Origin of the sequence: Castellaniella sp. (assembly GCF_041677825.1) — a bacterium.
In the GTDB taxonomy this organism is placed as follows: Bacteria; Pseudomonadota; Gammaproteobacteria; order Burkholderiales; family Burkholderiaceae_B; genus Castellaniella.
In genome coordinates, this window is the sequence record NZ_JBAYPG010000005.1 from 57,672 (window position 1) to 112,117 (window position 54,446).

Consider the following 54,446-nt stretch of genomic DNA (forward strand, 5'->3'; position numbering starts at 1 on the left):
AGCAATAGTGATCCCCGATATTGCATAGTCAGCAATGGCGGCCATGGCCGATTCAAACAGGTGGTTACCCGTAGACCGCGCAATGGCGTTATGGAAGCGCATGTCCACCTCGGCTCCGATTTCACCATGCCTTGCAGCCTTGTCCATTGCTTCTAACGCACGTGACATGGCTGATAGATCATGCTCGGTACGTCGAACCGCGGCAAGATAGGCAGCTTCCCCCTCAAGTGCAACCCGGAATTCATAACAACGCATCACATCCGAAATGCCGCCCAAACGAGCAAACTCAAAAAACTCTTTTTTGGGGCGTGTCTGTATATACGTGCCGGAACCACGCCTGGAAATTATGATCCTGTCAGCCCGAAGCCGCGACAGGGCCTCCCTGACGACAGATCTCGACACGCCAAATTCTCTGGCAAGGCGGAGTTCCGGTGGAAGTTTGTTATCGGCATCGAATTTCCCTTCAGATATCCAGACCAGCAGGTTCTCATAAAGCTTGTCTGCCAGCTTTGGAGACGTCGATGGAATTGTGGCAGTCGAGAGGTTCAACGACATGGTTTTCCTCACACGCAATCACATCAGACACTGCGCCCACCGCCGAGCTTCTGGCCCGCCAGTACGGCCAGATAGCCCAGCGCCATGCTCACCAGCACATAGACGATGGCCACCATCGTGCCCTGCGCCGGGCCCGACATCAACACTACCGCACCATAGGCAAAACTGGAAAAAGTGGACAGCCCACCCATGATCCCTGTGCCCACAAACAGGTATTGAGAATCGCTCAGCTTGCCGCGCGCATGCACTGCTGCAGCCAGGCCCAGCAGCAGGCAGGCCAGCAGGTTGGCCAGCAGGATATCCAGCGGAAAACCCTCAAAGCCGGCGGGCGTAAGCTGCATGAACAGTTCACGGCCAATGGCGCCGATACCCCCGCCAATGAAAACCAGCACGATCAATTTCATGTCCCCCCCCTATGCTTGTGCCAGAGACGCGCCCAGCCAGGCGCAGACCAGACCGACCAGTACGGACAGGACCAGATAGAACCATGCCAGCACGCGCTTGCGGCTGTCGTGCAGTTTGAGCACATCGAGCATCAGCGTGCTGAACGTCGTGTAGCCCCCCAGAATGCCGGTCAGCACCCCCGCGTTGAGCATGGAACCGTAGCGATCCTGCCAGTGGACCGAGAAATACACGCTCAGAAAACCGATGACAAAGGCCCCGCTGATGTTGATGAGAAAGGTGCCTAACGGAAACGAGCCCTGGAAGTGCTCGCCTGCCAGCTTGCCGACGTACCAGCGGAGCAGCGAGCCGAACCCGCCACCCAGGCCGACCCAGATGATGTCAATACTCTCCATGCCGCACTATCCTCTGCAAAAGCAACCAACAAGGTATGTCATCAGTTCTTCATGTTCCAGAGGCTGAATGCAGTTTCACCGTGCATTTCTTCATCCAGGCCACGGATCTGTTCTTCTGCAGGCACCCTCAGGATGCCGGCCGCATCGAGAATCTTGAGCAGAATCAGAGTGATCACAATGGCATAGACAGCCACAATCACCAGCGCCAGGGCCTGCACGCCGAGCTGGTGCCAACCTGCCGATACGGCATTGATGTGCGAGCTGGCCAGTACACCGATGAGCAGGGCACCGGTCACCCCACCCACCCCATGTGCGCGCCAGACCTCGAGCGTGTCATCGATCTTGAGCCAGCTCTGTACGTATTTTGCATTGAAGCAGACCGAGGCCCCGATGGCACCGATGGCCAATGCTGCTGTGGGTTCGACGTATCCGGCGGCTGGCGTGATGGTGGCCAAGCCGGTGACGGCACCGACCAGCACGCCCGAAAAAGAGGGCCGGCCGCTTTCGAGCCACTCCCAGGCCAGCCACACGAGCATGGCCACAGCCCCGGCCAGCATGGTATTGGTGAAGGCGTAGGCCGCCAGCGCATCTGCGGCATACGCGCCGCCGGCATTGAAGCCGAACCACCCGAACCACAGCAAGCCGGCCCCCACAGCAACCAGCGGCAGGCTGGCTGGCTGTTCTTTCTTTTCACCCTGGACGCGCGCAGACGCGCCCAGAAACCGGGCCGCCACCAGTGCGGAAAAGCCGGCAGATGCGTGAATCACGATGCCGCCGGCGAAGTCCACCACCCCCAGCCTGGCCAGAAAACCGCCGCCCCAGATCCAGTGCGCCACCGGCAGATACACCAGAATGGTCCAGAAGGCCACGAACAGCAGATAGGCCGTGAACCGGAAGCGCCCCACGAACGAACCCGTCATCAGGGCTGGCGTGATGATCGCGAACATCATCTGGTAGGCGAAAATCATGATGAAGGGGATATTGTCGGCAAATTCCGGATTGGGCCGTATGCCGACGTGGTACATGCCGAAATACGTGCCGATGTCGCCGATCACCCCGCCCACCGAGGGCCCGAACACCAGGCTGAAGCCGCCAAACACCCAGATGACGCCCACCACCCCCATGCAGATGAAGTTCTGCATCATGATGGACAGCACGTTGCGCTGCTTGACCAGGCCCCCATAGAACAGCGCCAACGCAGGCGTCATCATGCACACCAGCGCCGTGCAGATCAGTATGAAGGCGGTATCACCGGAATTGATCACTGGCATATCGTTCACCTTTCAAATAAAAACAGGACTTCCCCAACTCGGAAAACAGGGCTGCGTCAAGCATCATCCAATTGATGCTCGGCCACCGGCGCATGTGGATGGGGTGCCAGGGCCTTCTTGGGTGCCACGAACAGGTACATCGTGAGCACGTACGGCGCGGTGAACGACGGCAGGCCCAGGGGCGACATGACGACGTCATAGGCCGCCTGGACGAACACCGTGGCCACCGTCGCCAGCAATGCATACACCACCACCTTCGCCGACGTATCGAGAAAAATCACCCCCACCGCCATTGCCGTCAGTACAGGGCTGAAGCCGTACAGGCCCTGAATCACCACGGTCGGATCGACCCGCATGCCGATCGCACAGATCATCGCCACCAGCGAGCCCGCCGCGGCAGCCAGACCCGCCCGACGCGAGGCGATGAAAATGCCGATCAGGATGATGACGCCACTGACCGCGCTGCCCAGCAGGAACACCTGTGCAATATTGCGGAAAAAGATCTGCACCAGTTCATCGGCCGCCGGGATGACCGCCGCGCCACTGATGTAGTCGGTCGCCATGCGGGCCGAATCGCCCGTGACATCCAGTGCCCCGAACGCATAGGCACCGCCCACCATGAGCCAGGCCGTGAGCACGAATGGTCCGGTCGAGCCGGGGACCCCCCAGCTTTTGGTCAGCGTCGCGGCAAAGGTGGCAGTGGCCACCGTACTGACGGCCGCGCCGACGATGATGTAGAACCAGAGCAGGGGCGAGACTGCGATGAATGTGGGCAGGGCGACGCCCACCAGAATGCCGTTGAAGCCAAACAGGCCCGACTGGATGGATGGTTTGTCATTGCCCATCCACATGGCCGTGACCGTGGCGACCAGCAGGCCAATGATTGCCCCGATTGTCGTCGCCCATTGCCCCGCATCATACGATGCGTAGGCAATGGCCACGAGAAACAGCAGGCCCGTCAGGGCATTTTCCATGAAGAAGACCTGCCCGGCCCCCCTCAGGGACACCGTCAGGAAATTGTTGTTTTCACTCGCCATTGTCTTGACCTCCGGTTCAGTGATGGAAACGATGCTAGCGCCACAAAAATTCGTCAGGCAACGTACGCCCACGGGCCTCTTCGCGCACGATCTGCCAGAAGCGCCGGACCTCGGCACGCACATCGTAGCTTTCGACGCCCACGGCACGCAGTATCAGGCCGGCCTCATGCGGCAATGCCGACACGCCCGACCAGGCCCGCACACGATCGCCGCCCGCCTGACCACTGCCCGCCTGACCACTGCCCGCCCGACCGTCACCCGCCTGACCATTGCCTGTCCGAAGGTTGCCCGTCTGACTGCCGCCCGCCTGACCACCACCAGCCTGTACCTCGCACCGGGCCACGATCCGTTCGGCCACGTCGGGCGGCGTCAGGCACATGACGCTGGCAAAGGCATCATAGCCGCGCATGACCGCGGCAAAGTCCAGCAATTCATTGCTTTTTTCGATCAGGATCTTGTCATGGAACAGGCGCTGGCCGTCGGGCCGCTGCGCAATGGTCAGCAAGGACAGCGTATCGAAACCGAAACGCTCGCTGGCATGATGGTATTTGCGCCCGGTCATGAACATTTCGCCATACAGCAGCGTTGCGCTGGGGTCGATGATGATGTCCGTGTGATTGATGTAGCGCGAATCTCTGTACGGGATGGTGAAATCCGGCAGGTATTCCAGATAGGCCCCCGCATCGAGCCGGATCGTCTGGTGCTGGGAGGCATAATTGGCATCCATCTGGTGGATGCGGTTGTAGCCCTGGGAATTCACCTGAGCGCAGGCACCCTCTTGCACCGTGATGTCTATCGTGTAGCGATCGCCCTGCAGGATGCCGCCGCCCACCGAAATGATCGAACAGATCGGCAACTCGGGCATGGCCTCGTCCCAGTACAGGGCCTGCTGCACCAGCAGCGGCGCCACCCGATACAGGTCGTGAAGGATCGAGCGCCCGTTGCGCAACGAAAACCCCAGGCGCAACTGGCCAATCTTGCCAGGCCCCGCAGCCCGCATCTGGGCGGGCTGCGTGTGATAGCCACGCAATTCCCGGGCAACATCCAGATGCCCGAGCCGGCCGGGCAGTACAGGCGTTTCAGACATGGGCGGCATCGGCCCCCTGCGCAGGCCTGACATCGAACAGCGCCATATCCATGATGAGCGCGATCAGCTCATCGATGCCTTCGCCGGTCTTGCAGTTGGTGAACACGAAGGGTTTGCTGCCACGCATGAGTCTGGAATCGCGATCCATCACTTCGAGGCTGGCATCCACGTAGGGCGCCAGATCCTTCTTGTTGATCACCAGGATGTCGGACTGGCACACACCTGCGCCATTCTTGCGCGGGATCTTGTCACCGCCGGCCACATCGATCACATAGATGTAGAAATCGGCCAGTGCCGGGCTGAACGTGAGCGTCAGGTTATCGCCACCCGATTCAATGAAAATGACATCGCTGTCGGGATACTTTTCTTCCATCTCTTCGACTGCGGCGATGTTCATGGAAGGATCCTCGCGCACCGCCGTGTGCGGACACGCGCCGGTTTCGACCCCGATGATCTTTTCTTCGACCAGAATGCCATTGAGCGTGCGTCTGACCTGTTTTGCATCTTCGGTGGTCACCACATCATTGGTGATGATGAGTGGGCGTACGCCCATCTCGATCAGGCGGGGCGTAATGGTTTCTATGATGGCCGTCTTGCCCGATCCCACTGGGCCGCCGATACCTATGCGAGTGATTTTCTTCACGACTTGCTCCATTCCAGCTTCAATTCATAAACAGGCGCACATGAGCCTTCACATGATGTGCCACCAGCACATCGAACACGGGGGCAAAGCCCGACATTTCATCGAGCGAAAGCTCGCGCACGTCTTCGTAGTCACCGGGTGCGCGGTTCTGGACGACAAACAGGATGCGCTGTGTATCGAGGTGATCGATGCGCATCAGGCGTACCGCCGCACTGAGCATCATGGCCGCGACACTGTACTGATGCACAACGAACACCTGCGCCTCTGTGGCACCCAGATGCGCCAGTGCCAGCGCCTGCCCGACCGGGAAACAACCCGGTGTGGCATTGTCGCGGATGGCCGCGAGCCATTGGCGCACGACAGGAAACTCATCGAAACGCAGGGCCAGTTCAGCCAGCTTCTTGCCCATGCGCGCCAGCATCATGTGCTGCTCGGCCCCGATACGGCTGTCCCACAAAGCCTGATCCGCCTCGAGCACGGCTGCAAAATCACCCCGGGAAATCGCCCGGTGCGCATGCAGGGCCGCCACACCGTCCATGTGGGCCGCCTGCCGAAGCACAACTTCGACGAACTGCAGCAAATCCTCCGGACAGGTGACGACACCCGTCTGGACTGCGGATTCGAGCCCATTGGAAAAAGCAAAAGAGCCAACCGGCAGGGTTGAATCCGAAAATTGCAGCAGCCGGGCCAGCAACAGCATGTCACTGGCTGCCGAGTATCCGGGAGACTGGACCCCGTCTTCAGGCATACCTGTGGACGTGCACGTCGTCATGGTGATGATGCGGCGTTGCGTCGGCTCCGGCAAACAGCATGCGGACTTCCTTGGCATCCAGCCTGGCCGCGATGTCTTCGCCTGCGGCGAAATAGGTCTTCACGTGTTCGAATGCGTGCGTCTTCATGACCGACGCCATCACTTTCTGGTCGACCGACAACGGCACGTACACGGTGGACCCCTTGATGACGGCCGGCCAGTGCTGGTTGCCCAGGCCATGGCCCAGTTCGAAGCACAAGCGCAGGATGTCCTGCGGTGGCAGCTTTTCGAGGCCCTCGAGCTCGATCACCATGACCTCCTTGAGCGCGATGCGCGCCACCACCAGCTGGTTTTTCTCGGCATCGTAGTGCAGCACGTCACCGTCGTGCAGGTGCTCGCTGCGCGGCAGGGAGATGGCCAGTTCCAGGCCTTCCCGGCTGGCCTTGCGCAGGCGGCTCTTGGGCGCTTCCCACTGCTCGAGCACCAGTTCGTCGACAGTGCCCTGATGAGCGCGCGTGTGCCAGGGCTCATCTTTCAGATTGCCCAGAACTTCTTCCACCAGAATCATGTTTACTCCAGAAAACCATCCATACAACCCAATGCACACCTGCGCGAGTGCCCCGCCCCGGTACACGGATGACTTGCGCCGGGCCGATCACGCGCCCGACGCAGGCATCTGCTCGCAGCAAGAAGGCACCCGCCTGCTGACTGCTAGCTGAAAAAATGCAATTGCGCCAAAGGCAGGCTGGTGGCGGGCTCTACCGTGGCATGCGTGCCGTCGACCGTGACGGCGAAGGTTTCTGGATTGACCTCGATCTCGGGCAGCGTGCCATTGCGCACCATGTCCACCTTGCCAATGGTGCGTGTACCGCGCACCGCCACCACCTGTGACTGCAGGTCATAGCGACTGGCGACCCCTTCATCGAAAGCGGCTCGCGATGTGAAGGTGACCCGCGTCCTGGGCAGTGCCGAACCCATGGCCCCATACATGGGCCGGTAGAGTACGGGCTGCGGCGTAGGCAAGGAGGCGTTGGGATCGCCCATCAGGGCCCACGAGATGAAGCCGCCCTTGATGATCATCTTGGGCTTGGCACCGAAGAAAGCCGGCTCCCAGAGGACCAGATCGGCCATCTTGCCGACTTCGACCGAACCGACTACCGCAGACACGCCCTGCGCAATGGCGGGATTGATCGTGACCTTGGCCACGAAACGCAGGACGCGCTGGTTGTCGTTGCCCGAGTCATCGCCCGCATACGCACCGAAGCGGGCCTTCATGAGGTGCGCCGTCTGCACGGCGCGCATCCAGTTTTCACCGATGCGGCCCATGGCCTGACTGTCGCTCGAAATGATGGAGATCGCGCCGATATCGTGCAGTACGTTCTCTGCCGCGATGGTCTCGGCCCGTACCCGGCTTTCGGCAAAGGCCACGTCGGTGGGAATCTTCGGGCTGAGGTTGTGACAGATCATCGTCATGTCGAAGAGTTCGGCCTGTGAATTCACCCCGTACGGCAAGGTCGGGTTGGTCGAGCTGGGCAGCACGTTGGGCTGGCCTGCCACCCGCAGGATGTCGGGCGCATGCCCGCCGCCCGCGCCTTCGGTGTGATAGGCGTGAATGGTGCGCCCCTCGAAGGCCGCAATGGTGTTCTCGACAAAACCCGCTTCGTTCAGGGTGTCGGTATGGATGCAGACCTGCACGTCGTACTCATCGGCCGCCGTCAGGGCGGCACGGATGGCGCCCGGGGTGCTGCCCCAGTCTTCGTGCACCTTGAGGCCCATGGCACCGGCATGGATCTGTTCGATGAGCGGCAGATGCGTGGAGCAGTTGCCCTTGCCCAGCACGCCGGCGTTGACCGGCCAGCCATCGAAGGAGCGCAGCATCATTTCGATGTTCCAGGTGCCCGGCGTGATGGTCGTGCCATTGGTGCCGTCGGTGGGCCCTACCCCGCCACCGAACACCGTGGTGATGCCGTTGCTCAGCGCCGCCTGTGCCTGCTGCGGAGAAATGTAGTGGACGTGGGCGTCGATGCCCCCAGCGGTGAGGATCAGGTGCTCGCCTGAAATCACGTCAGTCCCGGCGCCTACGGACAGGCCCTGTGTCACCCCTTTCATGGTGGACGGGTTGCCCGCCTTGCCGATTGCGCAGACCAGGCCATCCTTGATGCCCACGTCGGCCTTGATGACCCCCAGCTTTGCATCGACGATGGTGACATTGGTGACGACCAGATCGGGCGCGCCCGCAAGACTGGTGAGTTCGTTGTCTATGCCCATGCCGTCGCGCAGGGTCTTGCCCCCCCCATAGACCGCTTCTTCGCCATACACGCGCAGGTCTTTCTCGATCTCGATGTAGAGATCGGTATCGCCCAGCCGGATCTTGTCGCCCGTCGTGGGGCCGTACAAATCAGAATATTGCTTTCTGGAAATCTTTGCCATGGTAGTGTCCTGTTCGATGAGTTTGCCGGGGGGTCAGGGCTTGTTCTTGAAGCCGAAACGCGCCACACGCTCCATGGATTCGGTCAGGCGCGGGCGCCTGACGTGATCCGGTTCGGTGCCTACCCAGCCATCGACCAGGTTGTTGAACCCCAACACCCTCTGCTTGCCCTGATAGGGCACCAGTTCGACTTCTTTCTCGTCACCCGGCTCGAACCGCAGCGCGGTCGTGGCGGGGATGTTCAGACGCTTGCCAAAGGCCTGTTCACGATCGAATTCGAGTTCGCTGTTGACCTCGAAGAAATGATAGTGCGAGCCCACCTGGATTGGCCGGTCGCCCGTATTGCGCACCTTCAGGGTGGTGACGGGATAACCGGCGTTGATCTCGATATCGCCGTCGGCCAGGATCAGCCCCCCCACGGGTGCCTTCTGTTCACTTGTGGTCATGGGTCGTCTCCTTATTGAATGGGGCTGTGCACGGTTACCAGGCGTGAGCCATCGGTGAACACGGCCTCGACCTGGACAAACGGAATCATGTCGGCCACGCCATCCATCACGTCTTCCTTGCCGATGACCGTACGCGCCAGGCTCATGACTTCTTCCAGCGTCTTGCCGGCCCGGGCGCCGTCGAGGGCGGCCGCCGAAATCAGGGCCACTGTTTCGGGGTGATTGAGCTTCAGGCCTGCATCCTTGCGCTTCTGGGCGATCTGCGCCAGCGTGTGGATCATCAGCTTGTCGATTTCTCTAGGGGTAAAGTGCATATGTGGCCTCCGGTGCAGAAGTGATTGGAACATGCGCCAGGCATGTTTTTTTTGGGTTCGCGTGCGTCATGTTGGCAGCTCTACATGGAAGACCCAAGAAAAGCCACCCAGAGGGCAGCCATCAGCATGGTCAGGAGAGTGATCCATCCCCCCGCCCTGAAGAACTCGCCAAATGAAATCCGGACCCCGAACAATGCGGACTGCTCGACCGTAATGATACCAGCGAGGCTGCCGAAAATAACCAGATTGCTGGAAAACCCCGTACCCAGGACCAGCGCCGCGGCCGTTGCATCCACATGCAGTTTCGTATCCAGATAGGGCACGAGCAGCATGACGGCAGGGTTGTTGCCCACCAGATTGCTCAGCACCGCGCCCACCCCATACAGGGTCAGCGGATGGTTCAGGTCCAGCCCCAGGTGCTCCAGGCCTCCCAGAGCTTTCTGCGGCAGACCTGTGGCCGACATGGCAGCATTCACCACGAACAGGCCGGCGATGAGCAGCAGCAGATTGCCATCCACCCGGCCCAGGACATCGTGCGACGACATCCTGCGGCTGAGCAGCAGAAGGCTGGCGGCCGCCAGGGCCACGAGTTCGTGCGGCCAGGGACTGAAAATGAACGCGGCCATCACAGCCAGGGCCACCACGGACGCCTTGTACGTCTCGAGACGGTCGAACGCCGGTGGCGCGACAGGGGCATGGGCCGGGGCCGCAGCCTGTGCCTGACCCGCGATGCGCGCCGGGGCCGCAGCCTGTGCCTGACCCGCGATGCGCGCCGGGCCCGCAGCCTGCGCCGGATCGGTGGCCTGCACCGGCTCCGCGAGTTGCCACTTGCCCCTGTACATGAGCACGATCATGATCCAGACGATGGGCAGTGACAGCACAGCTGGCACGCCGGTGGCCACGACGAAGTCGTTGAAGGAAATACCCAGGGTCTGCCCGGTGATCATGTTCTGCGGGCTGCCGATCAAGGTGGCCGTCGACCCGGTATTGACGGCGAAGCAGAATGCCAGCAGGAATGGCGTCGGATTGAGTCTGCGCGCCAGCGTCAGGGAAACCAGCAAAGGCACCATGGCCACCGCCACCACGTCCTTGGTGAGCACAGCTGACAGGCCCGCCCCCACCAGCACCAACAAGGCCACCAGGTGGGCCGGCTGCAGGGGCAGCAGCGCAATCCGCGTGGCGGCCCGGCCATAGAAACCAGAAACCGAGAAAGAGGCCGAGACCACCATCAGGCCGAACAGCAGACCCATGGTGCGGTAATCGATGGCCATCCACGCGCCCTTGGGGCTGATGCTGCCCACGACGATCATGGCCAGCGCCCCGACGACCGCAGCCCCTGTCCGGTCGACCCTGAGACCCGGCAGTTTGCCAAGCCCCATGACCACATACACCAGCAGGAAGATCAGAACCGTCAGATCCATTGTTTCATTGTCCTTCTGAAGATCCGTGTCGTTCCTGCCCGCCGGATGCCGTGCCAGTGGATGGCGTATCGGTGGCTGCGCCAGTCAGGTACAGGGTTTGCGTATCGAAGGCCAGATCGGCCCCATTGCGATGCACGATATCGATGATGTTCAGGTACACATCCTGCTGGATCTCGAGCCATTGCGCCCAGTTGGTGGTTTTGGTGAAGCAGTACACCAGGATATCCAGGGATGAACTGGCAAACGCATCGAAATACACCAGCAGAGTCTGTGACTGATCGATCCGGTCATCGTGCCGGAGCATATCGCGGATGTCATTCACGACAGCGCGCATCCGGCCGGCGTCTTCGTAGCGCAGGCTGATGGTGGCCTTGATGCGCCGGTTGGTCATCCGGCCCGGGTTTTCGACACTGATGGAGGAAAACAGTGAATTGGGCACATACAGCGGGCGGTGGTCGAAGGTGATGATCCTGGTGATGCGCCAGCCGATTTCCACGACCGTCCCTTCGATATTGCGATCCGGTGAACTGATCCAGTCGCCGATGTTGAACTGGCGGTTGTAGAACAGCATGATGCCCGAGAGGAAATTGCTGAGCACATCCTTGCTCGCCATCCCGATCACGATGCCGCCGATGCCGCCAAACGCCAGCAAGCCCGAGACACTGAACCCCAGCTTCTCGCCAAACAGCAGAACCAGTACGACGACCACGACCACCTTGAAGGTGCGGGCGATCAGGCGTGCTGTCGTGGCATCGTTGCCCTTGAGAATCTGCCGGTGCTCCATCAGATCGATGAACAGGAACGCCTGCAGCACCAGGATCAAGGCGATTGCCGCCACCGTGGACAGGTCGACCACGCGATCCGAAAAGGCCGGCAGATCCATGTCCTGCACCGCATCGATCGCGTAGTGCCTGCATGTGAGGACCAGCACGCACAGGAAGACGGCGTACAAGGCATGCAACGACACTTTCCACGGAATGCTGCGCGCCTGCCCGCGGTGCAGTCTGGCGCGCGTCAGCCAGGCCCCCAGCACAGCGCCCGCCATGATCAGCAGGCCCAGCCCGTATTTGACCAGCAGGGCTTCAGAAATCATGATGGGCAAATTTCATGGTGCTTCCTGTGAGATTTCATGGCGCTTCCTGTGGCGCTTCATGGTGCCTCCTGTGAAACTTCATGGCGCTTCCTGTGGGTCTGTCGGCTCCATCGGCGACTGCCAGCCCGCAGCCCGCGTCATGCATGGGATTGGCCCGCCACCGTGCCCCTGACGTGGAGATGCGGGTGCACATGGACATGGGGGTGCACGTGGATTTCGGCCTCTTTCAGAACACCGGATGACAGCGCCATGGCCCGGGTCGCGATTTGTGTGACAAATTGTTCATCATGTGATACTAGCAGGATTGCACCCGAAAATGTCAATAGGGCCGCACGCAGGCGCTCGCCGTTTTCGTGGTCCACGCCGTTGGTCGGCTCATCCAGCAAGAGCACCTCGGGGCGCATGGCCAGCAGGCCTGCCAGGCAGACCAGGCGTTTTTCCCCGCCCGACAGGCGATGCGCAAAACGCTCGGACAGATGATCGATACCCAGTTCACGCAACGTTTCCATGGCACGCGCACGGGCCTCATCGTTACTCATGCCGAGGTTGCACGGGCCGAATGCAACGTCTTCGATGACACTGGGGCAAAAGAGTTGGTCATCGCTTTCCTGAAACAGGAAACCGATGCGCGGACGATGGCTGCGAAATTCGGCTTCACGCCGGCAGTTCTCACCAAACAGCGTGATTTCACCCCCGGCAGCCTGCTCGAGCCCGACGATGGTGCGCAGCAAGGTCGTCTTTCCGGCGCCGTTGGGCCCCACGATGGCCAGCCGCTCGCCCCTGGAAAGGGTGAAGCCGGCGCGATCCAGGACGAGCCTGTCATCACGCCGGACTTGAACATCATGCACGCGAATCAGTTCATCCATATCGTGTCCCACGCAAGAAGAAGCGCAGCCCCCGCCATCAGGCCCATCATGGCGAACCAGTCTCTCATGGCCGGCGCAGGCAGTTCGGACTGCGGAAACCGCCCCGAATAACAGCGCAGGCGCATGGCCTCTTCGACCCGGTCGGCGCGCTCCATGGCCCGCACCAGCAGCATCCCCAGCAGGTAGCCGTAACTGCGCCACGTGTGTCGGCTGGAACGTGGCACAAAGGCCCGGGCCCGCATGGATTCGCGCAAACGCAGGAACTCGGACTGGATCAGCGCCAGGTACCTGACCACCGCCACAAACAGGCGCACCAGGGCCTCGGGCACATGCAGGCCGCGCAAGGCCGCCCCGAGGCTGGGTACATCGGCCGAGGCAAACATCAAGGATACCAGCAGCACCGACGCCGTCACCTTGCAGGCCAGCACCAGCGCACGTGCAAGGCCCTCGACAGTCGCGACAAATGGCCCCAGGCGCAAGAGCTCACCCCCGGGTATCGTGAATGGCAGCGTGATCAGCAACAGGATCAGAAACCCTTCAAGGTGCAGCAACCGCTTCCAGGGGATGGCCTGGCGATGGATCGCGTACAGCATCAGTACCAGTACGAGCCCCGCACCGGCAGGCGCGAGCCCCCGTACCGGGGTGAACAGGATCAGGGCCACAAGGCTGCCCAGCAAGCGCAGACGCAGATCATGGGGGCGAGTCATCGCTTGCGGCTACGTGCCCACAAGCCGATGCCCGCCAAGCCAATGATCAGGAAAATGCCGGACATCGTATCGGTCAGACGCATGCGCGCATCCATGGCCTCGATACGTTCGAGCAGGGGCCCCACTTGTCGTTCGACGGCCTCTTCGACCAGTTGCCGATCGGCTGCATCCAGGGGCGCACGCATGCCGGCCCGAGCATCGCCAGGCAGCGGTGCAGCACCCTGGCTGGCGTCGGGCCCCCGAGCAGTGCCCCCGGATGCGCCGCCCTGTGGTGCATCCGCGCCCGACAGGTCGGCAAACCGCGTCGGCGGCAGCCGGGTGGTCGCCACGTGACCTTCCTGGGTGTCCACCGTGATCACGACATCACCCGTGACCCGCGAGGGTACGGTGAACTGGTAATGACCTTCGTCATCGGTGTGGCCTTCGGCGACCGCGACGCCATCCATTTTTGCCACCCAGCCGACGTTGGACGGCCGCCCGCCCCCGATGAAGAACGCGTAGCCACTCACCTGCGCGCCATCGACCCTGGCAAAGAGCCGCAGGCTGTGGGCGTTCACCGGGCCAGCCAACAGAGCAATCAGAAGCAGCGCCATCACGCGCGCAAGGCGCGACGGGTGGCCATTTTGCCTGGCCCGTACCGCGGGGCTCATCGTGCAATGGTTCATGACTGGATCACCTGTCCGGACTCGCCAGGTGGGGCAGCAGCGCCTGCGGCCTGACACGCGCGAGAAACCCGATGATGGCAGCCGTAATGACCGCGTCAGCCAGCGCCAGAGGCACATAGGTGATCAGCACCACCTTGGCCACCGGCGTGAATTCGGAAGACGACAGCCACAGTGCCAGTGCCACCAGCCCGCCGGTCGCCAGTACACACAGGGCCGCGCCGACCGCGGCCAGCAACCCGGCCCGAAACGGCGAGCGCGCATGGCGCACCCAGGGCCCCAGCAGCAGCCCCACGATGGCGCCCGGCAACGCGATATTGGTGGCATTGATCCCCAGAGTGGTCAAACCGCCAAAACCGAACAGAACGGCCTGCAGCACAAGCGCCACCACGACGGCTGGAAAGATCCCCACCCCCAGGATCAACCCCATCAGCCCTGAAAGGAGCAGGTGCACACTGGACGGACCGATCGGCACCGAGATGAGCGAGGCCACGAAAAACACGGCGGAAAGAATCGCCATGCGAGGTATCGACCGGTCATCGATGCGCCGGATGGCCAGGGCAACCCCTGCGGCGGCGACGACGCCCCCCCCGACCAGCACCGGGACGGACAGGATGCCGTCGGGGATGTGGGCCATGCTACTGGCTCACGGGGCTCGCATGAACCCAGATCAGTGCGCCTTCCTCGACCGGCACCGGCTTGCCCTCGGGCGACTGCATGGGCGCGTCGCCCTCGAGCAGCGCGGCAAACCCCCACCAGCCCGGCATGGGCATGACGTAGGTGAAGGTGCCGTTGGCATCGGCCTTGAGCACCTGGGTGATGAAGGCATCGTTGGGCGCCTCGATACCGGCCTCGTTCACGTAGGCCACTTCGATTTCGGCAAATGGCACCGGCTGGCCGGCCTGGGTCACCACGCCTGTGAAGCCGTTGCCTGCCCACAGCCCGGTTGGACGCGTCAGGGGCTGGATTTCGACCGGCAGACCGACCATCGCGTCCCAGCCCTCGCCCGATGCATAACTGTCGACGATCACCTTGGCGTGGTGCACGATATACAGATTTTCGGCGGGCTCCCAGTACGGCTGCGGCGTCACGTAGAATACGGCGGCCCCGGGCTCGGCCAGATCATGCGATACCTGCCAGGTACTTGCCCCATCGACGGATTTTTCGACCAGGCTGGCGGCCAGGTCGGTTTTCGTGCCATGCGCAAGGACGCCCACCGCCGCAGGCCGTTTCATGTCCATGACCGGCCCGCCTTCAAAGGGATGAGTGAACACCAGATCGAGGGTCACTTCGCCGCCTTCGGGCAGTACATCGGCTGGCGGCAGGATTTCCTGGAAATGGGCCGATGCGGGCCCGGCGACAGAACCGGCCAGCATCAGGGCCAAAGCCGTACGGGAAAGCAGGGGCAGAAACATGAACGCATCCTTGAAATATGGGCAGACCCGCCAATTCTAGCGTCCTGAGATTTATCGTCAACCGACCGCAGCCCCCGAACCCCCCTCTTGCCCCCTGCTGGTGCAGGCCGCACGCAGCCCTCGCGCCTTACGCGCAGTCGACCACGACATTGCCCAGCACCCGGCCAGACTCGACGGCTTCGTGGGCGCGCACGATATCGGACAGCGGGCAGACCTCACCCACCAGATGCCGCAGTTTCCCGGCCCGCAGCATCTGGTTGATGCCATTGATCGCCGCCTCGCGCTCGCCAGGCCGCAATTCGTACACGAGAAAGGGCCGCAGGCTGATCGAGCGATACAGCCAGGCCCAGAAATCCAGCGCCACAGGCTCACGGCGGTTGCTGCCATACGGCACCACGCAGGCGTGCGGCGCCACTGCGCCTTGCGACACCAGTTCGTGCGAGGATGAAAAATCCAGGTCGACGAGACCATCGACCCCCTTCTGGTCCGTGCGCTGCAGCACCTCATGCGCCACATCGCCCTGTTTGTACAGAATCACATCGGGCAGGCCCGCTGCGGCCATGGCCGCGGCCTTTTCAGCCGAGCCCACGGTCGTGATCACATGCGCCCCCCACAAACGGGCCATCTGGGCGGCATAAAACCCGACACCCGAGGCACCACCGGTCACCAGAATGGTCTTGCCGTGCACATCGCCGAGCAAGCGCACCGCGTGAAAGGCCGTCATGGCCGGGATCCCCAGGCACGCCCCCTCTTCGAAGCTGACAGACGGCGGCAAGGTGACGGCCTGTACGGCCGGCAGGGCAATATACTGGGCGGCCGTACCCGAGGGGCGCTGCCACTGGCCATTCCACACCCAGACGCGTTCCCCCAGGCGACCGGGCGCAACGCCTTCACCCACCTGATCGATCTCGCCCGCGCCATCGCTGTGTGGAATGATGCGATCCCAGCGCACCGGCCGCCCACCCGCGCGCGATTTGGTGTCCGACGGATTGACCCCCGAAGCCCTCAGGCGCACGCGCACTTCTCCAGCCCCGGCCTGCGGGTCAGGTTGCAGGCCCACCTGCAGCACCTCGGCTGCCGGCCCGTTTTTCTCATACCATGCTGCATGCATCAGACACTCCATGGATCATTCAATATATTTCAATAATTGATTCAATGGATCATATAGCCAAAATAAATGGCATCCATGAACAATACCAATTGGTCAGGTCAACCGATGTCGCCTAGACTGATCATATACGCAACCACACCCGGGATACCGCATCGCCCCGGCCATTTCTGCAAGGAGCACCCCATGGATCACAAGAAGCTGACCACCGCAGCCGGTTGTCCGGTCGTCGACAACCAGAACGTACTCACCGCTGGACCACGCGGCCCGCAGTTGCTGCAGGATGTCTGGTTTCTCGAGAAACTCGCCCACTTCGATCGCGAAGTCATCCCGGAACGACGCATGCACGCCAAAGGATCCGGCGCCTGGGGCACGTTCACGGTCACCCACGACATCACGGCATATACCCGCGCAAGAATATTTTCGGCGATCGGCAAGAAAACCGAAATGTTCGCCCGTTTTTCCACTGTAGCCGGGGAACGCGGCGCCGCCGACGCCGAACGGGACATCCGCGGGTTTGCGCTGAAGTTCTACACGGAAGAAGGCAATTGGGATCTGGTCGGCAACAATACGCCGGTGTTCTTCATGCGCGACCCACTCAAGTTTCCAGACCTCAATCACGCCGTCAAGCGCGACCCGCGCACAAACCTGCGCAGCGCGCAGAACAACTGGGACTTCTGGACTCTGCTGCCCGAAGCCCTGCACCAGGTCACGATCCTGATGTCCGATCGCGGGATCCCGGCCAGCTATCGCCACATGCACGGCTTTGGTTCACATACCTACAGCTTCATCAATGCCCAGAATGAGCGCTTCTGGGTGAAGTTCCACTTCCGCACGCAGCAGGGCATCCGCAACTGGACAGACCAGGAAGCCGAAGCCGCCATCGGCAAGTGCCGCGAGACCCACCAGCGCGATCTCTACGGGGCCATCGAGCGTGGCGACTTCCCCAAGTGGACACTCTTTGTACAGATCATGCCTGAACTGGATGCCACCAAGGTGCCCTACCATCCATTCGATCTCAGCAAGATCTGGCCGCATGCGGATTATCCCCTGATCGAGGTGGGCGAATTCGAACTGAACCGCAACCCCGAAAATTACTTCGCCGACGTCGAGCAGGCGGCCTTCAACCCGGCCAACGTGGTGCCCGGCATCGGCTTCTCACCCGACAAGATGCTGCAGGGCCGGCTGTTTTCCTATGGCGATGCACAACGCTACCGGCTGGGCGTCAACCACAGCCTGATCCCGGTCAATGCCCCGCGCTGCCCGGTGCACAGCTACCATCGCGACGGGGCCATGCGCGTTGACGGCAACTTCGGCGGCACCCTGGCCTACGAGCCCAACAGCGCCGGCCTGTGGAAAGACCAGCCAGACTATCGCGAACCGCCGCTGCAGATCGACGGTGCCGCCGATCACTGGGATTTTCATGAAGATGACGATGATTACTTCAGCCAGCCACGCGCGCTTTTCCAGAAGATGAGCGCCGAGCAGCGTCAGGTACTGTTCGACAATACGGCACGCAACATGGGCGACGCATCAGAGGCAGTCAAACGGCGCCACATCGACAATTGCACGCGCTGTGACCCGGCCTATGGGGCCGGTGTGGCCAAGGCACTGGGGCTGGCGGGCGACGGGGCGGCGGCTCAATAGCCATTCTCGAGAACGACCTGACCCGACGGCATCCCGCCATCCAGGTAGCAGCGTATCTTGGCCGCAACCTGTTCGACGGCATCCTGCAGCACGGTATCGGCTGCGACATGCGGCGTGATGACGATGCGCTCGTCACACCAGAACGGGTGATCGGCCGGCAACGGTTCGACCTGGAACACATCCAGCGTGGCGCCCGACAGCAAGCCGTCATCGAGTGCCGGGATCAGGTCCTCTTCGGCCAGATGGCCACCGCGCCCCACATTGATCACGTGGGCATCCGGCAAAAGGCGCGCAAAAGTGTCGCGATTCAGGATCCCACGCGTTTCGGCCGTGAGAGGCAGCACATTGATCAGCACGCGCGTGCGGGCCAGAAAGGCATTCAGGGCAGGCAGGCCCGCAAAGCTCTCGATACCAGGGATGTTTTTCGGGCTGCGCGACCAGCCGGCCACCGGATACCCCAGGCCGGCGATGGCACGGGCCACGCCCTGCCCCATCAACCCCATGCCGAGTACCCCCACCGGCCAGCCGATCCGGCGTATGGTCGGATGCGGCAGCCACTGGCATTGCCGCTGCTGGCGCGCATACCTGGAAAAATCACGCGACTGCTGCAGCAGCGCATGGACGGCGTATTCAATCATCTGCGGTGCCATGCCCGCGTCTTCGAGGCGGAAAATGTGCATCTCCGGGCTCAGGCCCGGTACCGAAAGCAAGGCATCCACACCCGCAGCCAGGTTGAACAGCGCCCGCACCTGCGGTTCACGCTGCAGCAGCGCGGCGGGCGGATTCCAGACAATGGCGAGTTCGGCACCGACGGTCGTGCCGCTGTCATCCCACGGGACGAATTCGAACCCCGGCAGCGCTGCACGAAACGCATCGAGCCAGTCTGCCGTGTTCCGCACATGGGTGGACGCGAAAAGAATCGTGTTCATGCGCCCCCTTCGAAAACCCGCGACTGGTCACGGATGCTGCCACCGTGGAACACGGGTATCACGTCACTGCAGTCGAGCCGGCCCGTGTAGGCCACGCTGTCAGCAAGCCCACGACCCACCATCAGGCGCCCGACACGCGAACCCTCCAGTGCCTGCACCGGTTGCGCATTGGCAAAGCACATTTCGGCCGCCAGGGCCGCATCGCTGAACGTCAGCGGGCCCCGGGCTGCCTGCCGCAGACATTGAACGACGTAGCCCGCACCAAAGAAATCCTCGAGGCTGAAACGCCCCCTCGAGCCCGCACACACGATCACGATATCTGAATATTCGTCGGATCGGGCCAGCAGATGCCGAACCACCGCCATCGTGTTGAGCAGGCTCGCGGCACATGTCAGACGAAAACCCTGCGCCTGGCGCAACGCTACGGTGCCATTGGTGGTTGCGTAGATCAAGGTCTTTCCAGCCAGATCGGCCTGTGCCAGCGCCAGGGGATCGAAAGGCAGCCCCCCCGGAAAGGGTTCGGCATTCAATTCACCGGCAATGACGCTGTCGCCCGCACCCGATTCTCTGTGGAGCCGGACCGCATCATCGAAATGCAGTGCCGGTATGATGCGCTCCACACCCGCTTGCAGGGCGGCAGTGATCGAAGTGGTGGCAAAAATGATGTCCAGCACGATCACGGCGGAATCCGGCCCGCGATCCGTCTGCAGGCCGTCTTTGGTCGGAACCACGAATACCTTCTTCATGTATGTATCTCAAGCTGGGCGTGCCGGCGCTTCAGGCCAGTTGCGTGCGCCCGGGGTTACTGAGTGCCAGTTCGAGTTCGAGGAGTTCGTCGACCAGCGCGCACAATGGCGCCAATGACGCTGCGACCCCGTCGGCATGACGGATGTGCCTGGCCAGACCCCGCAGGCTGGCCGGCGCGATGTCATGGACCCGACAGAACGCTTGCACCCGGTCGTGGCGGGCCTGCCGAAGCCCTGCGCCCCATTCGAGTTCGCGCCGGGCAATGGCCATGGCGTTGGCCACCATGCGCGCGTTGTAGCGCTGCCCGGGCGGCAAGGCCGGCAGCACGTCTTCAAGCAGGGCCTGGCGCGCCACCTGCAGCAGTTCGATGCCATCTGGATGATCCACATACTCGGCCCACGGCCGCTCGCCGTGCCGCACGGCCAGTGGCCGGTCTGTCAGGGACACCGAAGCATCGCCCGACAGGGCGAGAAAGTCGCGCAGGTGCAGCATCAGGTCGCGCTGGATCTCGGGCAGCATGCGGCCCGTCAGTGCGAGCTCGAGCGAAACCTGCTGGCCCGACAGATGCCGCTGTGCCTGCTCATGGGCAATGATGGCCCAGCGCACGCTGGCGATGAGTTCCCACCACGACACCACGAGAGGATCGATCTCCCGACCCGAAACGCTCTGATAGCCGGCAAAAAAATCAGGCTTGTCGCCAATACCGCCCACTTCACGCTCTGGATGGCCGAAGCGCCAACTGCGCGCGCACATCCAGCCCAGATCTTCGTTGGGATCGCTCCAGGATGCGAATTCCCAGTCGAGGACGGCGGTCAGCCGGCCGTTTTCGACCATGTAATTGCCCGCCCTGAAATCTCCATGGCACAGGACACGGGATGAGTCTTGTGGCGCATGATCCTGCAGGACCCGGAGCGCGAGTTCGATGGCCGGATAGACCGTGGACAAGCCATCGAGCGCGTGCCGATACTCATCCAGGCGCTGCTGCGCAGGGGCGCCTTCGGCACGCGCCAGGAACGGCAGGCAGTCCGGCGTGCACGGTACCTGGTGCAGGCGGGCGAGGTTCTGCCCGACCTCGAACACCAGGGCGCTGCGCTGGGTACGGGTGAGGCCGTCGTCTCTGGCCAGCTTGCGGGCATCGGCCGAACCTGCTGCCCGCTGCATGATATAGAAATCAGCCCCGATCACCTGAGGGTCGCGGCTGGACCAATACGGCCTGGGCACCTGGACCCCAGCCGCATGCGCGACCTCGAGCACCTGGTATTCCTGCCAGCGTCTCAGGCTCTGCGACAGGGTGGCTGCAGCATCACTGCGCACCACGAAGCGGTGTTCCCCCGGCAATGAGCCGCCCTCCAGGCGCACGTCCAGGCCATCGTTTTCCTGGATGGCGCCCCCCGAGAGGGGCTGATAGTCGAGCGCCTCGATGCCTGCGGCGCCGGTCTGTGCCTGAATGAAGGCCAGCAGGTTTGCCAGTCTGGACGCCCTGGACATGCGTTCTCCCCCGGACTGCCGTGATGACATGCGTTCTCTCCTGGACGACCCGGACATCTACAACGTGGACTGCAGGTGACCGCCATCGACCACCAGGGTGCTGCCCGTCATGTAGGCAGAATCATCACTGGCCAGAAGCAGCAGCGGCGCGCGCAGATCTTCGGCCTGCCCGAGCCGGCGCATCGGCACCCGCGCAACAAGGGCCTGACCGGCATCCGTAGCGAAGAAATCGCTGTTCAGGGGCGTGTCCACATAGCCGGGAGCCAGCGCATTGACACGGATGCCATAGCGGGCCCACTCGAGCGCGAGGCAGCGTGTCATGTGCTCGAGCCCGGCCTTGGCCACGGCATACGGCATGACGCCAGCGGCCACGCGATGCCCCAGGATCGACGTGACGTTGATGATGGCGCCAGGCCTGCTTGCCTGAACCAGCCGCTGACCGGCTTCGCGGGCCACCCGCCAGCAGCCCGACAGGTTGGTGCCCAGAACGCGATCCCATTCGTCGGGTGACAGTTCGATCGCCCGGCGTGTCAGGGCCACCCCGGCATTGCAGACGGCGACATCGATCAGCCCGCAGGCCCTGGATGCTGCCTCGAAACCGTTGGCTACGCTGGTGTCATCGCAGACGTCCATCACCTGCGGATGGGCCTTGCCACCGCGCGCGATGATCTCATGCGCGAGCTCTTCCAGCACATTGAGGCGTCGCCCGGCCAGAACGACCGATGCGCCGCTGTCGGCCAGGAAACCGGCGAAGTGCGCACCCAGACCCCCGGATGCCCCCGTGACCAGCGCAACCTTGCCGGCCAGATCAAATTGGCTTTTCATTGCCCCTCCGGATTGATGGATGCCGATTGACGTACGTGCTCAGCCTGCATTCTGCTGGGCACGACGCTCGAGTGTGGCACGCTTGATTTTCTTTGCGAGGGACCACTTGTGAACTTCGGTGGGGCCATCGTAGACACGGAAGGCCCGGGTTTCCCGAAACACCTGCTCGACCACCGAGCCCTGCGACAGGCCCGCCCCGCCCATGACCTGGACGCAGCGGTCGGCCACCCGGAACAAGGACTCGGCCACGGACGCCTTGGTGAGAGAACTTTCGGTGGTGGCGAGGCTGCCGGTGTCGAGCTCGCTTGCACACCAGGCAATCAGCAGGGCCGCCTGATGCAGATCGATCTGATTGTCGACCAGTTTGAAGCCCACGCCTTCGTGATCGATGAGCAATTTGCCAAAGGCCTGCCTCTGCACGGCATAGTCACAGGCAATTTCGTGAGCGCGTACGGCGGCCCCCAGCCAGCGCATGCAGTGCGACAGGCGCGCTGGCGACAGGCGCACCTGGGCATAACGAAAGCCTTCATGGGCTTCGCCCAGCACATGGGCTGCCGGCACACGCAGGTTGCGCAGCGTGACGAGCGCATGACCGCCCGGCATGGAATTGTCTATCGTGTGCACGACTTTGTCGATGTGGATATCCGGGTGGGGGAGATCGACCAGGAACATGGTGGCCTGGACACGGTCACCCGTACCGGTTCGTGCCATGACGATACCCACTTCGGCCCCCTGCGCGCCCGTGATGAATACCTTGCGGCCATTGATGACCCAGTCATCGCCATCCTGAACCGCCGTCGTCTGCAGCATGCTTGGGTCGGAACCTGCCCCGCCCTTGTCCCAGGGCTCGGTCATGAAGAAGGCGGAGCGCGCCTGACCCGAGACGAGCTTGTCGAGAAAATGGCGCTTCTGCGCATCGGTGGCCACCTTGCCCAGCAGATACATGTTGCCTTCATCGGGCGCCATAGTGTTGAGCGCCACCGGGCCCAGTGGCGAGAGCCCCGAACGCTGCAGCACCGCTGCGGTTTCGAGCTGGGTCATGTGCTGCCCGTCGGGGAATATGTGTGGCGTCATCAACCCTTCGGCACGCGCCTTCTCGCGCAGTTCGCGCACCAGGTCGGGTTCGGGCTCGTGGCCCAGGCAACGTGGGTCGCGCTCATAGGGCACGACCTTCTGGCGCACGAATGCCTCTATGCGTTCACCGATGTCGCGGCTGCGCTCGGAAGGATACGGAATGAACATCATGAAACGGAATCCTTGTATGCCTGAGGGGTGACGACTGCAAGATATCTTGCGAACTGCCTTATTTTGCCAGACCCAGCGCTTTCATGGTTTCACCCATGCTGGCATCGCTCCTGGCCATGAATTCGGCAAAGTCCTTGCCGCCGGCCCACTCGATGCCATAGCCCTGCTTGAGCATGAAGTCGCGATACTCGTCGCTGTGATTGATCTTGTCGAGCACCTCGATGTATTTGGCCGTGATGTCATCGGGCAAGCCCTTGGGCGCAACAATGCCACGCCAGGCACCCATGGTCCAGTCGGATCCGGTCAGTGCCTTCAGGGTCGGGACATCAGGGTACAGCGCAGCCGGGTGTTCGGCCATCACCGCCAGGGGCTTGGCCTTGCCCGAGTCGATCATGGAACGCGCCTCGGGCAGGGACACCGGCGCCACCTGCACACCGCCGGCGACCAGCTCGAGCATGGCCGGGGCTGCACCGTTGGATGGTATCCAGCGGATGAGGTCAGGCGCAAGGCCCATGCTGTTGAGCATGCCGGCCAGTGCAATCTGCCAGATCCCGCCCTCGCCCGTACCGGAGGCCTTCAGCTTGCCGGGTGCGGCCTTGGCAGCATCGATGAGATCTTCGAATTGCTTGTAGGGCGAATTGCTGCTTACGGTAACGCCCGACGGATCATAGTTCATGAGGGCCAGCGGCGTGTAGTCGCTGGGGGACAGTTCTGTCAGGCCCATGTGGTGCTGCATCGAGATTTCAACGGAAATCAGGCCGATGGTATAGCCGTCGGGCTTGCCCGAAGCCATGGCCTGATTGCCGACCACGCCATTGCCACCCGGACGATTGACCACATTGACCGGTGTACCGAGTTCTTTTTCCATCAAAGTGCCGATGATGCGCGCCGTGGCATCGGTGCCGCCGCCAGGCGACCAGGACAGGTACAGAGTGATGGGCCGGTCGGGCCAAGCCGCGCTGGCGGACGCGGATACCACAGCCAGAGCCGTGGCAGCGGCCAGCTTGCCGAGAACGAATCGATTCATGTGTGTCTCCTGTGTTGTTTCGTTGTTCATTGGAAAGTCATGCTTCATTGGAAAGTCATGCATATGCCCTGAGGTTGCCAGCCGTATTTTCAGCTGACAACCATGCCAGCATAGCAACAAAACCATGGCAATTCACTGCCACGACCGCAGCTGAACAGCCCGGAACGGCAAAAATCGCTCGAGGCCTCGGGCCGGCATCACGATGTCGCACGCCCTCCTGAAAGATCGAACACGGCGCCGGTGCTGAAACTACATGAACCAGAGCACAGCCAGGCGACGAGTTCGGCCACTTCTTCGGGCTCACCCAGGCGCCCCAACGGGCTCTTGCCCACCATGGTCCGTACATGCTCGGGGCTCATCTGTTCGAGCAGTTCGGTACGGATGGCGGCGGGCGCCACCGCGTTGACCAGTACCCCAGTGCCCGCCAGTTCCTTGCCCAGCGCTTTGGTCAGCGCCAGAATGCCGGCTTTCGCTGCGCTGTAGGCGGAAGAGTTGGGTGTGCCTTCCTTGCCAGCGATGGAGGCCATGTTGACGATCCGGCCGAAGCCCGCGTGGAGCATGTGTGGCACGACCGCATGACAGACATGGAACATGCCCACCAGATCGACCGACACGATGCGCGCCCAGACGGCCGGGTCATACTCGATCAATGGCACGGTGGGGCCTGCAAAACCGGCGTTGTTGACCAGCAGATCGATCTGCCCGCTGCGGGCGATCGTGGCCTGGGTCGCGACACGCACGGCCGCCAGGTCGGACACGTCCACCTCGAGGGCGAATTCGTCGCCGGCGGCAGGTGCGGCATCCCAATTGAACACGGTGGCACCGGCACGCTGCAGATGATCGCGTATGTGCGCGCCGATGCCCTTGCTGGCCCCGGTGACCACCGCCACCAGACCGGAAAAATCGTAATCGGCCTTTCTCGTGGCCGTGGGTGCAGCAGTATCTGTCATGGAAAGTCCGCCTCGGGAAATCAAACAGCGAAAATGTTAAAAAAGAGGGTTGTTCGGTGACAAGCGTGTCTCGAATCATTACACCACGAGGAGCCATCTCAGTGAATGCGATCGACCTATACCGCTGGATGCTGACCAGCCGCCTTCTGGAATCTGCCCTGGGCAGGAAGAACCCGCGCTGGTTTTCTACCGAGGGCGAAGAAGCCACCATCGTAGGCAGCTTTGCAGAATTGCGCGCCGGCGATGTGGCCGCGCCACATTACCGCGGGCCATTTGTCGCCTACCTGATGCGCGGGGCCGAGATGAAGCGCCTGGCCTGCCAGGCTTTCGGCAAGGCCCATGGCTACGCCAAGGGTCGTGGCATGCCGTTCGTGGGGCCCGCCGGGCTGGGTTTCATTCCGTGGGTGGCGGGCGACCTGGGCACCTCGCTGGGCATGGCAACCGGCGCGGCCCTGGCGCTGCAGCGCCAGGGCCAGGGGCACGCCTGCGTCTGCAGCTTTGGCGACGGCACCTCGAACCGCGGTGATTTCCATGAAAACGTCAACACCGCCGCGATCTGGAAATTGCCCATCGTCTATGTCTGCCAGAATAACGGCTGGGCCATTTCACAGGCCGCGCGGACCTACCTGCCCGCTCCCATTGTCGACCGCGCCCAGGGCTATGGCATCCCGGGGGTCAGCGTGGATGGCAATGACGTTGAAGCCGTACGTGACGCCGTCGCCCAGGCCATCGAGCGGGCGCGCACCGGTGCCGGCCCCACACTGATCGAAGCACGCACATGGCGCAAGCATGGTCACTGGGCCAACGACAAAACCCCCTATCGCACGGCAATCGACCAGCCGGACAATCCGGTCGATCCGCTCGAGCGGATGCGTGAACGCCTGCTCGAGCGCGGGCTCGCCTCACAGGCCGATCTCGACGCGATGCACAGGCACATCGAAGCCGAAGTGCACGAGGCCGTCGAGTACGCCCTGAACCAGAGCGATGCGGGCCCTGCCGAACTGGGCGCCGATGAGGTCTTTGCCACGGCCGCCCGCGCCTGAGCAGCCCCCACTTCACAACCGAGGTCATCATGAATCAGGTCAAGACATCCTCTGCCACCGGGGACACCACGGTGGCACGCCAGCCACGCCTCACCTTCGCGCAGGCCGTGCTGGAAGCCATACGCACCGAAATGCAGGCGGATTCATCCATTTTCTATCTGGGCCAGGACGTGGGTACGTTCGGGGGCGTCATGCAGGGCACGCAAGGCCTGCTCGAAGAATTCGGGCCACAGCGCATTCTCGAAACCCCGATCAGCGAATCGTCCATGACCGGCCTGGGCCTGGGCGCTTCGCTGCTGGGCTGCAAGCCCATCGTTGAACTGAGCTTTGGCGAATTCCTGCCGGCTGCCATGAACCAGCTCATCAACCAGGCGCCCAACCTGCACTACCTGAGCGCCGGCGCCGTCACACCCCGCGCCGTCATCCGTACCCGCATGGGCGATGGCCCCTACGGCGGCCACCCGCAGGATTACTCGGTCTGGTTCTGCCATACGCCCGGCATCAAGGTCGTCATGCCGGCCACGCCGTCCGACGCCTACGGGCTGATGCGTGCGGCCATCCATGATCCGGCGCCCGTGCTGTTCATCGAATCCATGTCCCTGTCCCACGGGCGCCGCGAAGTGGTCGACCTCGATGCCCCGGCCTTGCCGATCGGGCCGGCCGCAGTGGCACGCCATGGCAAGGATCTGACGCTGGTCGCCTACGGCTCGCAGCTGCCGCCTGCCTTGCGGGCCGCAGACAAGGCTGCCGAGCAAGGCATCGATGTCGAAGTCATCGACCTGCGTTCACTGCTGCCCTGGGATGAAGACACGGTCATCGGATCGGTGCGCAAGACCGGGCGCCTGCTGACGGTGCACGAAGCCTGGAAGGCATTTGGCCACGGCGCCGAGGTGATCGCTCGGGTGCTCGAAGTGCTGGGGCCGGAAAATCGGCCCGTGCAGGTCGCCCGGGTCGGCGCCAGGCCCGTACCCATCCCCACCGGACCCTTGCGCAAGCTGGTGCTGCCGAGCCTCGACGACATCCTGGCGGCCATCCTCCGTTGTACAAGTGCGGGCGCTGCGGCCCACCACGCCTGATACGGAGGGCCCGACCATGGACCAGGTCTTCAACCATTGCCCCGTTGCACGCCAGTACAAACTGGGCGGCATGCAGAAATTCGTGGCCGAGCGGCTGGTCGCCAGCCAGCACGATACGGCCAGTGTCACGGCCATGGCCGAAATCCCGGCCCAGCCGCTGCTGTCGGCCCAGCAGCGCAGCCGCGCGCAGGGGCTGGCCAGCAGCCTGACTCACCACATGATCCATCTGGTCGCGCGGTGCCTCGAACAGTATCCGCGTCTTAACGGCGCGCTGCACGAGGGCATCGTCTACGAGTTCGCCCAGATCAACGTGGCGCTGGCCATTGCCATGCCCAATGGCGACCTGCAGACGGTGGTCATCCGGGAAGCCAACCACAAGAGCCTGGCCGACATCGTTCAGGAAACCGATGCCCTGGTGGCCACGGCACGCGCCGGCAAGATCACCCTCGATCAGGTGCGCGGGGGCACCTTCACGCTCAGCAATTACGGCAGCCTGCAGCATACGACCTGGGCCACCCCCATCATTGCGCCGGGGCAATCCGGCGTTCTGGGCATGGGGCGCACGCGCCCTGCGCTGGTGGCCGACGACAGCGAGCAAGGCTGGCAGGTCGCCCCGATACTGCCCCTGTCCTTCACCTACGATCATCGCATCATCAACGGTGTGCCCGCCGGCCAGTTCCTCGAGGATCTGGCCCGGCACATCCATCAACTCGATACGGAGAACCCCCTATGAGCAGCACCATCAGCGTCCCCGAACTGGCCAACGATTTTCAATCCGGCACCCTGGTGGCCTGGCGCAAGGCAGTGGGCGACACGGTACAACCGGGTGATGTGGTGGCCGAAATCATGACCGACAAGGTCAACCTGGAAATCGAGTCACCCCACGCGGGCACCATCAAGGCCCTGCTGGTCGAAATCGACGACACCGTCGACGTCGGCCAGGACATCATCACCCTCGAATGAAGAGCGGCCACCATCTGCCCTGATTGGCTGGCGGCCGCCACAGGCCCCGGGGACGCCGTTGCAGGCACTCGTTGGCACGGTACCGGCCCGCAGGCCGGGGATTCCTGTGGCGCCCGGCCGGGTCATGCGCCGTCGGCATCGGGCACCGCGGCACGATGCACGGCCAGCCACACCGTGGGCCCGCTCGGGGCCGTACGTTCGACGCGGTGCCGACAGGCCCGTGGCAGCCAGCAATGATCCCCGGGTGCCAGGGTACGCGGTGCTGCCTCACCTTCGATGTGCAGCACAGCCTCGCCCTGCAGCACCACGACCCACTCATCCCAATCCTGGTCGTACCAGAAGCCCGGCGGGCTGCACTGGCCGTGCGATACGATGCGCTCGATGCGCAGGCCCGGCACGCGCAGCAGATCCTGAAAGCTCTCCTGCGCCGTATCGACGGGCCATGCATCGAACAGATTGACAGGTATATCCATGGAAACCCCAACCCAAGCGCGGATGGTTCCAAAGTAACATAGGTCGATCATGTGATATCCGACCGAAGGCGCTTGGACCCGTAATGCACAAAGGTTTCAGCTGGTTTGCCGGTTCTTCCAGAACGCGCAGTTCACGCGCCTTGCGGTTTTTCGTGCCACTGATCCTGCTGCTTGTGTTCTGGCAGGTCGTTATCATGGTTTTTCAGGTCAGCCCGCGGGTGTTTCCAGACGTCCCGACGGTGGCAAGGGCGGGCTTGAAAGCCTGGTCCGACGGTTCATTGCTCGCGCATACGGCAGCCAGCCTGTGGCGCATTGCCGTAGGCACCACCCTGGCACTGGTCACGGCCATACCGCTGGGCATCCTCATGGGCATCAACAAGGGGGTCTCGAGCTTTCTCACGCCCCTGTTGCGGTTCTTCTCCGCACTGGCCGGCATTGCCTGGATCCCGATCGCCACCTTGTGGTTTGGCTATGGTTTTGGCGCAATCACCTTCATCATTTTCAATGCGGTCTTCTTCATCGTGGTCTACAACACCCTGCTCGGGGTGTCGACGATCCCCATGCCGCTGCGCCACGCCGCTGCGTCGCTCGGGGCGAGCCGTACGCAGATGCTGTTCCAGGTCCTGCTGCCCGGGGCCCTGGCCAACATCGTGATGGGCATCCGTACAGGCATGGGCTTTGCCTGGCGCGGCCTGATTGCGGCGGAAATCATCGCCACCAATCTCGGGCTGGGCTACATGCTGTTCCTGGCGCGTGACTTCTATCGCACCGAAGTGATCGTCTTCACCATGATCGTCATCGGTCTCATCTGGCTGGCACTCGACAGCCTGCTGCTCGCCCCGCTCGAGCGCGCGACGATCGAACGCTGGGGGCTGGTGCAAAGATCATGAAATGGCTGCAATCCTCCTCGCAAGCCTATGCCCACTGGGCTGGCCGCCATGCGTTCCTGGCTACACTGGCCCCCTTCGCCCTGCTCGTCGTGCTCTGGCAGGTGGTCGTCTGGATGGGTGTATTTCCACGCGTATTCCTGCCCGGGCCGGCCGATGTCCTCGCTCGCGCAGGCGACCTGGTCTACAAGGGCATTCTTACCGGCTATCTGTCCGACAGCCTGATCCGTCTGGCCGTGGGCACGACGGCCGGCGTCATCGTCGCCATTCCCCTGGGTGTGCTGATCGGGCTCAATCGTACTGCGCACTGGCTCTGCTGGCCCATCCTGCTGTTCTTCCAGGCCATTGGTGATATTGCCTGGCTGCCCATCCTGCTGGTCTGGTTCGGCTTCGGGCTCGAAACCATCACGTTCGTGCTGGTCTATACCGTGCTGTTCCCGGTCACCATGAACACGGTCCTTGGGGTGCGTTCGGTGCCCGAACAACTGCTGCGTGCCGCGCGCAGCCTGGGGGCCTCACGTGTCCGCGTGCTGTTCGAAGTCATTCTGCCCGGCGCCTTGCCCAACATCATGACCGGCCTGCGCAACGGGCTGGCGTTCGGCTGGCGCGCACTGATCGCGGCCGAGATCATCGTGGGCACCAGCGGTATCGGCTTTTTGATGTTCGATGCCCGGCGTGCAGGATCGGTTGAACCCATTCTGGTCGGGCTGGTGGTGCTGGGGGTGCTCTGGTATCTGGTCGATGGCTGGATCCTGGCCCCCATCGAAAGGCTTACCGGCCAGCGCTGGGGCCTGGTGACACAAGACTGACCAAGGCAGGCATGAAGAATCTCGTCCTCGAATCATTGTCCAAGACCTACTCCGACGCCTACCGTGGCGACGCTTTCGTGGCCGTCAGCGATGTATCCCTCGAGGTGCAGGAAGGCGACTTCGTCTCTGTCGTGGGCCCGTCGGGTTGTGGCAAATCCACCATACTGAACATGATTGCCGGCTTTCTCGAGCCCACCAGCGGGCGTGTCCTGGTGGGTGGCCAGGCTGTCGAGGGGCCCGGGCCAGATCGCGGTGTGGTGTTTCAGTCGCACGCGCTCTTCCCCTGGAAGACCGTGGCCGACAATGTCACATTCGGGCCCCGGATGCGTGGTGTGGGGCGCGCCGAACGCAAGAAGATCGCTGATGAATACCTTGCCCTGGCGGGCCTGTCACACGCTGCCGCGCTGTACCCCAACGAGCTTTCGGGCGGCATGCAGCAGCGCGTGGGCGTCGTGCGAGCCCTGGCCAACAACCCCGACGTGCTGCTGATGGATGAACCGTTCGCCAGCGTGGATGCCCAGACGCGCATGACGCTCCAGGAAGAGCTCACGCGGATCTGGGAGGAACGCCGCACGACCGTCATCTTCATTACCCACGATGTCTCCGAGGCGGTGTTTCTGGCCAATCGGGTCATCGTGTTGTCCAACGGGCGTATCATGGACGAGGTCGCGGTGGATATCGACCGGCCCCGCTCGTGGGACCATCTCAATGAAGACGAGCACTTCAAGGCCCTGGTGAACCAGGTTCTTCAACTGGTGCGGACAGCCTGACATGCTTCGCAGCCTGCTCCATTCGGCCCGTGGCAGAATCGTACTGCTGGTGATTCTTGCCATGCTGCTCTGGCAGGTATGGCTCGGCATGGCATCGGTCTGGAAGGTTTCCGATCAATTCCCGCCCGATGCGCGTCGTGTCGATGTCCTTGTGACATTGCGCTTCGCGCCCGAGCGTTTTCACATCCAGAAATTTCAAGCGTTCGGGCGCGTTTCCGGTGCCGCCGGAACGACCGTTCAGGTGCGAGGCGTCCCCCCTGACGAACTCACGGATCTCGCACGCCCCTTCTGGGTTGCCAAGGTGGAACCCCTAAAACAAGGAGACAAACCATGAAGCTCAAATATCTAGGCACTCTGGCTGCGGCCATTGCAATGGCCATTCCCATCGCCGCAAGCGCTCAGGACGATCTCGTCAAGATGCGTGCCGGCATGGTCTCGGGCATCGACCAGATCGCCCTGCCCATCGCCCAGGAAAAAGGCTTCTTCGAGAAGCACGGCCTGGACGTCACCATTGCCGAACCATTCGCAACCGGGGTGGATCTGCTCAATGCCCTGCAAAGCGGGGTGGTCGAAACCGCACAGGTCGGGGTCCCCATGATCGGTGCCGTGGTGCGCGGGATGGACCTCGTGGCCTTTGGCAACTACAGCGGCAGCGCGGCCCAGCTGGGCTCGGACACCACCCTGGCCGTTGTCGCACGCGAAGGCTCGGGCATCGACCCCAAGGACCTGTCCACGATCAAGGGCAAGAAGATTGCCACCTCGTTCGGCTCGATCAACCACCTGCACATCCTGGCCCTAATCGAGGCCGCAGGCCTGGACATCAAGGATGTCGATCTGGTGAGCACTCCGCCGCCCGACATGACGGTGGCGCTGCTCACCAAGGGCATCGATGCCTTCGACACATGGGATCCATGGCCCATCATTGCCCTGAAAGACGTGCCGGGGTCCTACGAGGTCGTGCGTGGCGGCAATTTCATCTCATACCTGGGCTTCAACGTCGCCATGCGGGACTGGCTCGAGAACAATGGCGCGACGGCCGAGAAATTCCTGGCCGCGCTCTCCGAGGCCGACCAGTGGATGCGGGCTCACCCCGACGAAGCCGCACAGGTCGCAACGCGCTGGGTACCCGGGCTGGATCCGGCCGTTGCCCAGGAGGCCATGAAATACAACGTCCAGCAAACAGACCGCCGATTCTCGGCCAACAACTACAAGGCCCTGGACGATGCCGTCGCCACCCTGCATCGGCTCAAGTTTGTCGAAAGTGACTTCGACGTCAACAAGCACATGGATTCGACGCACATCGTCAAGGTGATGAACGAACAGCCCGAACTGTTTACCGATCTCGAGGACATCTCGGATGATGCAATGATCGGCACAGGTTTTGTGTATGTCCGCAAGGCCGATTGAGTCGTAACAGGCCTTGTTCAGCGCCCCTGCGGGGGCGCTTCGCGTTTTTGCACGCACTGGCTGATCGAGCTACGTATCGACACCGCCGCTGATGACGATCAGACCGCCATAGGGCACCCAGCCTGGGACACAGCGTTCCAAGCAGCGGGCAGCCGGGGTCCCGGAGGGCCAATAGACTGCACTGCGCAGGCGCAGATCCCGGACATTCAAGCCGTCGAACCCGGCGCGAAACTCGTCGGGCGACAGCCAGAGTGCGCCACGATATGAGTCACTGCCCGCCCCACGGCCTTTTTCACGCCATAACAGACTGTGCCGGTTCAGCATGCCGATGGCAAATCGGCGCCGGGTGACCCGCACGACTTCGGCCACGGCCCTGCGCCAATGGTTTGTGAAGCACAGCGCGGCCATCGACCACACGTAGTCGAAACTGGCCTCGGAAAAAGGCAGGTCCACGACATCGGCCTGGAGATAATTCGAGCGCGGGTCGGAACGACGCGCAAACGCCAGCGCCTCGGCGCTGAGATCGACCCCCGTGACCCGCAGGCCCGGGCGCATCGCCAGCCGTCGGGTGAACCAGCCCGTGCCGCAGCCGGCATCCAGCACATGGCCTTCTTCAGGCCAGCCGAGCTCATGCATCATCAGGCGGTATTCGACAGTTGCAATCCAGCGCCCTCTCGGTCTGTCATACCAGGCGTCGTACGCCGCCGGATCCCATGTATATGCCATGGCGGGCTCCAAAAATTTCTGCGCCCAGCAGGCCACCACCCTGCCAGCGTCTTGCCGGCTACGCGTGCTTCCTGGCCACCACCTTCTTCAAAGCCTCATTCATCCTGGTTTGCCAGCCTGGCCCGCCAGCCTTGAAGGCATCGATCACGGCTTTGTCATAGCGGATGGTCACAGCCACCTTGGGGTTGTCCGAGCGCGGACGCCCTACCCGTTTCAACTGCCTGAATTCTTCCTGCCCCAGCTCGTAAGTATCCGGATCTGCGGCAATGCCACGGTTGATTGCCACATCCTCTTCGGGTGTCGGAGATATGTGTCCTGGCTTAAGCTTCAGCATAATGTTTTTCCTCCCGGCGATCGACCTTGCGCAAGCTGATGATGCGCCGCTCTCCTGCGCGATCTACATACACGACCACGTATAGCCGCAGGCCTATATAGCCAATCGACATCATCCGGTCTTCACCGTAGTCGCGGCGTCGGTCAGATCCGACCAACGCGTCACCCCATTCGAACTCCTGCGCCAAAGCAAGCGACACACCATGCTTGCGCTGATTGACGCCGTCTTTGGCCGGATCGAAGGTGATTTCGATGTGGTTATTGTAGTTACGAAAACGACCACGAACAAGCTATTTTTGTGATCACGAGTATGCGCTTGGACGCCACGTCGCGCGCGTTCGAAGGTATCGATACCATCTTGCACAACCATCCTGCTCAATCCCCTGAGAATCGCCCCAACGGGCCCTGAGCACCGAGCGCGCCAGTCGCATTTCAGGATCTCATGCCCAGTATTTACGCTGGGCACACAACAACGTAGAATTCCAACTGGGAATTCTTACTTTGTGGAGATCCAGTGATGCAAGTGACCGAGAAAGGGCAAGTCACCATCCCCAAGCGCCTGCGTGACGCCGCCGGCATTCTACCCGGCAGCCACGTATCCTTCGCGATCGAAGGTGGAAAAATCATCATCCAGAAAGCGGGCACGGGCACGGACGATCGGCGCAAAGCGCTACGCGCGGCGGCCGCCAGAGTGCGCACGAGCCTGGACCAGCCCTTCAAACAGATGGACAGCGAAGCGATCATGGCGTTCCTGCGCCCTGACGACGATGGCCATGCTTGATCTTTCCAAGTACGATGGCTTGGCGGGTTTTCTGGTCGACACCAATATCTGGATCGACTGCATGGACCCCGGCAGCCACTGGCACGAGTGGTCGGTTGATCAGATCCAGCGGTGCAGCGAACATGCACCCCTGCACGTCAATCTGGTGATCTACACCGAGCTGCTGATCCCCGGCCCGGACGTCGAGGCCCTGGATGCGATGCTCGATGTCTACGACACGCTGCGCAGCCCCTTGCCGTGGGCATGCGCGGGGCTGGCGGCAAAAGCCTGCTTGAGCTACCGTCGCAGTGGCGGCCCGCGCCCGGTGCCGTTGCCTGATTTCTACATTGGCGCCCATGCGGCTGCGGCCAACTTGAGCGTGCTCAGCCGCGATGTGCGGCCCTATCGCAACCATTTCCCACGCCTGCGCTGCATCGGCCCCGACACGGGAACCTGACAATTTTTTTAGTTTGAGTAGCGCAAGTACCATGGACAGCGCCTGACGCACCACGTCCAGCGCGGGGAATGCCGCGATTCCACCCACTGCCATCCCGACGACGCCCGCAGCCCGCGTCACGATGCTCGGCAGGCTCTTATCGATCTGCCCGCCATAGTCGGTATAGATGGATCCCTGATTGAGCTTTTGTTGCTGCGGTGAGGCAATGGCCCGAATCACCGAGTCGTCCACTTGCGCGCGGCTCAGGAAGCCCGCCCAGCCCGCCAGCCGCGTGAGCAGGTTCGAGTCCACCTGCGCCAGACCTGCATGCCGGTCGCTATCGTAGGGTCAGTCCTCACGCGGCGTGCCGGAGCGATCACTGATTTCCGGCGTGAGTTTGTGGCATGGGCCCACGGGAAGTGCTTAGAAGGATTTCAGTGGCAGGAACAAGCGACGGTGACCACCTGAGCCCAGCGGCGAGAAGCCGAACTGCTCATAGAAGCGCTGGGCCGGCTCGTCAAGCGCATCGACGATCATGGCATGGATGGCGATCTGGTCGCTGACTGCCAATGTGCGCTCAATGGCATTGACCAGCAGCATTCTACCCACGCCATGGCCCTGGGCCTGCCGATCGACGGCAAGCCTGCCCAGCAATGCGGCCGGGATCGGATGCCGGGGCAGCTTGCGGGCGAACTTGTCGGGCCACTGGCCCAATTCGATCGAAAGCGTGGACAGCGTGTAATAGCCCACGATCGCGAGAGGATTCGCTGCCGTCGTCGCGACAAATACGCGACTGATGCGGCGCTTCACATCCTGGCCAGCCTGCTTGTGCAGATAATCATCCAGCGCGGGCACGCCGCAGTGGAAACCCGATCGGTCGTGGCTGCCGACCAGCGCCGAGATGGACAGAGACGAATAACCCGTCATCCGCGGGTCACACGCTGCTCATGTTCCTTGAAGGCGGCGGCGAGCTTCTTGTTGAATCGCACCGGCTTGACCAGGGCATTGAAGAACGCCTCGGAATCCTGGCTGTTCAAGCGCATGACTTGGTGCGCATCAATGGTTTTTTCCGCATGCGCCAAGGCACTGGCCAAGATGAAGCTGCTGACCGTTTTTCCCTCAAAGCGCGCGGCACGCTCCAGCACCTGCTTGGCGCTTTCTTTTAGCCGCAGATTGATGCGTTCCTGCTTGGTATCGGTGGCTGCACTCATGGCAAGTACCTCTACACCTGAAAATGAATAGAGAGTCATTGTACGTCAAATTGGTGCCTTTATCACACCCTGCAATCCCAGATGGTGGGTCCGTCGATGCAGCATCCCGCACCGTCGTCATCATCCGAAAAAGAACAAGGGCCTACGGCATTTCTGCTGTAAGCCCTTGATAATGCTGGTCGGGACGGCGGGATTCGAACTCGCGACCCCTTGCACCCCATGCAAGTGCGCTACCAGGCTGCGCTACGCCCCGAAAAGCAGGCATTCTAACACAGAATCCAGCGTGACGGACATCAACCAACAACCACCCCAAACCACTGCACCACAGCAGAAAAACCCACTTGAATATATTTATAAATATAATATAATTATATGTATTGAATCTGTCCCTGGAGGAGTCGCCATGTTGCGGTTTGATGTGCCACCCGTATGGTCCAACGTGACCCGGTAGGAAGCCTTCGTCACTTTCGTCGTTTCCATCGCTGCTTTGCTGGTCAGCCCCTGGCTGATGATCATATTGGCGGTTCAGGGCCTGGTGCGCGGTTTTCTGGGTCACTACAAATGCCCTTCGCACCGCCTTTGGGCCCGGATCGCAGAGAACAACAGTCTGGGTGGAAAAAAGGAAAACGCGGGCGCCAAGATGTTCGCCAATAAAATTCTGCTTTTGGCCTCTGTCGTTGCCGTCGTCACCTATTCTCTCGGGCTGGACATGTGGCCGATCCCCATCTATGCCCTGATCATATTTTCCACCCTGGAATGGGCCGCGTCTTTTTGTGCGGCCTGCTGGGCCTATGGTTTTTGGTACAGCATATTTCCACCCAAAAGCCCTTAGGCATACACCCGCCAGGGCCTGTGGCCAATGTGCGACAGGCCCTGGGCCAGAATGGCTCAAGACGGTCAGCGCCCGGCCCTCGCGCCTTCGCAGCCGCTGCCGGTTCAGGCATATTTCAGTATGATGTCAGTCGACGCACAACGCACGACGCGCTGCTGCTGGGGCCTGTCGGCAGGCGCCCAACGATCCATCCGAAGATGACTCATGCAATATCCTGACTACTACAAAGTACTCGGCGTCTCCAAAACCGCCAGTGCCGAAGACATCAAGAAGGCCTTCCGGCGCCTGGCGCGCAAGTATCATCCCGATGTCAGCAAGGAAGCCGACGCCGCGCAGCGCATGGCCGAAATCAATGAGGCCAACGAGGTCCTGTCGGATTCCGAAAAGCGCAGTGTCTACGATGCCATCGGACACCAGGCCTGGGCTCAGGGCGCGCGCAGCATGGATGATGTACGCCCACCGCCGGGCTGGAACCAGGCCCAGGGGCGGCATCCAGGGGCTGGCTTCGATGGTTACACCGCAGGTCCGGGCCAGACAGGGGCAGAGTACAGCGAGTTCTTTGAAGAACTCTTTGGCCGGGCGGCGCGTGAAAAAGCGCGCCAGAATGCCCGGGGCGGCAGTGCATCCGGGGCCTGGCCAGGTGAAGACCAGCATGCCGAAATCACCCTCTCCCTCGAAGAGGCCTACCGTGGCTGCGAAAGGGCACTGCAACTGCAGTCGGTGAAGCTCGATGAGCAGGGCCAGATCCGGCCACAGGTGCGAACCCTCAACGTGAAGATCCCGGCCGGCGTCTCGCAGGGGCAATTGATCCGGCTCGCGGGTCAGGGCGGGCCAGGCCTTGGCGGCGGTACGCCAGGCGATCTGTTCCTGAAAGTCAGCATCCAGACCGATGAGTCTGCTCGGGTCGATGGCAGCGACGTCATCATGAAGGTCTTCGTAGCGCCCTGGGAAGCCGCCCTGGGCGGCGAGATCCATGTCAAGACGATCGCGGGCACCCTGTCGGTCACCGTACCGGCCGGTTCGGTCGCCGGGCGCAAGCTGCGCCTGCGTGGCAAGGGCATCCCTGCAAAGAAAGCCGGCGACCTGTACCTGGAACTCGACATCGCCGTGCCCAGCGCCATCACGCCCGAGCAGAGGCAGGCCTGGCAGGCGTTGGCCAACGCCTATCCCGGCTATGAAGTGCGCCCGCGCTGACACCAGAGGACACATCATGGAAAAACGAGATTTCGATACCTTTCCGGCCGATCTGGGCTGGGGCCCCGATGAGTGGATCCCGCTCGAAGACATGGCTCGTGCATGCCGGCTGGACACGCACTGGCTCATCGAGCGCATCGAAGAAGAGGTCCTGCACGCGACCCGGCGCGATGGCCGCTATTATCTGACCTGCGCGACCATCTGGCGCGCGCAGAAAATCGAGCGTCTCGAACGACAGTTCGATGCCGATCCCCAGCTCGCCGCCCTGATGACCGACCTCTTGGAAGAAGTCCGTTCATTGCGCCAGCAGCTGAAGCTTGCGCGACGCTAGGCGCCCGCGACCCCATCCAGGTACCTGATACGCCACATCAGGCACCCGGTACGCTGCGCACAGGGTCAGGCGCCATTACAGATCTTGTCAGGCACCCGGTAGGCTGCGCATCGGGCCAGGCGCCATTACCGATCTTGTCAGGCACCCGGTACCGTCGCGCACCAGGCCAGGCGCCGTTACAGCAGGCCCAGCTGCAGGCGGGCGGGCTCGCTGATCATTTCCCGGCTCCAGGGGGGATCCCAGACCAGATCCACCATGGCCTCATCCACGCCTTCGATATTCAGCAGCTTGTTGCGGGCCTCATCGGCAATCATCGTACCCATGCCGCAGCCTGCTGCCGTGAGCGTCATCTTGACCTCGATTCGATAGCGCTCGGGGGCATTCGCGGGCACGACATTGCACTCGTACACCAGCCCGAGATTGACGATATCCACGGGGATTTCAGGGTCGTAGCAGGTGGACAGCATGGTCCATGCGGCCTCTTCGACCACCTCGGCCGTAATGGGCCCTTCGTGCACGTGCTTTTCGTCTTCGGTGATCTCGAAGCCCAGCGCATCGCCATCCTTGCCTTCGATGCGATACAGATTGCCCTCGACCATGACGGTGTAGGTCCCACCCAGTTGCTGGGTGATGGTGGCCTCGCATCCGGCTTCAATGGTGACCGGAGAACCATAGGGTACAGTGACGGCCGGGCAGTCCCGGCTGACAATGACTTCCTGACGATTGAAACTCATTCTGTTACCTCTGCTTCATCGTATTCATTCTGTGATGGCGACGTCCCGGGCTTCGGTGATGGCGTTGTGCAGGGTATGCCAGGCCAGCGTCGCACACTTGACACGCGCGGGGAACTCCCGCACCCCCGACAGCACCTCGAGCTTGCCCAGATCACAATCGGGATGCGCCTCGGTGAGCATCTGATGGATGCTGCGAAAGAGGCGCTCGACATCTGCCACGGATTGGCCCCGTACGGCCTCGGTCATGAGTGAAGCCGACGCGGTCGAAATGGCGCAGCCGTGGCCCACGAAACTGACCTCCTGCACCACGCCATCCGCCACCTTTGCGTATACGGTGAGTTGATCGCCGCACAGGGGATTGTGACCATCGGCCTGGTGCGAAGCATCCGGCATGGCATGAAAATTGCGCGGACTGCGATTGTGATCGAAAATCACTTCCTGGTAGAGTTCACGCAGCCCATCATCGGTATCGCGCATCCGTCAGACTCCAAACAGCTTCTGGGCCTTGCGTACACCAGCCACCAGTGCATCGATGTCGGCTCGCGTGTTGTACAGGGCGAACGAGGCCCGCGCCGTGCCGGGGATACCCAGCCGGGTCATCAGGGGCATGGCACAGTGATGGCCCGCGCGGATGGCCACGCCTTCGGTATCCAGAATCGTGCCCAGGTCATGCGGGTGAATGCCATCGACCAGAAACGACAGCACTCCGGTCTTGTGCCGGGCGGTGCCGACCAGCCGCACCCCGGGCAGTTCACAAAGGCGTTCGGTGGCTTCGGCCAGCAAGGCCGATTCGTGCCTGGCAATGACCGGCAGGCCGATGCCGCGCACATATTCGATCGCTGCACCCAGGGCTGTGGCGCCGGCAATGTTGGGCGTCCCGGCCTCGAAGCGCTGCGGGCCCTCGGCCCAGGTGCTGCCTGCGAACGAGACGGTGTGGATCATGTCCCCGCCGCCCTGCCAGGGCGGCAAGCCCTGCAGGATGCTCGCACGCACATACAGCGCGCCAATGCCCGTGGGGCCATAGATCTTGTGCCCCGAAAACGCGTAGAAGTCACAGCCCAGTGCCTGCACATCGACTGTATCGTGCGCGACGGCCTGGGCGCCGTCTACCAGGACCAGCGCCCCCGCCTCGTGGGCCAGTTGGATCAGTTCGGCCACCGGATTCACGGTGCCCAGTGCGTTCGATACGTGCGCGATCGCCACCAGCCGGGTGCGTGGACCGAGACAGGCCCGGAAGTCATCCAGGTCGAGTTCGCCGGCGTCGGTGATGCGCGCATGGCGCAGGATTGCGCCTGTGCGCGCACACAGCAACTGCCAGGGCACGATATTGGAATGGTGTTCCATTTCGGTGACCAGGATCTCGTCGCCTGGCCCGAGCGTCTGCCCCCAGGTCTGGGCCACCAGGTTGATGGCTTCCGTTGTGCCACGCACGAAAATCACGTCGTCGCTGTCGGGCGCATTCAGCAACCCGGCCACGCGGCTGCGTGCCTGTTCGTACAGATCCGTGGCATGTTGCGACAGCCAGTGCACACCGCGGTGGATGTTGGCGTTGGACTGCTCGTAGAAGTCAGCCAGCGCCTGAATCACCGCCTGCGGCTTCTGCGTGGTGGCCCCATTGTCGAGATACGCCAGGCGTCGATTGCGCACTGGCCGCGCAAGAATGGGAAAATCAGCCACCCACGCCGGCTCTGCCACGACGGGCAGATCGAGAGGCGCTGGTCGCACTGCCGCAGTCAGGGGCGCGTTCATGCAGCCTCCGGGAGATCGCTGCCCGGCAGCAGGCGCCGGACGGCCTGTTCGACGTGGCGCCGCAGGGGTTCATCGGGTATGCGCGCCACGCTGCGCGCTGCAAAGGCATAGATGAGGATATCGCGTGCGCGGGCTTCTTCGATACCGCGGGTGCGCAGGTAGAAGAGGCTGTCGGCATCGATCTGGCCCACGGTGGCACCATGGGCGCATTTGACATCGTCGGCATAGATTTCGAGTTCGGGCCGGGCGTCTGATCTGGCCACCCGCGACAACAGCAGACTGTCATTGCGCTGGATGGCATCCGTGCCATCCGCCCCTTCAGCCACCAGAATGCGGCCCGTGAAAACGCCATGGGCAGCGTCTGCCATGATGCCCCGGTAGAGTTCGTGACTGACGCAGTTGGGTTTGAGATGCCCGATCAGGGTATGGTGATCCACGTGGCGACGCTGGTCGACATAGTACAGGCCATTGAGCAGGGTCTCGCAGCGCTCGTCCTGGAAATGGGTGGCGATATCGTGGCGCGCCAGGCGGGCCCCCAAGGACACCGAGTGCGATGCAAAATACGAATGTCGGGCCTGTGATGCTTCGATTTCGCCCAGATGCCAGGCCTGATGTGACTCTTGCTGCAGCTTCAGATGGGTGACCCGGGCATCCTGATCCAATTGCAGGCGCGTGACGGCATGGCGGAAATTGCCCGCCTCGGGCAGGCCAATGTAATGCTCGATCACCGTGGCCTGCGCACCGGCCTCGGCCCGGATCAGGTGGCGCAGGAAATGCGCCGCCGTGGGCTCGGACACCGCGCAGATCACATGAATGGGCTGCTCGAGCACGACCCCGCGGCCGATGCTCAGATAGGCGCCATCACTGGCCAGTGCCAGATTCAGGGCACTGGTGCTGTGGCCCTCATCGGCCTGGCCGTATAGTGGACGCATGGCATCGGCATGCTGCGCCCACGCCTCGGAGCACGCCTGCGCGACGACGCCGCCTGGCAAGCCGTCGAGCCGCGACAGGGCCGCATCGAACGTGCCATCGACGAAAACCAGCCAGTGGCCCTCATGCGCCGCCACCACAGCGCGCACCTGATCGGCCACCCCCTGCCCGCCACCGTCTTCGAAACGCGCCGCAGCCAGCGGGGCCAGCGAGGTGTGGTGCCAGGCTTCCTGGCGCGGTGTCGGCCAGCCCTCGGACATGAAACGATCCAGCGCCTGCCGGCGCAGGGCATCGAGCCAGGGCCACTGCGCGCCCGGCAGCGCCGCGGCGCGCCGGCCAAAGGTATCGGCCCAGGCCTGCAGATTGACGCTCATGCCACTGCCCCGCGCCCGGCGGGCCGCACGCCTATGCCTTTGCCATCATCTGGTCTGGCCGCAGCACCCCGACGGACAGCCGACGGTGTGGCCTGCACGCCATCGATCCAGCCATAGCCCTTGGCTTCGAGTTCCCTGGCAAGCTCGTGCCCACCGGAGCGCACGATCCGGCCATGGGCGAGCACGTGGACGTGATCCGGCACGATGTAATCCAGCAGGCGCTGGTAGTGCGTGATCACGATCATCGCGCGCTCGGGCGAGCGCAGGCGGTTGACCCCATCGGCCACCGTTTTCATGGCATCGATGTCAAGCCCCGAGTCGGTTTCATCGAGAATCGCCAGCCTGGGTTCGAGCAAGGCCATCTGCAGGATCTCATTGCGTTTTTTCTCGCCGCCGGAGAACCCTTCGTTGACTGAACGGTACAGGAATTCATCACGCATCCCGACCAGTTTCATCTCGGCCTTGGCCTTCTTGACGAAGTCCATGGCATCGAGATCGGGCAGACCGCGCTCGCGCCGTGTTGCGTTGACCGCCGCGCGCATGAAGTACGCGTTGGACACCCCGGGAATTTCAATGGGGTACTGGAAAGCGAGAAAAATGCCGGCGCGGGCCCGCTCTTCGACGCTGAGCTCGAGCAGATCCTGGCCAAGGAACTGGACCGTGCCTTCGGTCGCCACGTAATTTTCACGCCCGGTCAGCACCTGGGCCAACGTGCTCTTGCCCGCCCCGTTGGGGCCCATGATGGCGTGCACTTCGCCCGGCTTGACCTGAAGGGAAAGGCCCTTGAGGATTTCCTTGCCTTCGATCGAGGCGTGCAGATTGTTGATATTCAGCATATTCGAGTGCTCCTTAGCCGACGCTGCCTTCGAGACTGACGCCAAGCAGATTCTGTGCTTCGACGGCGAACTCCATGGGCAATTCCTTGAAGACTTCCTTGCAGAAGCCGTTGACGATCATCGATACGGCATCTTCGGCCGATATCCCGCGCTGCATGGCGTAGAACAGCTGGTCTTCGGCAATCCGGGATGCCGTGGCCTCGTGTTCGACATTGGCGCTGGGGTTCTGTACTTCCATGGTGGGGAAGGTATGTGCCGCGCACAGCTTGCCGATCAGCAGCGAGTCGCACTGGGTATAGTTGCGCGCATTGTCTGCCTTGGGCATCATGCGTACCAGGCTGCGGAATGTATTGCTGCCGTGCCCGGCCGAGATCCCCTTGGAAATGATGGTGCTGCGCGTGTTGCGGCCCATGTGCACCATCTTGGTGCCGGTATCGGCCTGTTGGCGATGGTTGGACAGGGCGACCGAGTAGAACTCGCCCGTGGAGTCATCGCCGCGCAGAATGACGCTGGGGTATTTCCAGGTGATGGCAGACCCGGTCTCGACCTGGGTCCAGGAAATGCGCGAGCGCGCGCCCCGGCAATCGCCACGTTTGGTGACGAAATTGTAGATGCCGCCCACGCCGTTTTCATCGCCTGGATACCAATTCTGGACCGTGGAATACTTGATCTTTGCGTCGTCGAGGGCCACCAGTTCGACCACCGCCGCATGCAGCTGGTTCTCGTCGCGCATGGGCGCAGTGCAGCCTTCAAGGTAGCTCACGCTGGCCCCTTCGTCGGCAATGATCAGGGTGCGCTCGAACTGCCCGGTATCGGCATTGTTGATGCGAAAATAAGTGGACAGCTCCATGGGGCACTTGACCCCCTTGGGGATATAGACGAACGAGCCATCCGAGAACACGGCAGAATTCAAGGCGGCGTAGAAATTGTCGGCCGGCGGCACGACGGTGCCCATGTATTTCTGCACGAGCTCGGGGTGGCTGCGCAGGGCCTCGGAGAACGAGCAGAAAATGATGCCCACATCTGCCAGCTGCTTGCGAAACGTCGTGGCCACCGACACCGAGTCGAATACGGCATCCACGGCCACACCGGCCAGCTTGGCGCGTTCGTGCAACGGCACGCCCAGCTTCTCGTAGGTGCGCAGGAGCTCGGGGTCGACTTCATCGAGGCTCTTGGGGCCGTCCTTCTTGGATTTGGGCGCAGAAAAATAGCTGATGTCCTGAAAATCGGGATCGGGGTAGTGCAGCTTCGCCCAGCGCGGCAAGGACATCTTCAGCCAGGCCCGGTACGCCTTCAGGCGCCATTCAAGCATGAATTCGGGCTCGCGCTTGATCGCCGACAAGCGGCGGATCACGTCTTCGTCGAGCCCCTTGGCAAAGGTCTCGGACTCGATTTCGGTGACGAAACCAGCGTCGTACTCGCGATCGAGGAAGGTGTCGAGCTTGTCGTTCACAGTGCTCATTGAATCAGGCTCCAGTTCGGAATGGAAGGGGCTGCGCGGGCGCGTCGACGGATAGGCCGGACGCTGTACGGGCCAGTACTGCGGGGCGCATGCCGTCACGCATGACATCGGGTACGGGCGCCAGCGCCTCGGGCAGCATGTCGGCCAGGGTCGTGGATTCGAGGGTCCGGCGCACGATGCGGTTGATACGCATCCAGTGCGGGCGGATGTGGCACGCATCTTCGACAGCGCAGATACCCGGCATGGCGGTGCATTCGGTGAGGCCAAACGGCTGATCTTCGAGGGCATCGATGATTTGCGCCACATTGATCTGCCGCGCATCACGCTGCAGGCGATAGCCGCCCTGGGCGCCCCGCTGGCTGATGACCAGATCGTGCTGCGCGAGCAACTTGAGCACCTTGCTGACGACCGGCTGGCCCAGCCCGAGTGTGGCCGCAAGTTCGGTGGCGCTGCAGAATTCTGCCGGACGCACGGCCAGGTGCGTGAGCACCAGGATACCGTAATCGACGATCTTGCTGATCCGCAACATTCAGCTGCCCTGCGATGGTGATTTTCAGGAAAATCAAATAGTACCACTTTGGTACGGTATGGATCAAACAGGCGCAGGTTCGGGCAGCGCAGCCTGCTGCAGTTGCCACATCCTGGCATACCGGCCTGCCTGGGCCAGCAGCGCCGCATGGGTGCCCTGCTCGACCACGCGCCCATGCTCCATGACCAGAATATGATCCGCGTGCACGATGGTGGAGAGCCGGTGCGCAATGATGAGCGTCGTGCGGCCCTGGGCGATTTTTTCGAGCTGGGTCTGTATGGATCGCTCGGTGCGCGTGTCCAGCGCACTGGTGGCTTCATCGAACACCATGATCGGTGGTGACTTGAGCAACGCCCGGGCAATGGCCACCCGCTGCTTCTCGCCGCCCGAGAGCTTCAGCCCACGCTCGCCGACCTGCGTATCGTAGCCTTTGGGCAGCGACTGGATGAATTCATCAATGTGGGCCGCCCGCGCCACGGCTTCGATATCCTGCTGGCTGGCCTGTGGTCGGCCATAGGCGATGTTGTAAGCGATCGTATCATTGAACAGCACCGTATCCTGCGGCACGATCCCGATATGAGCGCGCAGGCTGGCCTGCGTATAGTCGCGCAGGTCCCTGCCATTGACCAGCACCCGCCCGCCGGTGGGGTCGTAGAAACGGAACAGAAGCCGCGACAGCGTCGATTTGCCCGCCCCGGACGCCCCCACCACCGCCAGGGAGCCGCCCGCCGGCACACTGAAGCTGACCCCGTGCAGGATCTGGCGGTCGGGTTCGTATGAAAAATCCACGTTCTCGAAAGCCAGGCTGGCTTCGCGCGCCTGCAGGACCCGCGCATCGGGCCGGTCGGCGATTTCCTGGCTGTTGCGCAACAGATCGAACATGCGTTCCATGTCCGCCAGCGCATGGCGAATTTCCCGATACACGAAACCCAGGAAGTTCAGCGGTGCATACAGTTGCGTGAGGTAAGCCGATACCAGCACGACATCGCCGACGGTCATGTGGCCTTGCACGACCCCTGCTGCAGATTGCCACAGCAAAGCGGTCATGCCCACCGTAATGATGACCCCCTGCCCCATGTTGAGCAGGTTCAGCGACACCTGGTTGCGCACCGCCGAATCCACCCAGCGCGACAGATCGTGATCGTAGCGGCGACTTTCATAGTCTTCATTGTCGAAGTACTTCACCGTCTCATAGTTCAGCAGGGCATCCACGGCCTTGCCGTTGGCCTGACTGTCGAGCGTGTTCATCGTGCGTCGATGGACCATGCGCCGCTCGGTCACCTTGAGCGTGAACAGCACATAGGCCGCGATGGTACCCAGGGTGAGCACGGCAAACGGCCAGTCGTAGCGCCACAGCAGAATCCCCGTGACCATGCCGATTTCGAGCAGCGTCGGCAGGATGTTGAAGACCGTGAAATTGAGCAGGAACCCGATGCCCTTGGTACCCCGCTCGATATCGCGCGACAGGCCGCCCGTGCGCCGGCCCATGTGAAAACGCATGGACAGGGACAGAAGATGCCGGAACACGCGGATCGCAACCTCGCGGATCGCGCCCTGGGTCACCCGCGCAAAGAGCGCATCACGCAGTTCGCCAAACACCGAAGTGGCCAGGCGCGCCAGGCCATAGCCCAGAAGCGCCGCCAGAGGCAGCACGAGCAGGCCCGATGGGCTGCCCAGTTCGTCCACGATGTCCTTGAGCCAGATCGGGGTGACGACGTTGGCCACCTTGGCGATCACCAGGCACACGACAGCCAGCAGCACCCGGACCCGGAAAGCCCAGACGTAGGGCCACAGGCTCTTCAGGGTCTGCCAGTCATTGCGACGGGCCGGCGCCGGGCCGGTATGGAAATAGCGCATGGAAACATCCCGCAAAGAAGCAAGGTCGAGACAGGGCGATGCATTTGCACACTGCGCATACAATGGGGGATCATTACTGGCGCATCACCCCGTTTCGCCTGACCGCAGAGATTGTATGACTGTTTCGGTTCCCGATTTCGAAAACGAACTGCAAGCCTGTGCTGCCGGTGATCACAGCGCCTTCCTGGCGCTGTACTGGCACGAATCGGCTGCCATGTACGCCCTGGCCCAGGCCATGCTGGGCAGCGAGCCCGAGGCCCAGGCGGTGGTGCACGACACATTTGTCCTGATCTGGCGCAATGCGGCTGGCTACAGCCCGGCCATCGGCACGGCCCGCGCCTGGATGTACAGCATACTGCGCCATCGGGCGCGCGCATCCAGGGCGCACGGCAACAGGCCAGCACCAGCCCGGCCCGCACATCTGCCCCGACTGCACTTCACCGACACGCAGGCCGGCATCGGCATCACCGGCTCATTGCGCAGCCTGTCAGATCCGCAGCGCGATGCACTTCTGTGTGCCTATCTGCACGGCGGCACCTTCGAGTCGATTGCCGCGCAACTCAAGCGCACCGAGCCCGATGTCCGCGCTGCGCTCGAGGCCGCTCTGCAGCATCTGGCCGAGGCAGTGCGCGCATGAAGACCAGCCGCAATTTCACTGACCATGAAATCGCCTGCTACGTGCTGGGCATCGAAATTTCCGTACCCCGCAGCGAAATCGAAAACGCGCTGGCGCACGACAACGCGGCCGCCGCACGCGCGCTGAAATGGGAAGCCTATTTCCTGGGCATCGTCGACGTCCTGCCCAGGCAGACGCCAGACGGCACGGTACTGGCACAGATCGAATCAACCCTGGGCATGCGGGCGCTGCCCGATGGCGTACCGCCATCGCCCATGGGTTCTGTCCTGCGCCAGGTACCGGGCACGCCAGGCCGCAACGCCGACCCGAACGCCACCGATGCGCACCCTGAACGCAGGGCCGGGCGCGCTGTGCGACAACGGCTCGCATCCTGGTTGCGCCGCAGGCGCCTGCCCCTGGCCATCGTGCTGCTGGTGCTCGGCGCCGTCCTGCTGCTGGTCATCTGGGCCGGCACGCGCGATGTTCCGAGCACGATGGTGTCCGAGACCATACGCCTGCAGGGCACACCCTGATCCCACCGGGCTCGGGGTGGCTCGAGCAGCCGCCCGCGAAGGGCCCGAACACCGGGGTCAAAATGGCCCGAACAGCGGATTCAGGATGAACCCAGCGCCTGCTTCAGGCTGACGGCCAGCGCCTGGAGATCAGCGCGCAAGGCCTGGAATTCGGCTGCACTGAGCCGTACGGCCGTATCCTGACCACGACCGACGGGGTCAGCATCATTGAGCCGGTTGCGTGCACCGGCAATGGTGAAGCCCTGTTCGTAGAGCAGGTCACGGATCCTGCGCACCAGCAGGACTTCATGGTGCTGATAATAGCGCCGGTTGCCACGCCGCTTGACTGGTTTCAGCTGGCTGAACTCTTGTTCCCAGTAGCGCAGGATGTGTGGCTTGACCACGCAGAGTTCGCTGACTTCGCCGATCGTGAAATACCGCTTGGCAGGGATGGGTGGCAGTACGACGGGTTCGGCGGCGCGCGTCATGCCGGTTCTCCGTCGAGCACACTGGCCTTGAGTTTCTGGCTGGCATGGAAGGTGACCACCCGGCGCGCGGCAATGGGGATGATTTCGCCTGTTTTGGGGTTGCGCCCCGGGCGCGGCGGCTTGTTGCGCACCTGAAAGCTGCCGAAGCCGGACAGCTTCACATCACGCCCCTGCACCAGGGCGGCGCGGATCTCTTCGAAGAAAGTGTCGACTACATCCTTGGCTTCGCGCTTGTTGAGCCCGACCTGCTCGAACAGCAATTCGGCCAGCCGGGCCTTGGTCAGTGTACTGTCGATATCCACCGGTCATGACTCCTGTGAACGAAGGCGTGCACCATGCGTTTTCTGAAGTGTGCTGAACAGCAGTTGCACACACGCTTCGATCTGTTGCTCTTCAAGTGACGCATCGTGGCCCTGAAAGCGAAACCGCAATCCCAGGCTGCGCAGCCCGGGCGCCGCAGGATCGCGCCATATGTCGAACAGTTTAATCTCTTTGACCACGGCCAACGCAGCGTCGGCTGCAATCACTGCATTCAGTGTATCAAGCACAGCCTGCCACGGCAGGGCCTCGTCGAGCCAGATGGCCAGATCGCGTATGACCCACGGCTGACGCGACAGGGGGCCAGGGTGGGGGAAGTCGCGGCGGGCCACGACCGACAGCGGCACTTCGAAGACCACAGGGGCCTGTGCCAGGTCGAGCGCCTGAGCCCAGCGCGGATGGACTTCGCCCAGCCAGCCCGCGGGCTGCCCATCCACATACAGGCGGGCACTGCGCCCAGGGTGCAGGGCTGGATGGCTGGCTGCCTCGCAGCGCAGAAGCGCTGCCCGCGCGCCCAACAGGGATTCGAGGTCACGCTTGACATCGAAGAAATCGACCGGGCGGGCAGCAAGGCCCCACTGTTCGGGCTGCGCTGGCCCCCATGCGGCTGCAGCGAGATGGGTGGGCTGGGAGACACCTGCGACGGACAGATCGCCATCGGCCACCGCAGGATCACGCCGGAACACCCGGCCCAGTTCGAAGACCCGCACGCGTTCCTGGCGATGACGCGCATTGTGCTCGATGTTGGCCAGCAAGCCACCGATCAGGCTCGAGCGCATGACGCCCATCTGGCTGGCAATCGGATTGAGCAAGCGGATCGGCTGCGGATTGGCACAGTAGTCCCGCTCCCAGGCCTCGTCCACGAACGAGAAATTGATGACTTCCTGGTAATCCATATTGACCATGATAGTGCGCAGAATGTGCGGACCATGCTGCACTTCGGGCAATACCCGTATATTGGCGCTGGCCACCGGGGGATGGTGCGGGATCCGGTCAAAGCCGTAGATGCGCGCCACCTCTTCGATCAGGTCTTCCTCCAGATTCAGATCGAAGCGGGCTGCGGGCGGGGTCACGACAAAGGCTTCGCCATCGCGCCTGAACTCGAAACCCAGGCGCGTGAAGATATCGTCGACTTCTTCTGCAGCAAGCGTCAGGCCCAGAATCCGCATGCAGCGCGACAGGCGCATGCGCACCGGCGCCCGCTCTGGCAAGCGAGCCACGTTGTCGGTAATGGGCCCGGCCTGGCCGCCACAGATTTCCAGAACCAGCGCAGTGAGCCGTTCCAGGTGCGCCGGTATCGTGGCGTAGTCCACCCCGCGCTCGAAGCGGTGTGCGGCTTCAGAGGCCAGCTTGTAGCGACGCGGCCGACCCATGATGGCGTCCGGCCACCAGAATGCCGCTTCGAGATAGACATCGGTCGTCTCGAGCGATACGGCCGAAGCGGCGCCCCCCATGATGCCGGCCAGGCTTTCCAGGCGCCCCCCGGACTCGATCACCCCGACATCGGGGCCCAGTTCGACCTGTTGCCCATTGAGCAATTCGAGGGTCTCGCCCGTGCGCGCCCAGCGCACGACCAGGTCACCCGCAAGCCTGTGCAGATCGAACACATGGGTGGGCCGACCCAATTCGAGCATGACGTAGTTCGAGATATCCACCAGCGCCGAGACACTGCGCTGCCCGGCCCGCTCGAGCCGCGCCTTCATCCAGCCGGGGGTGGCGGCCCGCGCATCGACCCCGCGCACGATGCGCCCGGCAAAGCGCCCGCACAGGTCGGGGGCCTGCACGGTCACGGCCAGACGGTCGTCCAGCGTGGCCGGAACGGGCGTGAACGCGGGTTCAGTCAGGACACAGCCCGTGAGCGCGGCCAGTTCGTGTGCCACCCCCCGAATCGACAGGCAGTCGGCGCGATTGGGTGTGAGCTTGAGGGTATGGATCACGTCATCCAGTGCCAGAGCGCTGCGCAGGTCCGTACCCGGAATGAGATCGTCGGGCAGTTCGAGCAAGCCGCCGTGATCTTCCGACAGCCCCAGTTCACGCGCCGAACACAGCATGCCGGCCGATTCGACACCGCGCATGCGCACGGCACCGATGGCCTGACCGCCGGGCAATTGCGCCCCAACCCGCGCCAGGGGCACCTGCAAGCCCACAGCGGCATTGGGCGCGCCGCACACGATCTGCAGGCGCTCGCCACTGCCATCATCGACCTGACAGACGCGCAGCCGATCGGCATCGGGATGTGGGACCACCGATTCGATACGCGCCACCACCACCCCTGCAAATCCAGGTGCGAAAGGCGCAGACTCTTCGACTTCGAGGCCCGCCATGGTGAGACGATCCGCCAGCTCCTGGGAGTCGATCGAAGGATTGGCCCAGGCGCGCAGCCAGGATTCTGGAACTAGCATGATGGTATTCCGTGATACAGAGACTCAAGTGTTGAACTGGCGCAGGAAGCGCAAGTCGCCTTCAAAGAACTGGCGCAAGTCGGTGATGCCATAGCGCAGCATCGCCAGGCGCTCGAGCCCTGAACCAAAGGCAAAGCCGATATATTCTTCGGGATCCAGGCCAAAGTTGCGCACCACCTGCGGATGCACCTGCCCCGAGCCGGAAATTTCGAGCCAACGGCCCTTCAGCGGCCCGCTCATGAACATCATGTCGATTTCCGCCGAAGGTTCGGTAAACGGAAAAAACGATGGCCTGAAACGCAGGGTGAGGTCGTCGGTCGCAAAAAAGGCGCGCAGGAAATGGGTGTACACGCCCTTCAGATCCGCAAAGGAAATCTGCCGGTCTATCCACAGGCCTTCGACCTGATGGAACATGGGCGAATGCGTGGCATCGCTGTCGACCCGGTAGGTGCGCCCCGGCGCAATGACCTTGATGGGCGGCTCGTGCATGCGTGCATAACGGACCTGCATCGGGCTCGTATGCGTGCGCAGCACCAGCGGCAGGCCCTGGGCATCATTCATGTCGACATAGAAGGTATCCTGCATGGAGCGCGCGGGATGGTTCTCGGGGTTGTTCAGCGCCGTGAAGTTCATCCAGTCATTTTCGATCTCCGGGCCATCGGCGACATCGAAGCCGATCGAGCGGAAGATCTGCTCGACCCGCTGCCAGGACCGGATGACCGGGTGTATGCCCCCCGTTGCGCGCCCACGCCCCGGCAAGGTGACATCGATGGTCTCGGCGGCCAGGCGCTGTTCGAGACGCAGACGGGCCAGCTCGGCCCGGCGCTCGGCAAGCAGGGCCTCGACGTGCTGCTTGGCCTGATTGATCTGTGCACCCCGCGCACGCCTTTCTTCACCCTGCAGGCGGGACAGGCCCTTGAGCAGCGCCGTGAGGGCCCCCTGCCTGCCCAGGAAAGCCGCCTTCTCATTTTCAAGCGAGGCCGGGTCGGGCGCCTGCGCGAACCGCTGGCGAGCCCGGGCAATCAATTCATCTAGCGAGGTATCCATGAAATCCGTCCAAATGCAAACGGAGCCCCATCGAGCTCCGTGTGCGGTGATGCAGCCCCTGACGCGAAGCGACGGGAATCAGGCTGACAGGGCCGACCTGGCTTGCGCCACCACGGCGGCAAACCCGGGCTTGTCGTGCACGGCCATATCGGCAAGAACCTTGCGATCGAGGTCTATGGATGCTTTCTTCAGGCCTGCAATGAACACACTGTAGCTGACGCCCAGTTCGCGGCAGGCTGCATTGATACGGGTGATCCAGAGCGCACGGAACGTGCGCTTGCGGTTGCGGCGATCGCGGTAGGCATATTGCCCGGCCTTCATGACCGCCTGTTTGGCGACCCGGAAGACATTGCCGCGACGACCGCGATAGCCCTTGGCGGCCTGGATGACTTTTTTGTGGCGTGCACGTGCCGTGACGCCGCGTTTTACGCGTGGCATGAGTATGGCCTCCGATCAGGCAAAAGGCAGCATCGCCTTGACCGAGGCGATATCCGAATCATGGACGGCGGTCGTACCGCGCAACTGACGCTTGTTCTTGGTGGTTTTCTTGGTCAGGATATGGCGCTTGAAAGCATGGGCGCGCTTGATGGAACCACTGCCACGTACCTTGAAACGTTTGGCAGCGCCCCTCTTGGACTTCATCTTGGGCATGAGACACTCTGTTGGCTTGGCAAAGACAGGTGTTCCGTGAAACGGATGCTTGTAAGACCTGTGATCTGCAAAAAGAAACCCAAAGTACGCGCAACATGCGTACAAAGGATTTGTAAAGCCCTTCATTCTAGCGCGAACGGGATCTTTTTGTCGAGAACATCATGAACGGGATCTTTTTGTCGAGAGTTTCATGACGATCGCAGGAAGGAAAGTGCATTGCCGGGCAGGAATGCGCGTCTCGCAAGGCTTCGGCCATGCCCACCCGCCCATATTCCAGTCGGACACATGCCATGAGAATGAAGCAAAATGAAAATAGAACGAAAATAGCCACAAATAAACGATGATCGAGTATTTTTTTGCAAAATTACACCATTCACCAGATAATGACCCAATCCCGTCAATGGTCTTGTACATGCTGCCCTGCCCACCCGAGCCCCGCGTCACCCCCACCGCGATGGTATTGCACGAAGCCCATTGGCTGCGGGGTTGCGAAACACGCGTCTCGACCATTTCCCTGCCCGGGCAGGACGACCTGATTCTGATGTCGCTGGCCGATCGCCAGCAGTATTGCGACCCCGATGGCGAGGCCAGCCAACTTGGCATCAGCTCCGCACTATGGCCGCTATCCGGGCTCTTGTGGCCCTCATCCCTTTACCTGACCACTGCACTGATGACGCAGCCCATCCAGGGCACCGGCATGCGCATCCTCGAGATCGGCTGTGGCCTCGCGCTGCCCAGCCTGGCCTGCCACCGCAAAGGCTGGGACATCACCGCCAGCGACCACCATCCCCTGGTGCCCGAATTCCTGCGACACAATCTGGCCCTGAACCAGCTGTCGCCCACGCTGCCCTATCGCCATGGAGACTGGAATGGCTGCACCCTGCCGACGCCACACACGCAGAAAACAGGTCTGCTCGCCAATACGTTCGACCTGATTCTGGGCAGCGACCTGCTCTACGAGCGGGACACCGCCCCGGCACTGGCCGCATTCATCGGCAGGCATGCCGACGCCGCCTGCATGGTGTGGATCGTGGATGCCAACCGCGGGGGGCGCGCAGCCTTCACGCGCAGCATGTGCGAGCAAGGTTTCGATCTGCGCGAGACCCAGCGTCTGAATCGTCGCCCCTGCCTGAGCGGTGCCCGATCGTACAAGGGTCAGTTGCTGAAATACCAGCGCGCCTGAACCGCACGGGTAGAGGCTGAGGGGTGAGACGGGGACACCCCGGGGGCG

Annotated in this window: 64 protein-coding genes, 1 tRNA gene and 2 pseudogenes (1 of these 67 only partly in view); 18 read left to right on the plus strand and 49 right to left on the minus strand. The window is 62.5% G+C overall.

Annotated elements, in window-relative coordinates; all coding sequences use genetic code 11:
* The 20 genes from WCY17_RS03610 to WCY17_RS03705 all read right to left on the minus strand — a co-directional run.
* Window positions 1-555, minus strand: partial view of a FadR/GntR family transcriptional regulator gene (locus WCY17_RS03610; RefSeq protein ID WP_372700800.1) — the 5' portion only. Its footprint begins 171 nt before the window's first position; only the first 555 of its 726 coding nucleotides appear in the window; it begins with the start codon at window positions 553-555; its stop codon lies beyond the left edge, outside the window.
* A 23-nt stretch (window positions 556-578) separates the two neighbouring features.
* Complete coding sequence (locus WCY17_RS03615) at window positions 579-959, minus strand: CrcB family protein (protein ID WP_372700801.1); 381 nt, start codon at window positions 957-959, stop codon at window positions 579-581.
* A 9-nt stretch (window positions 960-968) separates the two neighbouring features.
* Entirely contained in the window at window positions 969-1,352 is a 384-nt protein-coding gene (gene crcB / locus WCY17_RS03620) for a fluoride efflux transporter CrcB (RefSeq protein ID WP_372700802.1), read from the minus strand.
* A 41-nt stretch (window positions 1,353-1,393) separates the two neighbouring features.
* The gene (locus WCY17_RS03625; RefSeq protein ID WP_372700803.1) at window positions 1,394-2,623 is read right to left on the minus strand and encodes an ammonium transporter; all 1,230 of its coding nucleotides are present in this window, start codon (window positions 2,621-2,623) and stop codon (window positions 1,394-1,396) included.
* 56 nt (window positions 2,624-2,679) lie between these two features.
* Entirely contained in the window at window positions 2,680-3,660 is a 981-nt protein-coding gene (gene yut, locus WCY17_RS03630) for an urea transporter (protein ID WP_372700804.1), read from the minus strand.
* A 34-nt stretch (window positions 3,661-3,694) separates the two neighbouring features.
* Complete coding sequence (locus WCY17_RS03635) at window positions 3,695-4,747, minus strand: urease accessory protein UreD (protein WP_372700805.1); 1,053 nt, start codon at window positions 4,745-4,747, stop codon at window positions 3,695-3,697.
* On the minus strand, window positions 4,740-5,402 hold the full coding sequence (ureG, locus tag WCY17_RS03640; protein ID WP_372700806.1) for an urease accessory protein UreG: 663 nt from the start codon (window positions 5,400-5,402) through the stop codon (window positions 4,740-4,742). Before ureG ends, WCY17_RS03635 begins: the two co-directional genes overlap by 8 nt.
* A gap of 7 nt (window positions 5,403-5,409) precedes the next feature.
* Window positions 5,410-6,162 (minus strand): urease accessory protein UreF, encoded by a 753-nt coding sequence (locus WCY17_RS03645; RefSeq protein WP_372700807.1) that lies wholly within the window; start codon window positions 6,160-6,162, stop codon window positions 5,410-5,412.
* On the minus strand, window positions 6,131-6,709 hold the full coding sequence (locus WCY17_RS03650) for a hypothetical protein (protein WP_372700808.1): 579 nt from the start codon (window positions 6,707-6,709) through the stop codon (window positions 6,131-6,133). Before WCY17_RS03650 ends, WCY17_RS03645 begins: the two co-directional genes overlap by 32 nt.
* Before the next feature lie 143 nt (window positions 6,710-6,852).
* Window positions 6,853-8,571, minus strand: a complete 1,719-nt coding sequence (locus tag WCY17_RS03655; RefSeq protein ID WP_372700809.1) for an urease subunit alpha — start codon at window positions 8,569-8,571, stop codon at window positions 6,853-6,855.
* Window positions 8,572-8,604: 33 nt separating this feature from the next.
* Window positions 8,605-9,015, minus strand: a complete 411-nt coding sequence (locus WCY17_RS03660) for an urease subunit beta (RefSeq protein ID WP_372700810.1) — start codon at window positions 9,013-9,015, stop codon at window positions 8,605-8,607.
* 11 nt (window positions 9,016-9,026) lie between these two features.
* Window positions 9,027-9,329, minus strand: coding sequence for an urease subunit gamma (locus WCY17_RS03665; protein WP_372700811.1), 303 nt, complete (start codon window positions 9,327-9,329; stop codon window positions 9,027-9,029).
* Between the two features lie 80 nt (window positions 9,330-9,409).
* Entirely contained in the window at window positions 9,410-10,750 is a 1,341-nt protein-coding gene (locus WCY17_RS03670; protein WP_372700812.1) for an SLC13 family permease, read from the minus strand.
* A 4-nt stretch (window positions 10,751-10,754) separates the two neighbouring features.
* Entirely contained in the window at window positions 10,755-11,843 is a 1,089-nt protein-coding gene (locus WCY17_RS03675) for a mechanosensitive ion channel family protein (protein WP_372700813.1), read from the minus strand.
* Window positions 11,844-11,980: 137 nt separating this feature from the next.
* Entirely contained in the window at window positions 11,981-12,709 is a 729-nt protein-coding gene (locus WCY17_RS03680; protein ID WP_372700814.1) for an energy-coupling factor ABC transporter ATP-binding protein, read from the minus strand.
* Complete coding sequence (gene cbiQ, locus WCY17_RS03685) at window positions 12,697-13,416, minus strand: cobalt ECF transporter T component CbiQ (RefSeq protein ID WP_372700815.1); 720 nt, start codon at window positions 13,414-13,416, stop codon at window positions 12,697-12,699. Before cbiQ ends, WCY17_RS03680 begins: the two co-directional genes overlap by 13 nt.
* A complete protein-coding gene (locus WCY17_RS03690; protein WP_372700816.1) occupies window positions 13,413-14,081 on the minus strand; it encodes a hypothetical protein in 669 nt (222 codons plus the stop codon). Before WCY17_RS03690 ends, cbiQ begins: the two co-directional genes overlap by 4 nt.
* Before the next feature lie 7 nt (window positions 14,082-14,088).
* The gene (cbiM, locus tag WCY17_RS03695; RefSeq protein WP_372700817.1) at window positions 14,089-14,715 is read right to left on the minus strand and encodes a cobalt transporter CbiM; all 627 of its coding nucleotides are present in this window, start codon (window positions 14,713-14,715) and stop codon (window positions 14,089-14,091) included.
* Between the two features lies 1 nt (window position 14,716).
* The gene (locus tag WCY17_RS03700) at window positions 14,717-15,493 is read right to left on the minus strand and encodes a DUF4198 domain-containing protein (RefSeq protein ID WP_372700818.1); all 777 of its coding nucleotides are present in this window, start codon (window positions 15,491-15,493) and stop codon (window positions 14,717-14,719) included.
* 127 nt (window positions 15,494-15,620) lie between these two features.
* Complete coding sequence (locus tag WCY17_RS03705) at window positions 15,621-16,604, minus strand: NADPH:quinone reductase (protein WP_372700819.1); 984 nt, start codon at window positions 16,602-16,604, stop codon at window positions 15,621-15,623.
* A gap of 183 nt (window positions 16,605-16,787) precedes the next feature.
* Here WCY17_RS03705 and WCY17_RS03710 point away from each other — a divergent pair, with 183 nt between their 5' ends.
* Entirely contained in the window at window positions 16,788-18,248 is a 1,461-nt protein-coding gene (locus WCY17_RS03710; RefSeq protein ID WP_372700820.1) for a catalase, read from the plus strand.
* Here WCY17_RS03710 and WCY17_RS03715 read toward each other — a convergent pair.
* The 7 genes from WCY17_RS03715 to WCY17_RS03745 all read right to left on the minus strand — a co-directional run bounded on the left by WCY17_RS03715 (window position 18,242) and on the right by WCY17_RS03745 (window position 25,459).
* Entirely contained in the window at window positions 18,242-19,177 is a 936-nt protein-coding gene (locus tag WCY17_RS03715) for a 2-hydroxyacid dehydrogenase (RefSeq protein ID WP_372700821.1), read from the minus strand. The two genes, WCY17_RS03710 and WCY17_RS03715, sit on opposite strands and share 7 nt — an antisense overlap.
* Window positions 19,174-19,923, minus strand: coding sequence for a 2-phosphosulfolactate phosphatase (locus WCY17_RS03720; RefSeq protein WP_372700822.1), 750 nt, complete (start codon window positions 19,921-19,923; stop codon window positions 19,174-19,176). The genes WCY17_RS03715 and WCY17_RS03720 overlap by 4 nt, the downstream gene beginning before the upstream one ends.
* A 31-nt stretch (window positions 19,924-19,954) precedes the next feature.
* Window positions 19,955-21,442, minus strand: a complete 1,488-nt coding sequence (locus WCY17_RS03725) for a phosphotransferase (RefSeq protein WP_372700823.1) — start codon at window positions 21,440-21,442, stop codon at window positions 19,955-19,957.
* A gap of 27 nt (window positions 21,443-21,469) precedes the next feature.
* The gene (locus tag WCY17_RS03730) at window positions 21,470-22,237 is read right to left on the minus strand and encodes an SDR family NAD(P)-dependent oxidoreductase (protein ID WP_372700824.1); all 768 of its coding nucleotides are present in this window, start codon (window positions 22,235-22,237) and stop codon (window positions 21,470-21,472) included.
* A gap of 39 nt (window positions 22,238-22,276) precedes the next feature.
* On the minus strand, window positions 22,277-23,479 hold the full coding sequence (locus WCY17_RS03735) for an acyl-CoA dehydrogenase family protein (RefSeq protein ID WP_372700873.1): 1,203 nt from the start codon (window positions 23,477-23,479) through the stop codon (window positions 22,277-22,279).
* Window positions 23,480-23,540: 61 nt separating this feature from the next.
* Window positions 23,541-24,509 carry a tripartite tricarboxylate transporter substrate binding protein gene (locus WCY17_RS03740; RefSeq protein WP_372700825.1) on the minus strand — a complete coding sequence of 323 codons (969 nt, stop codon included), beginning with the start codon at window positions 24,507-24,509 and terminating at the stop codon, window positions 23,541-23,543.
* Window positions 24,510-24,706: 197 nt separating this feature from the next.
* On the minus strand, window positions 24,707-25,459 hold the full coding sequence (locus WCY17_RS03745; protein ID WP_372700826.1) for an SDR family NAD(P)-dependent oxidoreductase: 753 nt from the start codon (window positions 25,457-25,459) through the stop codon (window positions 24,707-24,709).
* A 101-nt stretch (window positions 25,460-25,560) separates the two neighbouring features.
* On the opposite strand from WCY17_RS03745, the gene WCY17_RS03750 reads away from it, so the two are divergent.
* Genes WCY17_RS03750 through WCY17_RS03765 form a run of 4 tightly spaced genes read left to right on the plus strand, consistent with a single transcriptional unit; the run spans window position 25,561 to window position 28,541 of the window.
* On the plus strand, window positions 25,561-26,502 hold the full coding sequence (locus WCY17_RS03750) for a thiamine pyrophosphate-dependent dehydrogenase E1 component subunit alpha (RefSeq protein ID WP_372700827.1): 942 nt from the start codon (window positions 25,561-25,563) through the stop codon (window positions 26,500-26,502).
* A gap of 29 nt (window positions 26,503-26,531) precedes the next feature.
* Window positions 26,532-27,578 (plus strand): alpha-ketoacid dehydrogenase subunit beta, encoded by a 1,047-nt coding sequence (locus tag WCY17_RS03755; RefSeq protein ID WP_372700828.1) that lies wholly within the window; start codon window positions 26,532-26,534, stop codon window positions 27,576-27,578.
* Between the two features lie 16 nt (window positions 27,579-27,594).
* On the plus strand, window positions 27,595-28,311 hold the full coding sequence (locus WCY17_RS03760) for a 2-oxo acid dehydrogenase subunit E2 (protein ID WP_372700829.1): 717 nt from the start codon (window positions 27,595-27,597) through the stop codon (window positions 28,309-28,311).
* Window positions 28,308-28,541 carry a biotin/lipoyl-containing protein gene (locus WCY17_RS03765; RefSeq protein ID WP_372700830.1) on the plus strand — a complete coding sequence of 78 codons (234 nt, stop codon included), beginning with the start codon at window positions 28,308-28,310 and terminating at the stop codon, window positions 28,539-28,541. Before WCY17_RS03760 ends, WCY17_RS03765 begins: the two co-directional genes overlap by 4 nt.
* 122 nt (window positions 28,542-28,663) lie before the next feature.
* Here WCY17_RS03765 and WCY17_RS03770 read toward each other — a convergent pair whose 3' ends face one another.
* Window positions 28,664-29,014, minus strand: a complete 351-nt coding sequence (locus WCY17_RS03770) for a cupin domain-containing protein (protein ID WP_372700831.1) — start codon at window positions 29,012-29,014, stop codon at window positions 28,664-28,666.
* A gap of 83 nt (window positions 29,015-29,097) precedes the next feature.
* Between WCY17_RS03770 and WCY17_RS03775 the strand changes: the two genes are divergently transcribed.
* From WCY17_RS03775 to WCY17_RS03795, 5 genes are read left to right on the plus strand one after another with little or no spacing between them, the layout of a single operon-like run.
* The gene (locus tag WCY17_RS03775; protein WP_372700832.1) at window positions 29,098-29,904 is read left to right on the plus strand and encodes an ABC transporter permease; all 807 of its coding nucleotides are present in this window, start codon (window positions 29,098-29,100) and stop codon (window positions 29,902-29,904) included.
* On the plus strand, window positions 29,901-30,710 hold the full coding sequence (locus WCY17_RS03780) for an ABC transporter permease (protein WP_372700833.1): 810 nt from the start codon (window positions 29,901-29,903) through the stop codon (window positions 30,708-30,710). Before WCY17_RS03775 ends, WCY17_RS03780 begins: the two co-directional genes overlap by 4 nt.
* Window positions 30,711-30,721: 11 nt before the next feature.
* Window positions 30,722-31,480, plus strand: a complete 759-nt coding sequence (locus tag WCY17_RS03785) for an ABC transporter ATP-binding protein (protein ID WP_372700834.1) — start codon at window positions 30,722-30,724, stop codon at window positions 31,478-31,480.
* Between the two features lies 1 nt (window position 31,481).
* A complete protein-coding gene (locus tag WCY17_RS03790) occupies window positions 31,482-31,814 on the plus strand; it encodes a hypothetical protein (RefSeq protein WP_372700835.1) in 333 nt (110 codons plus the stop codon).
* Window positions 31,811-32,887, plus strand: coding sequence for an ABC transporter substrate-binding protein (locus WCY17_RS03795; protein ID WP_372700836.1), 1,077 nt, complete (start codon window positions 31,811-31,813; stop codon window positions 32,885-32,887). The genes WCY17_RS03790 and WCY17_RS03795 overlap by 4 nt, the downstream gene beginning before the upstream one ends.
* 69 nt (window positions 32,888-32,956) lie before the next feature.
* On the opposite strand, the gene WCY17_RS03800 is transcribed toward WCY17_RS03795, so the two are convergent.
* From WCY17_RS03800 to WCY17_RS03810, 3 genes are read right to left on the minus strand one after another with little or no spacing between them, the layout of a single operon-like run.
* The gene (locus WCY17_RS03800) at window positions 32,957-33,613 is read right to left on the minus strand and encodes a class I SAM-dependent methyltransferase (protein ID WP_372700837.1); all 657 of its coding nucleotides are present in this window, start codon (window positions 33,611-33,613) and stop codon (window positions 32,957-32,959) included.
* A 58-nt stretch (window positions 33,614-33,671) separates the two neighbouring features.
* Window positions 33,672-33,944, minus strand: a complete 273-nt coding sequence (locus WCY17_RS03805; RefSeq protein ID WP_372700874.1) for a BrnA antitoxin family protein — start codon at window positions 33,942-33,944, stop codon at window positions 33,672-33,674.
* Complete coding sequence (locus WCY17_RS03810) at window positions 33,934-34,146, minus strand: BrnT family toxin (RefSeq protein ID WP_372700838.1); 213 nt, start codon at window positions 34,144-34,146, stop codon at window positions 33,934-33,936. Before WCY17_RS03810 ends, WCY17_RS03805 begins: the two co-directional genes overlap by 11 nt.
* A gap of 317 nt (window positions 34,147-34,463) precedes the next feature.
* Here WCY17_RS03810 and WCY17_RS03815 point away from each other — a divergent pair, with 317 nt between their 5' ends.
* Both WCY17_RS03815 and WCY17_RS03820 read left to right on the plus strand, forming a co-directional pair.
* Window positions 34,464-34,727, plus strand: a complete 264-nt coding sequence (locus WCY17_RS03815; RefSeq protein ID WP_372700839.1) for an AbrB/MazE/SpoVT family DNA-binding domain-containing protein — start codon at window positions 34,464-34,466, stop codon at window positions 34,725-34,727.
* Window positions 34,720-35,163: a type II toxin-antitoxin system VapC family toxin gene (locus tag WCY17_RS03820; protein WP_372700877.1), complete on the plus strand. Its 444-nt coding sequence runs from the start codon at window positions 34,720-34,722 to the stop codon at window positions 35,161-35,163. The genes WCY17_RS03815 and WCY17_RS03820 overlap by 8 nt, the downstream gene beginning before the upstream one ends.
* Before the next feature lie 9 nt (window positions 35,164-35,172).
* Here WCY17_RS03820 and WCY17_RS03825 read toward each other — a convergent pair.
* From WCY17_RS03825 to WCY17_RS03840, 4 genes and pseudogenes are all read right to left on the minus strand, one after another.
* Window positions 35,173-35,442: pseudogene (locus WCY17_RS03825) on the minus strand (conjugal transfer protein TraG); the annotation flags it as partial.
* Window positions 35,443-35,565: 123 nt separating this feature from the next.
* Window positions 35,566-36,069, minus strand: coding sequence for a GNAT family N-acetyltransferase (locus WCY17_RS03830; protein WP_372700840.1), 504 nt, complete (start codon window positions 36,067-36,069; stop codon window positions 35,566-35,568).
* Window positions 36,066-36,353, minus strand: a complete 288-nt coding sequence (locus tag WCY17_RS03835) for a DUF1778 domain-containing protein (RefSeq protein ID WP_372700841.1) — start codon at window positions 36,351-36,353, stop codon at window positions 36,066-36,068. Before WCY17_RS03835 ends, WCY17_RS03830 begins: the two co-directional genes overlap by 4 nt.
* A 176-nt stretch (window positions 36,354-36,529) precedes the next feature.
* A tRNA-Pro gene (locus WCY17_RS03840) sits at window positions 36,530-36,606 on the minus strand.
* Between the two features lie 213 nt (window positions 36,607-36,819).
* On the opposite strand from WCY17_RS03840, the pseudogene WCY17_RS03845 reads away from it, so the two are divergent.
* The 3 genes and pseudogenes from WCY17_RS03845 to WCY17_RS03855 form a co-directional block, all read left to right on the plus strand.
* Window positions 36,820-37,185, plus strand: a pseudogene (locus WCY17_RS03845) (DUF4395 family protein); the annotation flags it as partial.
* Between the two features lie 204 nt (window positions 37,186-37,389).
* Window positions 37,390-38,379 carry a DnaJ C-terminal domain-containing protein gene (locus tag WCY17_RS03850; RefSeq protein ID WP_372700842.1) on the plus strand — a complete coding sequence of 330 codons (990 nt, stop codon included), beginning with the start codon at window positions 37,390-37,392 and terminating at the stop codon, window positions 38,377-38,379.
* A 16-nt stretch (window positions 38,380-38,395) separates the two neighbouring features.
* Entirely contained in the window at window positions 38,396-38,710 is a 315-nt protein-coding gene (locus WCY17_RS03855) for a chaperone modulator CbpM (RefSeq protein ID WP_372700843.1), read from the plus strand.
* Window positions 38,711-38,886: 176 nt separating this feature from the next.
* Here the strand turns inward: WCY17_RS03855 and sufT are convergent, their stop codons facing one another.
* The 8 genes from sufT to WCY17_RS03895 all read right to left on the minus strand — a co-directional run bounded on the left by sufT (window position 38,887) and on the right by WCY17_RS03895 (window position 47,181).
* Complete coding sequence (gene sufT / locus WCY17_RS03860; RefSeq protein WP_372700844.1) at window positions 38,887-39,444, minus strand: putative Fe-S cluster assembly protein SufT; 558 nt, start codon at window positions 39,442-39,444, stop codon at window positions 38,887-38,889.
* 24 nt (window positions 39,445-39,468) lie between these two features.
* Entirely contained in the window at window positions 39,469-39,921 is a 453-nt protein-coding gene (gene sufU, locus WCY17_RS03865) for a Fe-S cluster assembly sulfur transfer protein SufU (protein ID WP_372700845.1), read from the minus strand.
* Window positions 39,922-39,924: 3 nt separating this feature from the next.
* The gene (locus tag WCY17_RS03870; RefSeq protein ID WP_372700846.1) at window positions 39,925-41,193 is read right to left on the minus strand and encodes a cysteine desulfurase; all 1,269 of its coding nucleotides are present in this window, start codon (window positions 41,191-41,193) and stop codon (window positions 39,925-39,927) included.
* Window positions 41,190-42,497, minus strand: coding sequence for a Fe-S cluster assembly protein SufD (sufD, locus tag WCY17_RS03875; protein ID WP_372700847.1), 1,308 nt, complete (start codon window positions 42,495-42,497; stop codon window positions 41,190-41,192). The genes WCY17_RS03870 and sufD overlap by 4 nt, the downstream gene beginning before the upstream one ends.
* Complete coding sequence (sufC, locus tag WCY17_RS03880) at window positions 42,494-43,333, minus strand: Fe-S cluster assembly ATPase SufC (protein WP_372700848.1); 840 nt, start codon at window positions 43,331-43,333, stop codon at window positions 42,494-42,496. Before sufC ends, sufD begins: the two co-directional genes overlap by 4 nt.
* 13 nt (window positions 43,334-43,346) lie before the next feature.
* A complete protein-coding gene (sufB, locus tag WCY17_RS03885) occupies window positions 43,347-44,795 on the minus strand; it encodes a Fe-S cluster assembly protein SufB (RefSeq protein ID WP_372700849.1) in 1,449 nt (482 codons plus the stop codon).
* 4 nt (window positions 44,796-44,799) lie between these two features.
* On the minus strand, window positions 44,800-45,324 hold the full coding sequence (locus WCY17_RS03890) for an SUF system Fe-S cluster assembly regulator (RefSeq protein WP_372700850.1): 525 nt from the start codon (window positions 45,322-45,324) through the stop codon (window positions 44,800-44,802).
* Between the two features lie 63 nt (window positions 45,325-45,387).
* Window positions 45,388-47,181, minus strand: a complete 1,794-nt coding sequence (locus WCY17_RS03895; RefSeq protein ID WP_372700851.1) for an ABC transporter ATP-binding protein/permease — start codon at window positions 47,179-47,181, stop codon at window positions 45,388-45,390.
* Window positions 47,182-47,296: 115 nt separating this feature from the next.
* Here WCY17_RS03895 and WCY17_RS03900 point away from each other — a divergent pair, with 115 nt between their 5' ends.
* Window positions 47,297-47,818 carry a sigma factor gene (locus WCY17_RS03900; RefSeq protein WP_372700852.1) on the plus strand — a complete coding sequence of 174 codons (522 nt, stop codon included), beginning with the start codon at window positions 47,297-47,299 and terminating at the stop codon, window positions 47,816-47,818.
* The gene (locus WCY17_RS03905; RefSeq protein ID WP_372700853.1) at window positions 47,815-48,330 is read left to right on the plus strand and encodes a hypothetical protein; all 516 of its coding nucleotides are present in this window, start codon (window positions 47,815-47,817) and stop codon (window positions 48,328-48,330) included. The genes WCY17_RS03900 and WCY17_RS03905 overlap by 4 nt, the downstream gene beginning before the upstream one ends.
* An 80-nt stretch (window positions 48,331-48,410) precedes the next feature.
* Here the strand turns inward: WCY17_RS03905 and WCY17_RS03910 are convergent, their stop codons facing one another.
* The 6 genes from WCY17_RS03910 to rpmI all read right to left on the minus strand — a co-directional run bounded on the left by WCY17_RS03910 (window position 48,411) and on the right by rpmI (window position 53,215).
* Window positions 48,411-48,797, minus strand: coding sequence for a MerR family transcriptional regulator (locus WCY17_RS03910; RefSeq protein WP_372700854.1), 387 nt, complete (start codon window positions 48,795-48,797; stop codon window positions 48,411-48,413).
* Window positions 48,794-49,099, minus strand: coding sequence for an integration host factor subunit alpha (locus WCY17_RS03915; RefSeq protein ID WP_372700855.1), 306 nt, complete (start codon window positions 49,097-49,099; stop codon window positions 48,794-48,796). Before WCY17_RS03915 ends, WCY17_RS03910 begins: the two co-directional genes overlap by 4 nt.
* 3 nt (window positions 49,100-49,102) lie before the next feature.
* Window positions 49,103-51,517, minus strand: coding sequence for a phenylalanine--tRNA ligase subunit beta (gene pheT, locus WCY17_RS03920; RefSeq protein ID WP_372700856.1), 2,415 nt, complete (start codon window positions 51,515-51,517; stop codon window positions 49,103-49,105).
* Between the two features lie 24 nt (window positions 51,518-51,541).
* Window positions 51,542-52,564, minus strand: a complete 1,023-nt coding sequence (pheS, locus tag WCY17_RS03925; RefSeq protein WP_372700857.1) for a phenylalanine--tRNA ligase subunit alpha — start codon at window positions 52,562-52,564, stop codon at window positions 51,542-51,544.
* Between the two features lie 78 nt (window positions 52,565-52,642).
* The gene (gene rplT / locus WCY17_RS03930; protein ID WP_372700858.1) at window positions 52,643-53,002 is read right to left on the minus strand and encodes a 50S ribosomal protein L20; all 360 of its coding nucleotides are present in this window, start codon (window positions 53,000-53,002) and stop codon (window positions 52,643-52,645) included.
* A 15-nt stretch (window positions 53,003-53,017) separates the two neighbouring features.
* Window positions 53,018-53,215, minus strand: coding sequence for a 50S ribosomal protein L35 (gene rpmI / locus WCY17_RS03935; protein ID WP_372700859.1), 198 nt, complete (start codon window positions 53,213-53,215; stop codon window positions 53,018-53,020).
* Between the two features lie 412 nt (window positions 53,216-53,627).
* Between rpmI and WCY17_RS03940 the strand changes: the two genes are divergently transcribed.
* Complete coding sequence (locus WCY17_RS03940; RefSeq protein ID WP_372700860.1) at window positions 53,628-54,398, plus strand: methyltransferase; 771 nt, start codon at window positions 53,628-53,630, stop codon at window positions 54,396-54,398.
* Window positions 54,399-54,446 lie beyond the last annotated feature (48 nt).

Coding starts and splice junctions, on each gene's coding strand:
- WCY17_RS03770 (WP_372700831.1), bottom strand. CDS start 29,014: ATGGATATACCTGTCAATCTGTTCGATGCATGGCCCGTCGATACGGCG.
- WCY17_RS03740 (WP_372700825.1), bottom strand. CDS start 24,509: ATGAATCGATTCGTTCTCGGCAAGCTGGCCGCTGCCACGGCTCTGGCT.
- WCY17_RS03765 (WP_372700830.1), top strand. CDS start 28,308: ATGAGCAGCACCATCAGCGTCCCCGAACTGGCCAACGATTTTCAATCC.
- WCY17_RS03910 (WP_372700854.1), bottom strand. CDS start 48,797: ATGACGCGCGCCGCCGAACCCGTCGTACTGCCACCCATCCCTGCCAAG.
- WCY17_RS03665 (WP_372700811.1), bottom strand. CDS start 9,329: ATGCACTTTACCCCTAGAGAAATCGACAAGCTGATGATCCACACGCTG.
- WCY17_RS03775 (WP_372700832.1), top strand. CDS start 29,098: ATGCACAAAGGTTTCAGCTGGTTTGCCGGTTCTTCCAGAACGCGCAGT.
- WCY17_RS03650 (WP_372700808.1), bottom strand. CDS start 6,709: ATGATTCTGGTGGAAGAAGTTCTGGGCAATCTGAAAGATGAGCCCTGG.
- WCY17_RS03820 (WP_372700877.1), top strand. CDS start 34,720: ATGCTTGATCTTTCCAAGTACGATGGCTTGGCGGGTTTTCTGGTCGAC.
- yut (WP_372700804.1), bottom strand. CDS start 3,660: ATGGCGAGTGAAAACAACAATTTCCTGACGGTGTCCCTGAGGGGGGCC.
- WCY17_RS03815 (WP_372700839.1), top strand. CDS start 34,464: ATGCAAGTGACCGAGAAAGGGCAAGTCACCATCCCCAAGCGCCTGCGT.
- sufD (WP_372700847.1), bottom strand. CDS start 42,497: ATGAGCGTCAATCTGCAGGCCTGGGCCGATACCTTTGGCCGGCGCGCC.
- sufC (WP_372700848.1), bottom strand. CDS start 43,333: ATGCTGAATATCAACAATCTGCACGCCTCGATCGAAGGCAAGGAAATC.
- WCY17_RS03655 (WP_372700809.1), bottom strand. CDS start 8,571: ATGGCAAAGATTTCCAGAAAGCAATATTCTGATTTGTACGGCCCCACG.
- WCY17_RS03835 (WP_372700841.1), bottom strand. CDS start 36,353: ATGAGTGCAGCCACCGATACCAAGCAGGAACGCATCAATCTGCGGCTA.
- WCY17_RS03635 (WP_372700805.1), bottom strand. CDS start 4,747: ATGTCTGAAACGCCTGTACTGCCCGGCCGGCTCGGGCATCTGGATGTT.
- sufB (WP_372700849.1), bottom strand. CDS start 44,795: ATGAGCACTGTGAACGACAAGCTCGACACCTTCCTCGATCGCGAGTAC.
- WCY17_RS03755 (WP_372700828.1), top strand. CDS start 26,532: ATGAATCAGGTCAAGACATCCTCTGCCACCGGGGACACCACGGTGGCA.
- WCY17_RS03785 (WP_372700834.1), top strand. CDS start 30,722: ATGAAGAATCTCGTCCTCGAATCATTGTCCAAGACCTACTCCGACGCC.
- WCY17_RS03830 (WP_372700840.1), bottom strand. CDS start 36,069: ATGACGGGTTATTCGTCTCTGTCCATCTCGGCGCTGGTCGGCAGCCAC.
- WCY17_RS03895 (WP_372700851.1), bottom strand. CDS start 47,181: ATGCGCTATTTCCATACCGGCCCGGCGCCGGCCCGTCGCAATGACTGG.
- pheT (WP_372700856.1), bottom strand. CDS start 51,517: ATGCTAGTTCCAGAATCCTGGCTGCGCGCCTGGGCCAATCCTTCGATC.
- WCY17_RS03660 (WP_372700810.1), bottom strand. CDS start 9,015: ATGACCACAAGTGAACAGAAGGCACCCGTGGGGGGGCTGATCCTGGCC.
- WCY17_RS03680 (WP_372700814.1), bottom strand. CDS start 12,709: ATGGATGAACTGATTCGCGTGCATGATGTTCAAGTCCGGCGTGATGAC.
- WCY17_RS03940 (WP_372700860.1), top strand. CDS start 53,628: ATGCTGCCCTGCCCACCCGAGCCCCGCGTCACCCCCACCGCGATGGTA.
- WCY17_RS03645 (WP_372700807.1), bottom strand. CDS start 6,162: ATGACGACGTGCACGTCCACAGGTATGCCTGAAGACGGGGTCCAGTCT.
- WCY17_RS03700 (WP_372700818.1), bottom strand. CDS start 15,493: ATGTTTCTGCCCCTGCTTTCCCGTACGGCTTTGGCCCTGATGCTGGCC.
- WCY17_RS03735 (WP_372700873.1), bottom strand. CDS start 23,479: ATGTTCATTCCGTATCCTTCCGAGCGCAGCCGCGACATCGGTGAACGC.
- pheS (WP_372700857.1), bottom strand. CDS start 52,564: ATGGATACCTCGCTAGATGAATTGATTGCCCGGGCTCGCCAGCGGTTC.
- rpmI (WP_372700859.1), bottom strand. CDS start 53,215: ATGCCCAAGATGAAGTCCAAGAGGGGCGCTGCCAAACGTTTCAAGGTA.
- WCY17_RS03760 (WP_372700829.1), top strand. CDS start 27,595: ATGGACCAGGTCTTCAACCATTGCCCCGTTGCACGCCAGTACAAACTG.
- WCY17_RS03615 (WP_372700801.1), bottom strand. CDS start 959: ATGAAATTGATCGTGCTGGTTTTCATTGGCGGGGGTATCGGCGCCATT.
- WCY17_RS03745 (WP_372700826.1), bottom strand. CDS start 25,459: ATGACAGATACTGCTGCACCCACGGCCACGAGAAAGGCCGATTACGAT.
- WCY17_RS03800 (WP_372700837.1), bottom strand. CDS start 33,613: ATGGCATATACATGGGATCCGGCGGCGTACGACGCCTGGTATGACAGA.
- WCY17_RS03690 (WP_372700816.1), bottom strand. CDS start 14,081: ATGAACCATTGCACGATGAGCCCCGCGGTACGGGCCAGGCAAAATGGC.
- WCY17_RS03855 (WP_372700843.1), top strand. CDS start 38,396: ATGGAAAAACGAGATTTCGATACCTTTCCGGCCGATCTGGGCTGGGGC.
- WCY17_RS03850 (WP_372700842.1), top strand. CDS start 37,390: ATGCAATATCCTGACTACTACAAAGTACTCGGCGTCTCCAAAACCGCC.
- WCY17_RS03890 (WP_372700850.1), bottom strand. CDS start 45,324: ATGTTGCGGATCAGCAAGATCGTCGATTACGGTATCCTGGTGCTCACG.
- WCY17_RS03780 (WP_372700833.1), top strand. CDS start 29,901: ATGAAATGGCTGCAATCCTCCTCGCAAGCCTATGCCCACTGGGCTGGC.
- WCY17_RS03720 (WP_372700822.1), bottom strand. CDS start 19,923: ATGAAGAAGGTATTCGTGGTTCCGACCAAAGACGGCCTGCAGACGGAT.
- WCY17_RS03870 (WP_372700846.1), bottom strand. CDS start 41,193: ATGAACGCGCCCCTGACTGCGGCAGTGCGACCAGCGCCTCTCGATCTG.
- WCY17_RS03790 (WP_372700835.1), top strand. CDS start 31,482: ATGCTTCGCAGCCTGCTCCATTCGGCCCGTGGCAGAATCGTACTGCTG.
- sufT (WP_372700844.1), bottom strand. CDS start 39,444: ATGAGTTTCAATCGTCAGGAAGTCATTGTCAGCCGGGACTGCCCGGCC.
- WCY17_RS03670 (WP_372700812.1), bottom strand. CDS start 10,750: ATGGATCTGACGGTTCTGATCTTCCTGCTGGTGTATGTGGTCATGGGG.
- WCY17_RS03710 (WP_372700820.1), top strand. CDS start 16,788: ATGGATCACAAGAAGCTGACCACCGCAGCCGGTTGTCCGGTCGTCGAC.
- WCY17_RS03675 (WP_372700813.1), bottom strand. CDS start 11,843: ATGATTTCTGAAGCCCTGCTGGTCAAATACGGGCTGGGCCTGCTGATC.
- WCY17_RS03625 (WP_372700803.1), bottom strand. CDS start 2,623: ATGCCAGTGATCAATTCCGGTGATACCGCCTTCATACTGATCTGCACG.
- WCY17_RS03905 (WP_372700853.1), top strand. CDS start 47,815: ATGAAGACCAGCCGCAATTTCACTGACCATGAAATCGCCTGCTACGTG.
- WCY17_RS03725 (WP_372700823.1), bottom strand. CDS start 21,442: ATGTCATCACGGCAGTCCGGGGGAGAACGCATGTCCAGGGCGTCCAGA.
- WCY17_RS03715 (WP_372700821.1), bottom strand. CDS start 19,177: ATGAACACGATTCTTTTCGCGTCCACCCATGTGCGGAACACGGCAGAC.
- WCY17_RS03900 (WP_372700852.1), top strand. CDS start 47,297: ATGACTGTTTCGGTTCCCGATTTCGAAAACGAACTGCAAGCCTGTGCT.
- cbiQ (WP_372700815.1), bottom strand. CDS start 13,416: ATGACTCGCCCCCATGATCTGCGTCTGCGCTTGCTGGGCAGCCTTGTG.
- ureG (WP_372700806.1), bottom strand. CDS start 5,402: ATGGAGCAAGTCGTGAAGAAAATCACTCGCATAGGTATCGGCGGCCCA.
- WCY17_RS03795 (WP_372700836.1), top strand. CDS start 31,811: ATGAAGCTCAAATATCTAGGCACTCTGGCTGCGGCCATTGCAATGGCC.
- rplT (WP_372700858.1), bottom strand. CDS start 53,002: ATGCCACGCGTAAAACGCGGCGTCACGGCACGTGCACGCCACAAAAAA.
- sufU (WP_372700845.1), bottom strand. CDS start 39,921: ATGCGCGATACCGATGATGGGCTGCGTGAACTCTACCAGGAAGTGATT.
- WCY17_RS03705 (WP_372700819.1), bottom strand. CDS start 16,604: ATGCATGCAGCATGGTATGAGAAAAACGGGCCGGCAGCCGAGGTGCTG.
- cbiM (WP_372700817.1), bottom strand. CDS start 14,715: ATGGCCCACATCCCCGACGGCATCCTGTCCGTCCCGGTGCTGGTCGGG.
- crcB (WP_372700802.1), bottom strand. CDS start 1,352: ATGGAGAGTATTGACATCATCTGGGTCGGCCTGGGTGGCGGGTTCGGC.
- WCY17_RS03730 (WP_372700824.1), bottom strand. CDS start 22,237: ATGAAAAGCCAATTTGATCTGGCCGGCAAGGTTGCGCTGGTCACGGGG.